Here is a 55,081-nt window from a genome sequence, read left to right on the forward strand (position 1 = left end):
GCGGGGGTGGGGGGGGAGGGGGTGGGGGGAGGGTTTTTTTTTCTACTGTTGGGGGTCGCCGCTGGGGGGGGGGGGGGGGGGGGGGGGGGGAGGTGCTCCCCCCCCCCCCCCCCCCCCCCCCCCCCCCCCCCCCCCCGCCCGCCCGGCCGGCCACGGCCGGTCTGTCGTGTCCCCCGCAGCGCGAGCCGACCGTCACCAGGACGGCCACCAGCACGGCCGTCCTCGCCAGCCGGTAGGCGCGGGTCCGGTACCAGGGCCTGCGCCGCCTACGCGGCGCCATGGGGCCGGCGGCGGATCAGCCGGACGTACACGGCGGCGCTGACCGCGACCAGGCCCACGGCCGCCGCGGCGGCCACCGGGGAGTACGCGGCGGCCGTGTCGATGAGACCGCCGCCGCCCGCGTGCACACCGCCGTGCGGGCCGTCGTGGTCGCCCTGCCCCCAGGACCCGTTGTCCTGGTGCTCCCCGTCGTGCTGCTGGTGGTCCTCGATCTGGCCGCCGGGCGCGCCCTCCGCCTTGCCGTCGTGGCAGTTGACGCGGAAGACCTTCTCCTTCAGGGCCGGGGGCGCCCCCACGGTCCAGCTGATCTTGTACTGCCCGTCCGCCAGCCCCAGCGGATCGGTGTGCCCGGCGCCGCCGGCGAGCTGGATGATGCCGGTCACGGTGGCGGCGGTGGGCAGCGGGGGCTGCGGCGTGATCGTGTACGCGATGCTGGTCAGGGTGTCGAAGTTGACGGCCTCCAGGAAGAACTTGCAGACCACCGGATCGTCCTTGGCCGAGCCGATGAACGACGGGGGGTTGGTCGAGCGGGCGTTGTGGATCCTGATGTCGCCGTTCTCCCCCTGGGCCGCCGCGTTCGGCGCCGCCACCCACGACGCGCCCGCCGCGGCGAGGGCGGTGAGGACGACGGTGGCACCCGCGCGGGAGCCGGCTGCACGGGGGAGTGTCAGGGTGGGCATGCGCGATCCTCCGGATTCAGACGATTTTCATACAAATCGCTCTTTCGCCTGGACACTGCCCCATGACCCCCGCGGACCCCGGCAACGGCGCCGGGCGCGCCGTCAGATATCGCTCGTGCGGCGCAGTCCCGGGCCCCCGCGACGCTCCTGCGTCACCCGCCCGGCCCCCTCCCGGGCCTGCCCGGGCGAGCGCAGCGCGACCCCCGAGGAGACCAGCAGCAGGCCGCCGAGCAACACGAACGGCGCCGCCGCCCCCGCCACCCCGGCGACCAGGCCCGCGGCGGCCGGGGCGGCGACCTGGCCGAGCCGGTTGCCGGTCAGCCGCAGGGCGAGCGCGGTGGAGCGGGCCTCCACCGGCGCGGCCCGCACCACCGTCGTCATCGACAGCGGCTGCCCCACGCCCAGGCAGAAGCCGAGGAGCGTGAGCATCGCGCCGAGCGCCCACACCGGCACCGGCAGCGCCGTCCCCGCGCACAGCAGGGCCGCCAGCAGACACGTCACGGTGAGCAGCGCGGGCCTGCCGAGCAGCCGCAGCAGCGGGGTGAGGACGAGCCGGCAGGCGATGGTGGCACCGGCCCGCAGGCCGAGCAGGACGCCGATCACCGCGGGGGCGATGCCCCGGTGCTCGCCGACCACCGGGAGGTAGGCGGTGAGGATGTCGGTCGCGGACAGCACCGAGAGGCTGATCAGCATGCCCGCGGGCACGCCCCGGGCACGCAGGATGCCCGCGACCGGCACCCGCCCGCCGCGCGGCGGGCGCGCGTCGGCGGCCGCGCGGTCCTCGATCCGCCACAGCGCGGTGAACGCGACGGCGGCGCCCGCGCCCGCCGTGAGCAGGGCGAGCGCGCTGCTGCGCGCCAGGCCGGGGCCGCCGACGAGGGCACCCGCGGCGAGCGGGCCGACGAGCTGGCCGAGGGAGGCGCCGATGGTGAAGTGGCCGAAGTTCCGGTCCTGTTCGTGGGGCGCGGACCGGCGGGCCACCAGCGACTGGGCGCCGATCACGAAGCACAGGTGGCCGAGTCCCGTCACCCCGCTCCACAGGGCCATCGCCCACAGGGTGCCGGCCAGCCCGCTCAGGACACAGCCGCCCGCGATGAGGACGACGCCCGCGGACAGCAGGGGCGCGCAGCGGCCGTGGTCGGTACGGCGGCCGAGCGGCACGGCGGCGAACAGCGGCAGCAGGGCGTAGGCACCGGCGATGACGCCGACCGCCCGTTCGTCGGCGCCCAGCGCGAGGGCCCGGTAGGAGACGGCGGGGCGGGCCATCGACACCGCCCCCTGTGCGCAGCCGAAGGCGATGACGAGGCGGAGCAGCCAGCCGCGGTTCCCACCGGGCGCCATGGGCGCGGTCCTTCCCGGGTGATCAGACGATGCCGAACAGGAGCGCCGAGCCGAGCACCACCAGGGAGGTGAGCGCGGCCCACTTGACCACGAACCGGGTGTGGTCGCCGAACTCCACCTTGGCCATGCCGACCAGGACGTAGACGGCCGGGACGAGCGGGCTGGACATGTGCAGCGGCTGGCCGGCGATCGAGGCGCGGGCGATCTCCAGGGAGGAGACGCCGTGCGCGTGGCCCGCCTCGGCGAGCACCGGCAGGACGCCGAAGTAGAAGCCGTCGTTGGACATGAAGTAGGTGAGCGGGATGCTCAGCACCCCGGTGACGACGGCCATGTGCGGGCCCATGCCGTCGGGGACGTTGTGCACCAGCCACTTCGCCATGTGGTCGACCATGCCGGTGCCCTGGAGGACGCCGGTGAAGACGGCGGCGGCGAAGACCATGCCGGAGACGTTGAGGACGTTCTCGGCGTGGGCGGCGATCCGGGCCTTCTGGTCCGGCATGTGCGGGAAGTTGACGGTCAGGGCGAGGGCCGCGCCGAGCAGGAACAGTACCGGGATCGGCAGCCACTCCATGATCATGGCGGTCAGCAGGACGACCGTGAGCAGCGCGTTGAACCAGTACAGCCTCGGGCGCAGGGTGGGGCGGTCCGGGTCCAGGCCCTGCAGGCCGTCGTCGGCGGCCTCGCCGGGGAGGTCCCCGCCGGTGCCCGGGCTCCCGGCGCGCGCGGGGGAACCGGCGCCGACCAGCACCGCCTCGGTCTCCTGCACCGGCACCTCGTCCAGCGCGAGCACGCCGAGCCGGGCCCGTTCGCGGCGGCCGAGGACGTAGGCGAGGACGAGCACGAACAGCAGGCCCATGGCGAGGGCCGGGATCATCGGGACGAAGATGTCGCTCGCGTCCACCTTCAGCGCGGTGGCGGCGCGGGCGGTGGGGCCGCCCCAGGGGAGCGTGTTCATCACGCCGTTGGCCATGGCGGCGACGCCGGTCATCACGACCAGGGACATCTTCAGGCGCTTGTAGAGGGGGTACATCGCCGAGACGGTGATCATGAAGGTGGTGGAGCCGTCGCCGTCCAGGGAGACGATCGCGGCGAGGACCGCCGTGCCGACCACGATCCGCAGCGGATCGGCCTTGCAGAACCTCAGGATGCCCCGGACGACGGGGTCGAAGAGGCCGACGTCGATCATCACGCCGAAGTAGACGATCGCGAACATGAGCATCGCCGCGGTGGGCGCGAGGGCGGTGACGCCGTCGATGACGTAGTCGCCGAGCTTGCCGCCCTTGCCCACGAACACGCAGAACAGCGCGGGGACGAGCACGAGCGCCGCGATCGGCGACATCTTCTTCAGCATGATCAGGACCAGGAAGGTCGCGATCATGGCGAAGCCGAGGATGGTCAGCATGAGTGGATACCTAACGTTCGCCCTTGAACATCCCACCTGTGGGTCGGCGGTGCGATGACGTTAGGTCCGTTCAACCGGCGTTAACAAGATGTTGACGCGCGAGCAATAAGCGCAAAAGTCCAGGTCAGGCACGGGGTCGTTCAGTCGAGTACGCGTGCCAGGTAGGCCCGCAGCAGCTCCCGGGTCTCGGCGATGACCGCCTCGTCCCCCTGCGGGTCGAGCCGGAAGGCCAGTTGCACGAGGGTGTCGGCACTCTCCACCGCGACCAGGAAGACCCGCCTCAGCTCCGCGTCCGGGGTGCGGGCGAGATAGCCGGCGAGCAGTTCGGTGAGCCGGTCGGAGACGCGGGTGTTGGGCTCGCCGTGGCGGGAGCCGACCGGGATCTGGTTGCCGAAGTCGACCAGGGAGAAGCCGGGCGCGGTGCGCTTCATGGCGAGGTACTCGTCCAGGACGGCGTCCATGGCGGCCCGCCAGTCCCCCGCGCGGGCCTTGCCCAGCCGCTCGGTGACGCGCTCGGCGTACCGCTCCAGGTTGCGCTGGGCGAGGGCGTCGGCCATCTCCCGCTTGTTGCCGAAGAACCGGTAGACCGAGCCGATGGGGACGCCGGCGCGCTGGGCGACGGCGCGGGTGCTCAGGGCGTCGTAGCCGACCTCGTCGAGGAGGCCGGCGCAGGCGTCCAGGATCCTGGTGAGCCGCTCGGCGCTGCGCCGCTGGACGGGCGCGCGACGGAGCGATGTCGCATGGGGCACGGGCTTCATGATGCCTTTCCGCCGAAGTGAGGTGAACCTTGCCTCAGAGTACGGAGACGGATGCCCGCCCCACTCGAACCCCGCCCCGCTCGGACCCCGGCGCACCCGCCCGCACCGACGGGCCGGCCCCGCCGCCGCCCCGGCGCCCGGCGCACACGGTCTCGCGTGCCGGTCGGGCTCACTTGCCCCGGGTGGTCGGCGCGGGCCCGCCGGGTGCGGGGCTTCCGGTCGTTTCCGCGTCCGAGACGGTGATGTCGGCGGTGTTCTCGACCGGCTTGCCGTGGACGGCCCACACCGTGCCGTCGTCGGCGTACAACCGGGCGGTGACCTGGTGGGTGCCGTGCGGGACGCGGCCGGCGGCCAGGTGGTAGGCGGGGGTGTGCAGCCGGGCGACGCGGTGGCCGTCGACGAGGAGGTGGACGACCCCGCGCCCGAGGGCGGCGGCCTGCCGGGCCCCCGGCGCGGAACAGCGGAAGTGGCGCAGGTCCAGCCGGACGTCCCAGCCGCCGGCCGGGTCCGGCGTGACCTCGACGGCGACCGCGGGCGCGTTCCGCGCGGGCACCTCCCGCAGGTTGCGGCCGGTCTCGTCGGTGGTGTCCAGCACCTTTCCCACGGGCGAGGGCGAGACCGTGCCCTCGTGCGCCTCACCGGTTGCGCAGGCCGCCGCTCCCCACGGCAGCAGGACGCACACCACGAGCGCGGTGAGCCGCCCGCGCGTCCATTTCTTCCACGACATGATCCGGAGCGTAGAGCAGCGCCCCCACGCCCCGGATCCGCCTCAGGTCTGGTTCGCGCCCTACCCCGGAGGGAGGACCGGGATCCCTCTTGCGCGGGCCCCCACTCATTCCTACGGTGATGCATAGGAATCGGCAGCACAAGGAGCGATCATGAGCGATGGGGGCACCTCCCGCGCGAGCGTGTTCGAACGCGGGGGAGCACGGAAGACCGCCGAGGGGCTGTCGTACCTGACCGGGTTCGGCAACGAACACGCCTCACAGGCGGTACCGGGCGCCCTGCCCGAGGGCCGCAACTCGCCGCAGCGCGCACCGCTCGGCCTGTACGCCGAGCAGCTGAGCGGTACGGCGTTCACCGAGCCGCGCGCGCACAACCGGCGTTCGTGGGTGTACCGCATCCGCCCCTCGGCCGCCCATCCGCCGTTCACCCGCACCGGCAACGGCGCGCTGCGCACGGCGCCCTTCACGGAGACGGTGCCCGACCCCAACCGGCTGCGCTGGGACCCGCTGCCGAAGCCCCCGGCCGGCACCGACTTCCTCGGCGGCCTGTGGACGCTGGGCGGCAACGGCGACGCGACCCAGCGCACCGGCATGGCCGTGCACCTCTACCACGCCGACGCCTCGATGGAGCGGGTCTTCTCCGACGCCGACGGCGAACTGCTGATCGTGCCCGAGAGCGGCGGGCTGCTGCTGCACACCGAGTTCGGCCGGCTGCACGTGGAGCCGGCCCATGTCGCGCTGATCCCGCGCGGGGTGCGCTTCCGCGTGGAGCTGCTGGACGACTCGGCGCGCGGCTATGTGTGCGAGAACTACGGCGCGCCGTTCCGGCTGCCCGACCTCGGGCCCATCGGCGCCAACGGACTCGCCAATCCCCGGGACTTCCGGGCGCCGGTCGCCGCGTACGAGGACGTCGAGGGCCCGGTGGAGGTGGTGAACAAGTTCTGCGGCAACCTGTGGACGGCCACCTACGACCACAGCCCCCTGGATGTGGTCGCCTGGCACGGCAACCATGTGCCGTACGTCTACGACCTGCGCCGCTTCAATGTGATCGGCACCATCTCCTACGACCACCCCGACCCGTCGATCTTCACGGTCCTGACCTCCCCGTCGGACACCCCGGGCCTGGCCGGCGTGGACTTCGTGGTGTTCGCGCCGCGCTGGCTGGTGGGCGAGGACACCTTCCGGCCGCCGTACTTCCACCGGAACGTGATGAGCGAGTACATGGGCCTGATCGAGGGCGCCTACGACGCCAAGGCGGAGGGCTTCGTGCCCGGCGGCGGCTCGCTGCACAACATGATGTCGGCGCACGGCCCGGACCGGGACACGTTCGACCGGGCGAGCGCGGCCGAGCTGCGGCCGCACAAGGTCGACGACGGGCTGGCCTTCATGTTCGAGACCCGCTGGCCGGTGACGCTCACCCCGCACGCGGCCGGCGCGGACCACCTCCAGCGGCGCTACGACGATGTGTGGCAGGGACTCGAACGGCACTTCCGGGGGTGAGGCCCGGCGTTGCGCGGGAGGTTCCCCGCCGGGTACGGATAGCGGCGTGACCTCCTTCGCCCCGGACTCCATCGTGCTGAACCGCAAGCTGCCGCTGTGGTACCAGGTGTCGCAGTCGCTGCGCGCCTCGATACTGGGCCGCTCCCCCGAGGAGCCGCTGCGGCTGCCCACCGAGGAGCGGCTGGCGGAGCACTACGGCGTGAGCGTGCTGACCATGCGGCAGGCGCTGAAGGAGCTGGAGGACGAGGGGCTGATCAGCCGGCACCGGCGGCGCGGCACGTTCATCGAGCCCGGGGTGCGGCGCGGGGCGCCGGTGCGGCTGCTGGGCTCGGTGGACGCGATCGTGGCGCAGCAGTCCGGGATGACGACCGAACTGCTGGGGCACGGCCGGGTGCCGGTGCCGGCCGCGCTCGCCGAGTACTTCCCGGACCTCGGGGAGGTGGCGGCGTACCACCGGCTGCGCAGCGACGAGAAGACCGGTGAGCCGACCAATCACGCCGTCAACCACGTCCGGCCCGACCTGGCCGAGCGGATCGACCCGGACGACCTGGTGCGCTGGCCGATGACGAAGGTGCTGCGGGACGTGGTGAAGGCCGACATCGCCCGGATCACCGACACGGTGCAGGCGCGGCTCGCCGATCCGGAGACGGCCCGGCTGCTCGACGTGCCGCTGCTGAGCCCGATCCTGCACTACACCGGGGTGACGTACGACAGCGCGGGGCGGGCGCTGGACGTGGCCGTCATCCATTACCGCGGGGACCGGTTCTCGTTCACCGTCACGCTCGACGCCACCTGATCCCGGGGCGCCCCAGGCCGTACGATGCCCACCGTGACGCACGACGACGCTCCGCCGCTGGCGGACCTCATGCCGTGGTCCGTCGCACCGTTGCGGCCGGGTCGCGCCTGGCCGATGGCGGCCGACCCCGGCTCGCTGCGGGCCCGCTGGGACGCCCTGCTGAGGGCCGAGGGGGCGGAGCGGGAGGCGCTGTTCGAGCCGACCCGGGCGCGTGCGCTCACCTCGGCCGTGGGCCAGTTGCCCGGTCAGTCCGCGGGGACGCGGCGGCTGGCGCGGGCCGAGGGGCCCTGCGCGGAGCCGGTGCGGGTGCTGGCCGCGCCGTTCGACGAGCGGTGGCTGATCCCGGACCACCGGCTGATCGACGTGGCCCGCCCGGAGCTGTGGCGGGTGGCGGACGCGCGGCAGGTGTTCACGGTCGAGACCGGGGACGCGGACCTGCCGCTGCTCGCGACCGCGCTCCTGCCGGTCCTGCGCCCCGGCCGGGTGCGCCCGCTGTACCGCCGTCCCGACGGCAGCGAACCGAACCTGGCCCCGGGCCTGCTGGAGCACCTGTCGGCCCGCCTGGGCGCGCGCCCCTCGGCGGCGGACGTGCTGGCCTGGACCGTGGCGGCCGTCCGACCCGACCTCACCGTGCCGCTGACCGACGACCCCGCGCTGTGGGCGGCCGGAGTGGAGTGGGGCCGGCGGGCGCTGTGGCTGATGTGCCGGGACGGGGAGCGGCCCCGGCTGCCGGGCGGCCGCCGGCCGTACGTCCGCGCGCCCCTGCCGGGCCGTCCGGAGACCCTGCGGTACGACCCCGGCGAGGAGGCCCTGTACCTGGACGAGGGCCGGATCTCCCCCGTCCCGGCCGAGGCATGGGAGTTCGAGGTGGCCGGGGTCCGCGTCCTGGAGTCCTGGTTCGCGGCCCGGACCGGTCCCGCCGGGCCGGGCACGCTCGCCGCGATCCGTCCGGCGGCCTGGCCGCAGGGCTGGACCTCGGAGCTGCTGGAGCTGATCACGGTGCTGGCGCTGCTGGCGGAACTGCGGGCCTCGCGGGCCGGGTTGCGGCCGGTGCCGGCGGTGACGGCGGGCGAGCTGCGGCGGGCGGGCGTGCTGCCGGTGCCGGACTCCGCCCGCCGCCCCGCCTCGGTGCTGGGCCACCAGGAGGAGGGTCCGGAGGGGCAGTTCGCGCTGCTCTAGCGCGCCGCGCGGGACCGCAGGGCGGATTCCAGCCGGGCGATGTCCTCGGCGTCCTTGGCGCGGCGGGGCCGGGAGGGGTCCCAGACGGGCATCATGCGCTTGATCTCGATCTGGACGCGCGGCTCGACGATGGGCGCCCGGAGCGCGCCGATGCGGCCGGGTTCGGTGCCGAGCAGCCCGTCCGGCCAGGGCGTGCCGGCCCAGGGCCCGCCGGCCACGGTGACCCGTCCGGCCGGGTCCCGGTCGATCAGGGTGAAGCTGCTGTCCAGGCCGTCCTTGACGAAGTCGAGCTGGAGGTCCGCGGGCGGCCCCGGCACCGGTGTGTGGCCGAGCCCGGTGAGGATCCGGGCGAGGGCGCCGGCGTGCCGCGCCCAGGCGAACCAGTCGATGTCGCCGTGGTCGCGGGTGACCTCGCCGAGGAAGAAGTCCACGGCCCAGCCGCCCCGCAGCCAGAGCGGGATCCCGGCGGCCCGGGCCGCCTCCAGCGCCTCGGCCACCAAGGCGAGCTGCCGCCGGGCCCGCTGCCGGTCCGTCACGGCTCGCGGCGCGGCGCGAACGCGTCGATGACCCGCTCCACCGCCCGCTCGAACACCGCCTCCAGGTCGATCGGCCCGGCGTCCTCGGTGAACGCCGCCGCCATGCGCGGGTACGCGCCGGTGGCGAGCCGGCCGCCCAGGTAGGCGATGCGGGCCGCGTTCTCCTCGTCCTCGGACCAGGGCAGGGCGCGGACCCGCTCGGCGGTGTCGAGTTCGTTGCGGACGTAGGTCGTGACCATGCCGTTCAGCATGGCGATCAGCTCCAGCTTGGTGCCGTACCGCGCCTCCAGCGGGTCCAGGCAGGCCAGGCAGTGCTCCAGATAGCGCAGGGCGTTCGGGCTGAAGCCGTAGACGGGGGACATCAGGCGCGGCAGCCACGGGTGCCGGCGCATCAGCTCGCGCGTCTGCCGGGCCACCCGGCGCATGTCGGCCCGCCAGTTCCCGCTCGGCTCCCACGGCTCGTGCTCGGCGCCGGCCGCGTCCACCATCAGCTCGTACAGGTCCTCCTTGCGGGGGACGTAGTTGTACAGCGACATGGTGCCGCAGCCCAGTTCGGCGGCGACGTGCCGCATCGACACCGCGTCGAGCCCCCGCTCGTCGGCGATCCGGACGGCGGCGGCGGCGATGTCCTCGCGCGTGTACGCCGGTTTCGGGCCCCGGCCGGCGCGCTCGGGGCGCGCCCAGATCACCTCGGGTACGGCCCCTCGGACTGCCATGGATCGATCACCTCGACACCATCCTAGTTACGTACGGCGTACGTAGTGCGGTATGGTCCCGGCATGGATACTACGTACGCCGTACTTAGTGAAGGTCTGGAGAAGCGCTTCGGCGCGGTGCGGGCCCTGCGCGGGCTGGACCTGGCCGTCGCCGAGGGCACGGTCTGCGGGCTGCTCGGTCCGAACGGGGCCGGCAAGACGACGGCGGTGCGGCTGCTGACCACGCTGCTGCGCCCGGACGGCGGTTCGGCCCGGATCGCCGGGCACGACCTGGTGCGGGAGGCGGCGGCCGTACGGCGCCGGATCGGGGTCACCGGGCAGTACGCGTCGGTCGACGGCGACCTCACCGGCCGGGAGAACCTGCGGCTGTTCGCCCGGCTGCACCGGGTGCGCGGGCCGGCCGCCCGCGCCGACGACCTGCTGGAACGCTTCGGCCTGACCGAGGCGGCGGACCGCAGGGCGTCCGCCTACTCCGGGGGCATGCGGCGCCGGCTGGACCTCGCCGCGAGCCTGGTCCGCCGTCCCGCCGTGCTCTTCCTGGACGAGCCCAGCACCGGGCTCGACCCGGCCAGCCGCGCCCGGATCTGGCAGGCCGTGCGCGAGCTGAAGGCGGACGGCACGACCGTGCTGCTGACCACGCAGTACCTGGAGGAGGCCGACCGGCTCGCCGACGACATCGCCCTGATGGACCGGGGCCGGGTCGCCCACACCGGCTCGCCCGCCGCGCTCAAGGCGGTCATCGGGTCGCACGCGGAGGCGGTGGTCGCCGACGCCGGGGCGCTGCCCCGGGCGGCGGCCGTGCTCGACCGGCTGACCGGCCGGGAGCCCGTGCTCGACCGGGAACGCAACGCGGTCGGCGCGGTCACCACCGACCCGACGCTGACCCTGCCCCGGCTGGTGCGCGCCCTGGACGCGGCCGGTGTGCCGCTGCTGGACGCGGGCATCCGGCCGCCCACCCTCGACGACGTCTTCCTGCGGCTCACCGGGAAGTCCGCCCGCGACGGGGAGGCCGCCGCGTGAGCGCGCTCGCCTACGACGGGCTGGCCATGGCGGGCCGGCAGCTGCGCCGGGTCCGCAACAATCCGGGGCTGGCGGTCCTGACCCAGCTGATGCCGGTCAACATGCTGCTCTTCTTCGGCTATGTGTTCGGCAGCGCCCTGGCCGTGCCCGGCCGGGAGTACCGCGCCTTCCTGCTGCCCGGGCTGCTCGTCGCGACCGCCGCCGGCGGGCTGATGACCGGCATGTTCCAGGCGGCCCAGGACACCCACCGGGGCGTGGCGGACCGGCTGCGCACGATGCCGGTGAGCCGGGCCGCGGTCCCCCTCGGGCAGGCGGTCGCCGACCTGGTCGTCACGACGCTCGGGACGGTGCCGCTGCTGCTGACCGGGCTCGCGGTGGGCTGGCGGATCGAGGGGTCGGCGGCCGGCGCGGCCGGTGCCGTGGGACTGCTGCTGTTCTTCCGGTTCGCCTGCACCTGCGCCGGGATCCTCCTGGGCCTCATGACCCGCAGCGAGGAGGCGGCCGGACAGCTCGGCGCGTCCTCCTTCGTGCTGCCGCTGCTGTCCGACGCGTACATCCCGACCGACGACCTGCCGGGCTGGCTGCGCACGCTCGCCGAGTGGAACCCGATCAGCGCGGTGACCACGGCCCTGCGGGACCTCTTCGGCAACGCGCCCGTCCCGGAGGGCGCCGCCTGGCCGGTGGCCCACCCGGTGGCCGGTTCGCTCGCCTGGTGCCTCCTGCTCACCGCCGTGTTCCTGCCGCTCGCCGTGGCCCGCTACGCGCGGACCGGGTGACTCCGCACTGCTGACAAAGCCGCCGGCGGGGGGAGATCATCCACCCCATGGACCATCTCCCGCTCCCCCTGGAGGGCATCACCGTCGTCGCCGTCGAACAGGCCGTGTCCGCGCCCTTCGCGACCCGGCAGCTCGCCGACCTGGGCGCCCGGGTCATCAAGGTGGAGCGGATCGACGGCGGCGACTTCGCGCGCGGCTACGACACGGCGGCCGGCGGTCTCGCCTCGCACTTCGTGTGGTGCAACCGCGGCAAGGAGTCCATCGCGCTGGACCTGAAGGACCCGCGCGGCCTGGAGGTGGTGCGGCGGCTGGTCGCGGACGCGGACGTGTTCGTGCAGAACCTCGCGCACGGCGCGGCGGCCCGGCTCGGCCTGGACGCGGCCACCCTGTGCGCCGCCCATCCGCGCCTGATCGCCGTGGACATCTCCGGTTACGGCGGCTCGGGGCCGTACGCGGACAAGCGGGCCTACGACATGCTGGTGCAATGCGAGGCGGGCCTGGTGTCGGTGACCGGGACGCCGGAGCAGCCGGTGAAGGCGGGCGTCCCGGCGGCGGACATCGCGGCGGCCATGTACGCGTTCTCCGGTGTGCTGGCCGCGCTGGTGCGGCGCGGCACGACCGGGCGGGGCGGGCCGGTGGAGGTGTCGATGCTGGAGGCGCTCGCCGAGTGGCTGGGGCATCCGCTGCACCACTCGATGCACGGCGGCGAGCCGCCCGCCCGCACCGGGCTGGCGCACGCCGTGATCGCGCCGTACGACGCCTATCCGACGGCGGACGGCGGGCGGGTGCTGCTGTCGGTGCAGAACGACCGGGAGTGGCGGCGGCTGGCCGAACAGGTCCTCGGCCGCCCGGAGCTGGGCACGGACCCGGCGTACGCGACGAACGCGGCCAGGGTGGCGCACCGGGAGCGGACCGACGCGCTGGTGGCGGGGGCGCTGCGGGTGCTGGACGCCGAGGAGGCGCTGGCCCGGCTGGAGCGGGCGGGCATCGCCTGCGCCCGGCTGCGGGACGTGCGGGAACTGGCGGAGCACCCGCAGCTGGCGGCCCGGCGGCGGTGGCGTCGGGTGGGAACGCCGGCCGGGCCGCTGAAGGCGCTGCTGCCGCCCATCACGCTGCCGGGCGGGGGCGAGGCACGGATGGGTGACGTGCCCGCGCTCGGGCAGCACACCGGAGCGCTGCTGCGTGCCGTGGGGATGACGGACGACGAAGTCGCAGCGCTGCGCCGGGACGGTGTGGCGGCCTGAGCGCGGCGCCCCCGCACGAAGGCCGGGGGCCCTGCGGTGCGGTCAGTGACCGCCGAACAGCGAACGGCGCAGCCGGCGCAGCGGCGCGAAGAGGGAGACACGGCTGACCCGCGCGCCCCGGTCGCTGCGCGTGTGCACGGAGTCGCGTGCCGTCAGCTCGCGCATCAGCGAGGTCGCCTCGACCGTCTCCCGCTGCGGTATGGCGGGTCCCGCCAGCACCGACAGATGGCGGTCCAGGCGCGAACTGGTCGCGCTGCTCCCGCAGGTGATCGCAGGGACCCTGGCCCTGCTGCGCACTGTTATCTGTTCCATGTCACTCCCCACCCGTACGAGTCACCCGGCCCGGGCAGGCTAACCCTATCGCCCCACTGGGGCACCCGGGTATCTCGCCCACAGGATTCACCTTCCCCACAAGGGGGTTGACCATCCCTCGTTGACTACTCTCCGAATCCGACCGATTTCAGGGTGAGTTGGACAAGAGGGCGGCGGATGGGGCGCCCTGAGCCGCCGTCGGGTCCGACGGTCACGCCGAGTGACACCGGGCCGGATCGAGGTCTTCCGTGATCAAGGGCGTGTCGCCCGCCGGGAGCCCGAGGGGGCGCGGGAGCCGGAGCCGGCGGACGCGCGCGCCGAGGGTGACGACGGCTTCCCGCGCGGAGGCGGAGGCGATCACTCCGGAGCCCGTGCGCCGGCCGTCCGCGCCGGCCGTCGCGGGGGCGTCCGGGGCGGACGGAACGTGGGCGATCTCACGCGCCCGCGGCGCGAGGAGGGAGGCGATGAGGGGGGCGCGGGCGGCGGCTCGCGGGAGGAGGACCTCGTCCGCCCCGGGGAGTCGCGGTGTTCACCCGGTGTGCCCGGTGGTGCCGGCGCCGGGGGCGGGAAGGGTGTGCCCGAGGGGGCCGCATCCGTGGCCGGCCGGGCTACTTTGGTGGGAAGTCGCGCGAGAGGCCGTGGGGGGGGCGCCCGTGTCCGCAGAGCCGGGACGTGAACGTGTGATCGCGGGTCGCTACCGCCTGCTGTCCACGCTGGGCGAGGGCGGCATGGGCACGGTGTGGCGGGCCCGGGACGAGGTGCTGCGCCGCGAGGTGGCCGTCAAGGAGGTGCGGGCGCCCGGGACGCTGCCCGGCCCCGACATGGAGCGGTTGTACGCGCGGCTGGAGCGCGAGGCGTGGGCGGCGGCCCGGGTCGCGCACCGGGGCGTGGTCACGGTGTACGACGTGGCGCTGGAGGGCGGCCGGCCGTGGATCGTGATGGAGCTGGTGCGGGGGCTGTCCCTCGCCGACCGGCTGGCGGCGGAGGGTCCGCTGCCGCCGCGGGAGGCCGCCCGCGTCGGCGCCGAGCTGCTGTCCGCGCTGCGCGCCGCGCACGCCGTCGGGGTGCTGCACCGGGATGTGAAGCCGGCCAACGTGCTGCTCTCGAATGACGGCCGGGTGGTCCTGACCGACTTCGGGATCGCCTCGCTGGAGGGCAGTTCGGCGCTGACGATGACCGGAGAGGTGATCGGCTCGCCCGAGTACCTCTCACCGGAGCGGGCGCTCGGGCGCACACCGGGGCCGGAGGCGGACCTCTGGTCGCTGGGGGTGCTGCTGTACACGGCGGTCGAGGGCGTCTCGCCGTTCCGCCAGGAGACCGCGCTGAGCACCCTGCGGGCCGTGGTGGACGAGGAGGTGCCGCCGCCGCACCGGGCCGGACCGCTGGCGCCGGTCGTCGAGGGGCTGCTGCGCAAGGACCCCGCGGAGCGCCTGGACGCGGGGCCGGCGGAGCGGGAGCTGCGGATCGTCGCGGCGGGCGGCACCGCGAAGGCGCCCGTGCCGCCGCACACCGGTGCGACACCCGTGGCCGGACCCGGTGGGCTGGAGCCGGATCCGGCGCCGGGCCCGTCCCGCGCCCCGCAGCCGTCCGCCCCGGCGGAGCGGAGCGGGCGGGCGGGCGCGGTCCTGGTGGCGGGCGCGCTGGTGGTGGTGCTGGCGCTGGCGGGGCTGGCGTACGTGCTGACGCAGCGCGACGGCGGCGGTCACGGGAGCCGGGGTGCCCCGCCGGGCGGCGCGGCCACCCCGACGGCGCACGGCGGGGGATCCTCCTCGGCCGCGGCGCCGAGCACGTCCGCCGGGGGCCGCCCGGAGCGGTCGGTGGGGGTCGCGGTGGCCGGGGAGGGCACGCGGTACTCCGGGTCCTGCCCGCCGCCGGGCGGGCGGGCGCCCGCCTTCACGGCGGCGTTCACGGTGGAGTGGCTGCCCGCGCGGGTGGAGTACCGGTGGGTGACGACGCGCGGCTCGGTGTCGGAGCCGGGGTGGCGCACGCTGTCGTTCCCGGCGGGCGGTGAGAGGACGCGGCGGGTCCGGGTGACGCTCACGGTGTACAAGGGTGGCGCGTCGGCCGGGGACCGGGTCGGGGTGAAGGTGCGCGAGCCGGTGAAGGTCTCCTCGGACACGGTGCCGTTCTCGGTGGACTGCGCGCGGACGGCGACGGAGACCCCCTCGCACGGGACCTCCGCCTCCGCCTCGGCCTCCGCCTCGGTCTCGGCGTCGGGATCGGGATCGGGATCGGCGTCGGGGCCGGAATCGGCTACGGGCTCGCCCTGAGCAACTCCCTGCAATACACGGGAAGTTCACTCCGTAGGGCGAGCCCGTTCGGGTGACGCGCGGACGGTGGACGTTACGCGTTGTTCGTGAACACCGGCAGATAGCCACCGGAGTGGCCGGCCGCGGTGGGGTGGTACGACTGGCCGATGTCGAGCCAGTCGACGCTGTGCAGCCAGGAGGAGCCGGAGCAGATCTCGTGGCCGGTGAAGGTGGTGCGGACGTCGCCGAAGACGAAGTTGTGGGCGGTGGCACGGGCCTTGATGGTGGTGTCGATGTAGTCGGCCGCGTCGTTGACGGCGGCCCGCTTGGTCTCGGAGAGGCCGAGGCAGGACTGGCCGAGCAGATAGAAGCGGGGGTAGCCGATGACGACCACCCGGGCGGCCGGGGCCTTGGCCCTGATCGCGTTGTAGAGGGTGTCCAGCTTGCCGGGGAGCGTGTTCGCGACGTACGCCTTGGCGGTGTTGATCCGGGACAGGCAGGAGCTGTCGGACTGGAGCACACAGGTCGTCATGACGTCGGCGAAGCCCGCGTCGTTGCCGCCGGCCGTGAGGGACACCAGCGAGGTGGCGGAGTTGAGCGAGCCGAGCTGGTTCGCGAGCACGTCGTCCGTCGTGGCGCCCGAGCAGGCGTTGAAGGCGAACGAGGAGGGGCTGTGGGCGGCGTTCCAGAGGTAGGGGTACGCCTTGGTGCTGCGGTCGCAGTCGCCGCTGGAGCCGATGTAGCTGCCGGCACCCACTCCGGAGGAGTAGGAGTCGCCGAGGGCCACGTAGCCGCCGGCCGCGGCGGACGAGGCGGCCTGCGCCGAAGCGGCCCCGGTGACACCGAGGCCGAAGGCGAGGAGGAGCGAGGTAACGAGTCCGGTAAGTCGGGAACGTCTCATGGAACCTCCCTTTAGCAGGATCTCTGCCTCAACGTTGGTAGCAGCTACGCGCATTGACAGGAAGTGTTCATGCCAAAACTTCCCGGGTCTCGACGAGATCGACCCGAGACATTCACCGTTCATGTATTGCATGTTCATGTCAAATGTGTCGACGCGCCGCCAGCTCCCCCGCCCGGCACGGCGGATGTGTCGTGGCGGGCGCGTACGTCCCGCCCGTGACGCCGTCTTGACGTCCCGTCGGCGGCTGCGCCACATTGAAGCCCGGCATCAGGCGCGTCGGGGGGCAAAGTCGCCAATGCGGACCATACCTGTCGGGACACCTTCTTCTGACGGCACCGAGACGGACACCGACGGCACGCGGCCGGGACCGGGGAGGGGACCGGTACCGCTGCTCGCCGGGGCCGCGACCGCCGTGGCGGCGGCCGGCGCGCTGCTCGTGCTGATCGACTCCGGATCACCCCTGCGTGCCCCGTGCACGCTGTTCTTCCTGCTCGCCGCGCCGGCCGGGGCGATCGCGGCGGCACGGCGCGGACCGGACCCGCTCGGCCGGGCCGTCACCGCCCTCGCGGGCGCGATCGTCGTGGACCTGCTCGTCGCCCAGGGCATGCTGGCCGCGCACCGCTGGTCGGCCGGGGGCGGGGTGGTCGTGGTGACCGGGTTCAGCCTGCTGGTCCTGCTGGTCGCGCTGCTCAGGGGCCACGCGCGCGGAAGGGCCCCGCACGGCTGACCACGCCCCCCGGGGCGCCGCGCCCCTTCCGGCGCGGCGCCGGGTCCCCGGGTTCCCAGGGGGCAATGGCCTCCACGACGGCACCGGCCTCACCGGGCCGCCGCCCGCACAGGAGCGTTGGGCCTTCACCGGAGCGTTGGGCCGGAAATACCGTGCGGGCGGGGCATCCGTGCCGGATCATGGCGGACATGTCCGCGAACCCACACGACGCCCTGCCGATCCGGCTCCACGTCGACGATTCCGACTCGCCCTCCGACGTCGTCGACGCGCTGTTCCTCGGCCGCTTCGCGACGGGCGAGCAGCCGTACTCGCACGCCGTGAACATCGACCGCGTCCGCTCGGGAGCGACCCTGCTGCCGGAGGGCGCCCGGGTGCTGCGGGTGGCCCGCGACGACGACCGCAGCGCGACCCTCGCCGACGGGGACGGCTGGACCCTGCTGGTCTCCCGCTGGAACCGGGGCGCGGACGTGACGGTCACCGCGACCACCGCGGAACTGGCCAAGCGGGTCCTCGACCAGGCCACGGACGGCGCGGCCGACGAGCCCGAACCGCAGCCGGAGAACGTGACGATGGGGTTCTGGTACGTCTCCCCGCGGCGCGGCCCGCACCGCACCACCCGGCAGATCTCCGCGGGCACCTGGGAGGAGGTCCGGGCCAACTACACCGCGCCGGTGGCGGACGCCATGGACCGGCTGATGCGGACGACGCCCGACGACATCGCCGGCCGGCTGCTGCTGCTCCACGGCCCGCCGGGCACCGGCAAGACGTCCGCGCTGCGCACCCTCGCCCGTTCCTGGCGGGACTGGTGCCAGGTCGACTGCGTCCTGGACCCCGAACGGCTCTTCTCCGACGTCGGCTATCTGATGGACATCGCGATCGGCGAGGACGACGGCGCGGGCAAGGGCCGCTGGCGCCTGCTGCTGCTGGAGGACTGCGACGAGCTGATCCGGGGCGAGGCCCGGCACATGGCGGGCCAGGCCCTGTCCCGGCTGCTGAACCTCACGGACGGACTGCTCGGCCAGGGCCGCAACGTCCTGGTGGGCGTCACCACCAACGAGGACCTGGAGCGGCTGCACCCGGCCGTGGTCCGCCCCGGCCGCTGCCTGGCCCGGATCGAGGTGGGCCCGCTGACCCGCCGGGAGGCGGTGGACTGGCTCGGCACCGAGCAGGGCATCGGCCGGGAGGGCGCGACCCTGGCCGAGCTGTACGCGCTGCGCCGGGGCATCTCACCGACGTCGGTGCCGGGGGCCCGGGAGGGAACGGAGGCGGGGCTGTACCTGTGAGCACCCTTCGGGTGAGCGCCGTCACGGTGAGTGCTTTCATGGGTGTATGACCCTGTATGTCGGCACGTCGGGGTGGCAGTACAAGGACTGGCGGGACCTCGTCTATCCGGCCGGGGTGCCGGCGCGGCTGTGGCTGGAGGAGTACACCCGGCTGTTCGCGACCGTGGAGCTCAACAACGCGTTCTACCGGCTGCCCTCCTACGACACCTTCGCCGGCTGGCGGCAGCGGGTGCCGCCGGACTTCGTGGTCGCGGTCAAGGCCAGCCGGTTCCTCACCCACGTCAAGCGGCTGAAGGACCCCGGGGAGCCGGTGCACCGGCTGCTGACCCACGCGGCGGGCCTCGGCGACCGCCTGGGCCCGGTCCTGCTCCAGCTCCCGCCGACCCTGCGCGCCGACCCGGCCCTGCTGGACGCCTGCCTGGCCTGCTTCCCGCCCGGTACGCGGGTGGCGGTGGAACCCCGGCACGCGTCCTGGTGGACGGCCGAGGTGCGCGAGGTGCTGGTGTCCCGTGGCGCGGCCCTGTGCTGGGCCGACGTCCTGGCCCGCCCGGTGTCCCCGCTGTGGCGCACCGCCGGCTGGGGCTACGTCCGCTTCCACCAGGGCCGCGCCCGGCCGTGGCCGCGCTACGGCCGCCGCAGCCTGGAGACCTGGGCCGACCGCGTCGCGACGACCTGGTCCGACGGGGAGGACGTGTACGCGTACTTCAACAACGACCCCGGCGGCGCGGCCGTCCAGGACGCGGTGGCGTTCGCGCGAGCGGCACGCGGGGCGGGTCTGACGGTGACGCGCACCCCGGAGCCGGCGAAGCCCGCCTGACCCTTCCCGCCCGCCGCTCCCCGGGCCCCTAGTCCCCGTAAGCCGCCCGCAGGGCCTCCCGTACGGCGGCCAGCGCCTCGCCCTCGCCCAGTCCCAGCCGCCGCACCCGCTCGGCGTAGGACTGCGCGGCGAGGGAGGCCTGCCGCTCGGCGGCCGAGCCCGCGGCGGCCACGAAGGTGCCGTTGCGCCCCCGTGTCTCGATCACCCCGTCGTTCTCCAGCGCCCGGTACGCCTTGGCGACCGTGTTCACCGCGAGCCCCAGGGACTCGGCCAGCCCCCGCACGGTCGGCAGCCGGTACCCCACCGGGAGCACCCCGGACCGCGCCTGTTCGGAGATCTGCGCCCGCACCTGCTCGTACGGGGGCGCGCTGTCGTCGATGCGGATCTTCAGGCTCACGGGGCCGATTGTCCCGCACCCGCCGGAAAATGGGAGGCAGCCCGGCACCGGGTGCTCGTACGGTGCGTTCCCATGACAGTCCTCGTGCGTGACCTGCGCCCCGACGCCCCCGCAGACGCGGAGGGCTTCGCCCGTGTGCGCCGCCTCGCGCTGCCGTACATCCTGTCCACCCCGGACTCGGTGCGGCACGCGGCCGCCCATGTCCACCCCGAGGCCCGCTTCCGCCCGCTCGTCGCCGAGGAGGACGGCGAGATCATCGGCACCGCGCAGGTCCACCTGGTCCACGACAGCCCCGAACCGGGCCAGGGCGTCCTGAACATCTACGTCCGCCCGGACCGGACCGGGCGCGGGGCCGGCCGGCTGCTGGCGCGGGCCGCCGAGGAGTACCTGGCGGACCTGGGCGCGACCCGGCTGCTGGCCTGGGCCCTGGACGAGCCGGCCAGCCACGCCTTCGCCGAGCGGCGCGGCTACCGGCGGAGCCGCAGCGCCCACTTCCTCCGGCTCGACCTGGCGCACGGCACCCTGCCGCCGCTCCCCCGGACCCCGGCCGGCGTCGAGCTGCGGACGGCCGCCGGCTTCGCGGCCGATCCCCGGCCGCTGTTCGAGCTGGACGCGGAGACGGTGCGCGACGAACCGGGCGACGTGGACCTGGAGTTCTCGGACTACGACGCGTGGCTGGCGGAGGTCTGGCGCCACCCGCTGCTGGACCGGGAGCTGACCGTGGTGGCCTGCGCCGACGGCCGGCCGGTCGCCTTCACCGTGGCCTACACCGACGGCGGCACCCGCTACTCCACGGCGATGACCGGCACCGTCCGCTCCCATCGCGGCCGCGGCCTGGCCAAGCTCGTCAAGGCCCACTCGCTGCACCGGGCCCGGGCCGCCGGTCTCACCGAGGCGTTCACGGGCAACGACACCGGCAACGGCCCCATGCTCGCGATCAACACGTGGCTCGGGTACGAGAAGTGCGCGCGGGAGGTGCGCTATGTCCGCGAACTCGGCTGAGGGGACGGACCGGTTGGAGGTCGTCCTGGTCAAGGCGGGGCGCACGAAGATCCGTTATCCGGCTCGGCTGCTGCGGGACGACGGCGAGCGGATCGCCGTCCGCGCCCTCTGGGCGGGCTCGGGGGTGCGGGACTTCGGGTTCGTGCGGTTCGAGCCGGGTGACGTGTTCACCGAGTACTACTGGCGCGACCGGTGGTACGCGGTGAAGGAGGTCCGGGCGGCGGACGGCTCCGTCAAGGGCTGGTACTGCGACATCACGCGCCCGGCGGTGCTCTCCGGCACGGGGGCCTCCGCCGGGGCGGAGCTGGTCGTGGAGGATCTCGACCTGGACCTGTGGCGCTCCGCGGACGGGCGGGAGGTGCGGCGCCTGGACGAGGACGAGTTCGCCGCGAGCGGGCTCGCCGGGACGGACCCGGGGGCCGCGTCCGCCGCGGTGGCCGCCCTGGACGAACTGGAGGCGCTGGCGCTGCGCCCCGGCGGCTTCGCGGAGTTGCTGGCCTGAGCCGGCCCGGCACGGACCGGCCGACGCGCCCCCGTGCGGGATCCCGCGGCCGGCGCATCCCGGTCCGCTTCCGGGGCACCAGCACCGCTGTGCGTGTTCTCGCCCGTCAGGCTCGGAGAGTGACACGCGCCACTGACGGTACGGACGTGACAGCCACCACTGACAAACCGGAACGGACAAGAAACTCTCGCCCGAAACGCCTATCTCCGCCATCACACGGAACCCGGTAGGCACCGAAGGAGGCCGCGATGCGCCGCATGACCGTGCAGAAGAAGCCCCTGAAGAGGACGGACAGCCGCCGGATACGCGAGGAGGCGGAGGAGACCCCGGCGGGACGGCCCGAGGTGCGCAAGGACATCGCGCGCACCTGGTGGCCCGACAGCTGACCCGGAGGGCGGCTCAGCCCAGCCGCTTGCGGTAGTGGATCCGGTCGTAGGGGCCGTCGACCCGGCGGGCCACGACCTCGTAGCCGTAGCGCGGATAGATCTTCTGGTTCTCCCACATCATCGCGTTCGTGTAGAGCCGGATCTCGTCCAGCCCCAGTGCCCGCGCGCGTGCGTCGACGAAGCGCAGCAGCCGGCGTCCGACGCCCGTGCCGTGGGCGGTGGGGTGGACGGCGATGCTGTCCAGGAAGAGATGGCCGGCGCACGCCTCGACCACCACCAGCCCGACGACCGGTTCCCCGGTGACGAATACCTTTCCGGCGGCCACGTCCGCCGCGTGGTCGGCCTCCATGGGCTGGGGCACGACGCCGATGCGCTCGATGTAGGGGCGGTAGGCCGCGTCCGTCACCGCCTTGACGGCGGGTACGTCCGGCGCGCCGGCCGGCCGGACCGGTTCCGCGGCGCTGTCATCCTTGTCGATCATGGACGCACGCTAATCCACCTGAGCGGAGTCCGAACACTCCCTTAAGCGCACCATAAGGATCTCCTCCCACGGCCCCCGCCGGGCGGTCCGGCGGCGTTTCGGGGCTAGCTTCGGAACGTCCACGACGCGTTCGGGCGGGACTCCGGGGCCTGTCCGGCGGCTCAGGCCGGGCAGGCCCCGGCGGCGGTTCAGCTCAGGGCCGAGGCGCAGGTGGTGGCGGTGGCGTGGGCCGGGTCGAGGGCGTTGGCCACCTCGTGGAAGGCGATCCGGTCGGACAGGCCGATCGCGAGGTGCTCGGACAGGTCGAGCGGGCAGAGGTCCTGGAGCAGGACGTTGCGGACGTCGGAACCGCTCAGGTACTGGGTGCGCCAGGGGGTGACCACCTCGTCGTACCGGGTGGCGATGACGGTGTAGCGCACGCCGGGGACGGTGTCGCCGCCCGCGTTGAGCCCGGTGAGGAAGCCGGAGCCGGCGATCTGGTCGGCGAGGCCGGGGGTGGCGGCGTCGAGCAGGTCCTCGGCGCCGGGGAAGAACGGCAGCAGGTGGGTGAGGCCGTCGAGGTCGGTGCCGTGGTTGTCGGGGGCGATGCCGACGAGAGCGCGCACCTTGGCCGCTCCGCCGAGGAACTTCAGGTAGTAGCGGGGCATCATGCCGCCCTGGGAGTGGCCGACCAGGTCGGCCTCGGCGGCTCCGGTCGCGGCGAGCACCTTGTCGACGAAGGCGGACAGCTCCCCGGCCGACTTGTCGATGGGGCCGAGGCCGTGGAAGAGGGGGACGCCGGGAAGCCGGCCGTAGTCCAGGGAGTAGACGCAGTACCCGCGGCTCGTGAGGTACGGGGCGAGGCCGAGCCAGTTGTCGACCGAGTTGCCGAAGGTTCCGTGGACGAGGACGACGGGCCGGGGGTGCGCGGCGGAGGGCCTGCACGTGTAGTCGTTCCACCCGCTGGTGGGGGCGCCTGCGTCGGAGGCGCTCGCGGTGGCGGCCGGTACGGCGGCGACGGCGGCGGCCAGCAGGAGCGCGGCGAGCGGTCTGAGCACTCGCTTCCAGGGCAGCATCGTGTGATCTCCTTGCGGCTCAAGGGGAGGTGCACGGCCTGTCCCTGTGATCCGGATCACGGGATGCTGTTCACTCGTCAAGTTACGGTCGGGTAGTCCGGCTGTGAAGTTACGCGTCAGTAAAAACTTGCAGTGCTAACCAGCGGGGTGCGCGGCGGGCGGGGTCACGCCGCCAGGGTGCCCGGGACGACCGCGCGGGGGCCGAACCTCGCCCGGGCGCGGTCCGCTGCCTCCTCGACGCGGCGGACCTTCTCGTCCACGGGGTCGAAGGTGAGCTGGTGGGCGGCTTGGTCGGCGGGGGTCAGGTCCTCGGCGCGCAGGGCGAGCGCGCGGACCCGGGCGCGTTGCAGGCCGAGCGCCTCGTACATGCCGTAGGCCGTCCTCGTCAGGGCCGCCGAGTGCGCGGTCGGCTCCTTCAGGACGCGGCTGCGCGTGGTGGCGGACCTGTCGGCGTAGCGCACGGTGAGGGTCAGGGTGCGGCAGACCTTCTCCACCGCGCGCAGCCGGGCGCCGATCTCCTCCGCGGCCGACAGCAGCGCCCTGCGGTGCCGGTCGGGGTCCAGTTCGTCGAGGGAGAAGGCCCGCTCCGTCATCAGCGAGCGCGAGACGGCGTTCGGGACGACCCGGCCGCGGTCGGTGCCGCCCGCCCTCTCCCGCAGTTCCCGGCCCGCCCGCGCCCCGATCAGCCGCTGGAGCGTGGACAGCGGCGCGGCGGCGACCCGGCCCAGGGTGTCCAGGCCGTACTCGCCCAGGGTGCGGGCGGTCGCCGCGCCGACGCCGGGCAGCGCGGCGACGGGCCGGTCCGCGAGGAACTCGGCGACGGCGTCCGCCGGCACCGCGCGGGTCACCCCGGGCCGGGCCTCGCGCAGCGCCATCCGGGCCAGCATCGGGCCCGGCCCGGCGCCGATCGCGCAGTCCACGCCGTACCGGGCGAGGGCCCGCACCCGGATCACCGAGGCCAGCTCCACCGCGTCGCGCCCGAAGTACCGCTCGGCACCGCGCAGATCGGCCAGCGCCCCGTCCGGCGGCAGCGCCTCCACGACCGGGGTGAACTCCTCCAGCAGCCCGAGCAGCCCCGGCAGGGCCGCCTCGTACATCGGCGGCAGCTGGAAACGTACGCAGAGGATGGTCATCCCGCACTCCCCGGACTCTGGTGCCACAACTTCCGTACCGCCGCCGGCCCTTGCGCGGCGCCCTCGCCCGCGGGCCGCAGATCGGCCCAGGGGTGCATCTCGTACCCCGTGGGCATGCGGATCGTCCGGTCCGCCATCGGGTCCGGGGCCGCGGAGCCGGCCGGCGCGGGCCGCCCCTCGGACCCCGTGACCCGGGCCCGGAACGGACCGCCGTCGCCCCGCGCCGGGGACCCGTCCGGGCCGGACGGGGCGGCCAGCCGGGCCGCGACCCCGTCGAGCCCCTCCGCGCGCCGCACCTCCACCAGGTCGGCGAGGTTCCAGGCGGCGGAGCCGACCACGCTGAGGCTGCGCGGGCCGCGCCGCTGCACCACCCCGCGCACCAGCAGCAGCCAGGAGTGGAAGACGGTGTGGGCGCAGGCGTCGTGGGAGTCGTCGAAGAAGGCGAGGTCCACCAGCCCCGTGCCGTCGTCCAGGGTGGAGAAGATGACCCGCTTGCCGGAGCGGATCGGCGGGGTCTGGGTGGCCGCCTTGGCGCCCGCGACCAGCACGGTCTCCCCGTGCCGGGCCTCGCGCAGCCGGCGCGCGGAGAGCACGCCCAGCTCCGCCAGGAACTCCTGGTGGTCGTCCATGAGATTGCGCGAGGCGTCCATGGACAGCACGCCCAGCTCGGCGCTGAGCCTCTCCGCCGAGGTCAGGTCCGGCAGCCCGGCCGGCGCGGTCTTCCGGCCGCCGGCCAGCGGGAGCTGGCCACCGCCGCCGCTCCGGGCGCCCCGGTGCAGCTCGGACAGGTGCAGCTGCAGATCGCGCCGGTTGGCGCCGAAGGCGTCCAGCGCGCCGACCTGGGCGAGCCGCTGGGCCAGCGGCCGGCTCGGCCGGGCCCGCTCCCAGAAGTCGACCAGCGAGGAGTACGGCTGCCCGTCCGCGATCCGCCGCGCCTCGGCCTCGCCGATGCCGTGGACGTCGCACAGCGCGAGCCGCAGCCCCCACACCTCCGGTGACTCGGACACCAGTTCGATCCGATGGGCGACGCCGGAGACGTTCACGTCCAGCGGCAGGATCGGCACCCCGCGCCGCCGGGCGTCGGCCAGCAGCAGCCGCTTCGGGTACATCCCGGGGTCGTGGGTGAGCAGCCCGGCGTAGAAGGCGGCCGGGTGGTGGGCCTTCAGCCACGCCGACTGGTAGGTGGGCACGGCGAAGGCGACGGCGTGCGCCTTGCAGAAGCCGTACGACCCGAAGGCCTCCACGATCTCCCAGGTGCGCCCGATCGTCTCCGCGTCGTACCCCCGGGCCGCCGCCCGCTGGGCGAACCACAGCCGGATCCGGCCCTGCGTCTCGGGGTCGGACAGCCCGCGCCGCACCCGGTCGGCCTCGCCCCGGCCGCAGCCGGTCAGGGTGGCGACGATGTCGATGACCTGTTCGTGGAAGACGACGACCCCGTACGTCCCCTTCAGCGCCTCCTCCAGGTCCGGGTGCGGGTAGCGCACGGGCGCCCGTCCGTGCCGGGCCTCGATGAAGGGCCGCACCATGTCGGCGGCGACGGGACCGGGCCGGAACAGCGAGATGTCGACGACCAGGTCGTGGAAGGTGCTCGGCTGGAGCCGCCCCACCAGGTCCCGCTGGCCGGGCGACTCGATCTGGAAGCAGCCCAGCGTCTCGGCGGACCGGATCAGCCGGTAGGTCTCCGGGTCGCCCGGCTCCACCGCGTCCAGGTCGACCCGCTCCCCGCTCGCCCGCTCCACCTCGGCGACCGCGTGCGCCATCGCCGACTGCATCCGCACGCCCAGGACGTCCAGCTTGAGCAGCCCGAGATCCTCCACGTCCTCCTTGTCGAACTGGGCCATGGGCAGCCCCTCGCCGCTGGTGGGCACCACCGGCGTACGGGCGAGCAGGGAGGCGTCGGACAGCAGCACCCCGCACGGGTGCATGGCGATCCCGCGCGGCAGCGCGTCCAGCGCCTCGACCAGCTCCCACAGCCTGCCGTACTTCTCCTTCTCCCCCGCGAGCCGCCGCAGCTCGGGCAGTTCGGCCAGGGCCGCGCGGGCGTCGCGCGCCCGGATGTGCGGGAAGGACTTGGCGATCCGGTCGATCTCGGCCGGGTCCATGGACAGCGCGGCGCCCACGTCCCGGATGGCGTGCCGGACCCGGTAGGTCTCCGGCATGGCGACGGTCGCCACCCGCTCGCCGCCGAACCGGCCGATGATCGCCCGGTAGACCTCCAGCCGCCGCGCGGACTCCACGTCGATGTCGATGTCCGGCAGCACCACCCGCTCCTTGGACAGGAAGCGTTCCATCAGCAGCCCGTGCTCGACCGGGTCGGCGTGCGCGATGCCGAGGAGGTGGTTGACGAGCGACCCGGCCCCGGAGCCGCGGGCGGCCACCCGGATGCCCATCGCCCGGACGTCGTCGACCACCTGGGCGACCGTCAGGAAGTAGGAGGCGAAGCCGTGGTGGGCGATGATGTCCAGCTCGTGGTGCATCCGCTCCCAGTACGCGCGCCGCCCGCCGTGACCGAGCCGCAGCATGCCCGCCGCGGCCCGGGAGGCGAGGGCCCGCTGGGCGGTGCGCCGGCCGGCGCCGACGAGGTGCGGCTCGGGAAAGTGCACGCTGCCCATGCCCAGGTCGTCCTCGGGGTCGACCCGGCACTCGGCGGCGGTGGCCAGGGTCTGCTCCAGCAGCCGGTGGGCGGCCTGCCGCCGGTATCCGGCCGCCTCCACGATCCGTTCGGCGGCGTCCAGCATGGCCGGCCCGTCCTTCAGCCAGGCCTCACCGGAGTCCAGCTCCCCGCGGGGGTCGATGGGCACCAGGCGCCGGGCGGCGTCCAGCACGTCGGCCACCGGCCCCTGCCCGGGGTCGGCGTAGCGGACGGCGTTGCCGAGCACCGGCCGCACCCCCTGCTCGGCGGCGAACCCGACGGTACGGGCCGCCAGCCGCAGCGAGCCGGGGCCGGTGCCGGTACGGCCGTGCCAGACGGCCTCCAGCCGCAGCGCGTCGCCGTAGACCTCGCGCCACGGGGCCAGCAGGGCCGCCGCCCGGTCGGGCCGGCCGGCGGCGAGCGCCCGGCCCACGTCCGAGTCCGGCCCGAGCAGCACCACCAGCGCGTCGCCCCGGTGGCCGGTCCACGGCAGCAGCGGGCTCCCCCCGCCCGCGTGCGCCGCGGTGACGAGCCGGCACAGGTCGGCCCAGCCCCGGGCGCCGTCCCGGGCGAGGAAGGTCACCCGGGGGTCCGACTCGTCCACGAAGGCGCCGCCGCGCACCGGGCTGCGCCGCTTGTCACGGCGTACGGTCTCCCGCGCCGCCACCGCCAGGTCCACCCCGAACAGCGGGCGGACGCCCGCCCCGGCGCAGGCCTTGGCGAAGCGCACGGTTCCGGCGAGGGTGTCGCGGTCGGTCAGGGCGAGGGCGTCCATGCCCCGCTCCGCGGCGCGCTCGGCCAGCCGCTCCGGGTGGGACGCCCCGTACCTCAGGGAGAACCCGGAGACGGTGTGCAGATGCGCGAAGCCCGGCACACCCACCTCCCGCACACGTGAGCCCCGAACGACTCTCGAACATCAGTTCCCTACTGCTCTCCCCACCATACCTCCATTCCCGAACAGGTGTACGACACCCGTTCGAGCGCCTCCGACCTGCGCGAACACCCGCCGCGACCGCACGGTAAGGCCCCCGCACACCGGAGCGCGCGAGGGCCGGGGCCGGTGGGGGGAGGGCGTCAGAAGACGTGCACCCCGTAGGCGCTCAGCGCCTCGGTGACCGGCTGGAAGAACGTCGTACCGCCGGAGGAGCAGTCGCCGCTGCCGCCCGAGGTCAGGCCGTAGGCGGTGGTGCCGCCGTACAGCGGGCCGCCGGAGTCGCCGGGCTCGGCGCACACGGTGGTCTGGATCAGGCCGGAGACGATGTCGCCGCCGCCGTAGTTGACCGTCGCGTTGAGCGCGGTGACCCGGCCGCTGTGCGTACCGGTCGTGGACCCGCGGCGGTAGACGGTCGTGCCCACCGACGGCGTGGCCGCGCTGGTGATGTCCTGGCTGCCCACGGCACCCGACTTGGTCACCGAGCTGTTGGTGTAGCGCACGAGACCGTAGTCGTTGCCGGGGAAGCTGGAGCCGGCCGTGGTGCCGAGCGTGGTGGTGTGGGAGGAGTTCGACCACCAGGTGGTCGCGCCGTCGGTGCAGTGCCCGGCGGTCAGGAAGTAGTAGTTGCCGCTGGAGTCCTGGACGTTGAACCCCAGCGAGCAGCGCCAGCTGCTCGCGTAGATGGCGTCGCCGCCGGAGATCAGCTTGTTGAACTTGCCCGGCGTGTGCTTGATCACCAGGGCGGCCGCGTCGCCCCCGGCCTGCTTCTTGATCCTGGCGATCTCGGCCTGGGACACCGTGCTGTCGACGGTGACGACGACGCGGTGGGTCTTGGCGTCCACCGCCCAGGCCGTGCCGGGGACGTCGGCCTGGCGGACGGAGTCGCTCGCCTTCGCGAGCTGGGTGGCGCTGAAGGCGTGGGCGTCACTGGCGTTCGCGGTGGGGGCGGCGAACGCAGCCGCGGCGAGGAAGCCCGTGGCCACGGCCGTCAGCCGGACCCGTCTCGCGGTGCCGCCGCGGGGAGTGGTGCGCTTGATCCTCACTTGTCGTTCCCTCCAAGGGAAGTCGGGGGCCCGCGTGGGGTCGGGGCCCGTGAGGCGCAGCCAGGAGCCCGACCGGATTGTGATGTACATGCCCCTGACAAGCGCTGGGGTGGAGTATTCGGCCGAACGGCCGGTCGGCACAAGGGTGCCTTTCGGCCGTCGGCCCCCCACCACCCCAACGCACCGAGGACGGCACCGGGCCGCCCGGACGCCCGGGCGGCACCGGGCCGGCGCACCGGGACTCAGCTCAGCCGGCGCTCCCCCGCCTCGACCGGCACGTCCAGCGTGTTGCCGGGGGCCGGCAGCGGGCAGATGAAGTGGCCGGCGAAGGCGCACGGCGGGAGCTGCGCGCGGTTGAAGTCGACGGTCACGCGCCCCTCGGCGTCCGGCGCCGCCGGGAAGAGGAAGCGGAACCGGAAGCTGGTGTCACCGCTGGTGGCGTCGGCGAACACCGCCCACAGGCCGCCGTCCGCCCGCTGCGCGACCTTCAGCGTCCGCTCCCGGCCGGCCAGCGGGAAGACCAGCTCACCGGCGAGGTCGAAGCCGCGCTCGCGGCCGTCGGCGTTGCCGAGCCGGATGGTGCGCGTGCCGTCGTACGGGGTGAACCGGCCCGGCACCGACCAGCGCGGGTCGTACGGGCCCGCCTCGATGCCCCGGAAGGCCCGCCGGGCGGCGGAGTCCGGGTCGAACACCCGCACCCCCCACACGCCCTCGCGCACGAGGACGACCAGCCGCTTCTCCCCCAGCGCGACCCGCGACCCGGCCTCCGGGCCGCTGTCGGCGGCCAGCACGGTCTCGCCCGCGAAGGGCCGGCCGGCCACGGTCAGGCCGTCGGCCTCGGTGGCAGTGAGCACCACCCCGTCCTTTCGCGCCACCCATTTCCCGGGAATGTCCGGAAGTCGACCATCCGGATAGTCCTCGACCCAGTGCGTCGCGGTCAGCGCGAGCGGGCCGTAGGGCGCCGTGACGCCCTCCACCCGGTCCTCGTGCCACTGCTTCCAGGCGTCGGACGCGTCCGTCGTCATCTCAGGTTCCTTTCCTCTGTCTCATGTCTCATCCGTCGTCCCTCCCGGCACCCCGAGATGGGAGCGGAGCGTGCGGCCCCGGTATTCCGTGCGGAAGGCGGAGCGCTCCTGGAGCAGCGGCACCACCCGGTCCACGAACTCCTCCAGGCCGCCGGCCGGGAGCTGCGGGACCAGGAGGAAGCCGTCGGCGGCCCCCTCCTCGGCGTACCGGTGCAGGTCGGCGGCGACCGTGCCGGGCGTGCCGACGAAGGACTGCCGGCCGCTCGCCTCGATCACGGTCTCCCGCAGGGAGAGCCCCTTCTCCTCGGCCAGCGCCCGCCAGCGCGCGGCGAGCGCGCGCGTGCGGCGGTCCCGGGCGCGGGGCTCGGTGCGGGGCAACGGGCCGTCCGGGTCGTATCCGGACAGGTCCGTCCCCCAGATCCGCTCCACCGCGTACAGCGCGTGGCGCGGGCCGATCAGCTGCCGCCGGATCCCGGCGGCCCGCTCCTGCGCCCCGGCCGCGGTGTCGCCGAGCACGACGGTGATCCGGGACATCACCTTCAGGTCCCCGGGTCCGCGGCCGTACGCCGCGAGCCGCCGTTTGACGTCGGCGTAGCGGGCGCGGGCCGGTCCCGGCGGGGCGTGCCGGACGAGGAGGACGTCGGCCGAGGCCGCGGCCAGTTCCCGGGCCCGCTCGGACTCCCCGGACCGGATCACCACGGGGTGGCCCTGGGGCGAGCGGGGCAGCCCGAACTCGCCCGCGATGTCGAAGTGCCGGCCCCGGTGGGCGAACGGCCGGGGCACCCCGTCGGGGCTCCAGGAGTCCCACAACCGCCGTGCGGCCACGAGGAGTTCGGCGGCCCGGCCGCAGGGGTCGGGACGGCCGGCGGAGCGGTGGCCCGCCGAGGTCCCCACCCGCCAGCCCGCCCGGCCGGCGCTGAGGTGGTCCAGGGTGGCCAGCCTGCGGGCGAGGTCGTACGGCTCCGCCCAGGCGGCGTTCACCGTGGCGGCGAGGCCGAGCCGGTTGGTGACCCCGGCGAGCGCGGCGAGCACGGCGACCGGTTCCGGCCCGCCCACCGGGTCCAGTTCGTGCGGCCGCCCCCGGTGCTCGGGCAGCGGCGGCTCCTCGTCCAGCAGGAGGAAGTCGAACAGGCCGCGCTCGGCGGCGCCGGCGAGCCGTTCGAAGGAGGCGAACGCCACCCGCGAGCCGGCGCCCGCCCCGGTCCACAGGGCGCCGGTCCCCACGCCGGCCGGGTCGCCGGCGCCCGGGGCGGCCGGGTCGGCGCCCGGCGGCACGGCCGCCAGGTGCAGCTGTCCCGCGGTCATGACGCTCCCCGGGCCTCGGCCGACGCCCGGGACGCGGCGTAGCGGTTGGCGGGCCGGGCCAGGCCCAGGTGCTCGCGCAGGGTGCTGCCCGGGTAGAAGGTGCGGAACAGCCCGCGGTGCTGGAGCAGCGCCACCGTGCCGTTGACCAGCCGCTCCAGATCGCGGCGCGGTTCGACCGGGACGAAGTGGAAGCCGTCGGCGACGCCCTCGGCGTGCCAGGCGGCCACCAGCTCCGCGAGGTCCACCGGGCCGCCCCGGTACAGCGGGCCGCGCGCGGTCGGGCGGGGCCCGCCACCCCATCCGCCGGGTTCCCGGCTCCGTCCGAACCGGGGGGTTCCCCATCCCGGCTCGGCCGCGTACTCGCCCTCGCCGAGGTCCACCAGCAGGCTCACCAGCACCCTCAGCGTGTCCGGGTCCCGCCCGAACGTGCCCGCCTGGTCCCGCAGCCGGTCCCTCGAGTGGGCGGCCTGGGCGGGGGAGGACGCCCGGACCAGGGCCACGTCGGCGTGGCGGGCGGCGACCGTGCGGGCGTCGCCCTCGGTGGCGTCGACCACGCGGACGGGGTGGCCCTGCGGCGGCCGGGGCACGGTCGAGGGGCCCCGGACCGAGAAGGCGGTGCCGGTGAAGTCGACGCGGTGCACCCGGTCCCCGTCGAGGAAGCGGCCGGTGGCCACGTCCCGGATCTCGGCGCCGTCCTCCCAGCTGTCCCACAGCCGCGCGGCCGCGTCTGCGGCCTCGCCCGCCTCCCGCCACAGGGCGTCGGCGGACGCCGCGGGCCGGCGGCCGAACAGCCGGGCCTCGCCCTCGGTGGCGGACACGTCGATCCGCCAGCCGGCCCGGCCCCGGCTGACCCAGTCCAGGGTGGCCACGGCGGCCTGCACCCGGAAGGGGTCGGTGTGCGTGGTGGTGACCGTCGGCACCAGACCGATCCGCCGGGTCGCGGCCGCCACCCGGCACAGCACGCCGAGCGCGTCGGGGCCGGGCCGGGCGAGGGAGTCGTCCAGCGTCACGAAGTCCAGCCCGCCGCGCTCGGCGAGCCGGGCCGGCCCGGTGAACGCCCCGCCGTCGAACTCCCCCGGCTGATCGAGCGCGGCGGCGAGGTGCAACAGCCCCCTCATGCCCGCTCCCTCCCCGCCACGTGCCGCCCCGGCGCCGTCCGTGCCCGCTGCGGTCCGCGTTCCCGCCCCCGCCGCGACGGCGCGCGGCCACGGCGGCACGGCCCGGCGGCGCCGGACCCGCCGCACGCCCCGCCGCGGCAGCGTCCCGTCCTCTCGGCGCCCACCCTCACAGCACCTTCGCCAGGAACGTCCGGGTCCGCTCCTCGCGCGGCGCGCCCAGCACCTGCTCCGGCGTCCCCTGCTCCACGATCCGTCCGTCGGCCATGAACACCACCGTGTCGGCGACCTCCCGGGCGAACGCGATCTCGTGGGTGACGACGATCATCGTGGTGCCCTGTGCCGCCAGGTCCCGGATGACGTCCAGCACCTCTCCCACCAGCTCGGGATCGAGCGCGGACGTCGGCTCGTCGAACAGCAGCAGTCTCGGCTCCAGCGCGAGTGCCCGCGCGATGGCCACCCGCTGCTGCTGCCCGCCGGACAGCTGCCGCGGATAGGCGTCCGCCTTGTCCCCGAGCCCGACCCGCTCCAGCAGCCGGCGCGCGCCCTCCACGGCCTCCTTCCGGGGCCGCTTCAGCGCGGACACCGGCGCCTCGATGACGTTCTCCAGGACGGTGAGGTGGGGAAAGAGGTTGAAGTTCTGGAAGACGAACCCGATCCGGGTGCGCTGCCGCAGCACCTCGCGCTCGGGCAGCTCGTGCAGCTTGTTCCCGGCCCGCCGGTAGCCCATCAGCGCGCCGTCCACGCTGATCTCGCCCCGGTCCACCTTCTCCAGGTGGTTGATGGTGCGCAGCAGGGTGGACTTGCCGGAGCCGGAGGGGCCGAGCACGACGGTGACCTCGCCGGCGCGCACCTGGAGGTCGATGCCCTTGAGCACGTCGAGCGAGCCGAAGCTCTTGTACACCGACCGGATGTCGACCATGACGCTCATCGCATGAGCTCCTTCGCTGGTGCGGGGGCGTCCGGGACCGCGTCCGGGGCCGCCTGTGAGGTGAGGAAGAACAGCGCCGCCCGGGCGGTCGCGTCGTTCTGCCGGAACGCGGGGCCGCCGGTGCGCGGCCGGGTGAACGCGCCGGGGGTGCGGGAGTCGGTGTACGGGCCGAGCGCGAACCGCCGGGGATGCGGGCGTCCGGCGGTGTCCAGGATCCGGCCGTCGCCGGGGTCGACCCGGAGCAGCCCGTCGGGGGTCTCGGCGGCACCGTCGGCGCGCAGTTCGCGCAGCAGGCCGTCCCGGGTGCGGCCGAGGGCCGGTTCGGGCAGCCGGGCCTCCACCAGCGCCCGGGCGTCGACGGAGAAGCCCGGCACGGTGGGGCTGGCGGCCCGGAACACCCCGTCCTCGGCGGTGACGGTCATGCCGGCCCCGACGAACCGGAGCAGTCCGGCCCGGGACAGCGCGAGCATCTGCCGCAGCCGGGGTCCGGGCGGCCCGGACGCCAGGTAGCTGAAGAACCCGTGCCACCAGGGCCCGAGGTCGCCGAGCCGCACCAGTTGCCCGTAGACGGAGAGCAGCCCGAGGAAGACGGCCAGGTCGGGGCTGTGGGCGGGGTCGTGACGGCGGCGCAGGTCCGCCTCGATGTACTCCCGCATCCCGTCCTGGAAGGCGTCGTGCGAGGCGTGGCGGACCCCGTCCAGCGGGCGGTCCAGCGCGGCGAGGTCGAGCCGGTCGGCCGGGTCGGGCACGGCGGCGGCGACCAGCGCCCGGCGCTCGGCGGGAGCGTCGGCCGCCGCGTACCTCGCCTCGAAGTCCGGCCAGGCCATCGCCGTACGCCCGGGGTGGGCGGTGAACAGCCGGTGGTAGTGGGCGAAGCCCAGCTCCTTCTCGACCAGCGGCCACACATCGCGCCGGAAGTCCGGGCCGCCGGGGCGGGCCAGCAGGGCGTCCGCCTCGGCGGGGCCGAAGAAGCGGGGCAGCGGCGGCCGGTCGCCGGTGAGGTCGTAGCCGATCTTCGAGTGGTACGGCACTCCGCGCCGGGAGCCGACGTAGAGCACCGGCTCCCGCCCCGAGGGCACGTACCGCTCGCCCTCGTGGCGTCCGCCGCGGCCCTCGGTGAGCAGGACCATCAGGTCCACGAAGGCCAGGCCGAAGCCGCGGACGAGGACGGGTTCGCCGGGCTTCAGCGCGGACAGGTCGCTGTCGGCGGTGAAGTCGGGCGGCAGGTGCACCAGGCCGTGGTCCCGGGCGTAGGCGGCCAACGCGGCCTGCTCGCCGTCGAGTTCGGCGTCCAGGTGCCCCAGGGCGAGGATCACCAGGTCGGCGGGGAGCGGGCGCGGGCTCCCCTCGAGCCACACCCGCTGCCGGCCCTCGCGGGGCCCGCTGATCCTGAGGGCACGCCGGGGGTGGTGGTGGACGGTGACGCCCGGGGGCAGGGCGGCCCGGGCCCGGTCGTACACCCAGCGCAGATAGCGGCCCTGGAGCCGCCGGTCGGGGAAGACGCGGCCGTCCAGCCCGGCCCACTCGTGCAGGGTGGGGCCCGGGTGCACCGGACCGTCCATGGCCACCGTGTCGTCGGTGAACATGGTGACGTCCTCGGCGTGCGAGTTCATCCACAGCAGCGGGGACTGTTCCTCGCGCCATATGCGTCCGCCGCCCGGCGGATGGGGGTCGACGAGGTGGATGTCCAGGCCCGGACCCGTGTACAGCGCGGACGCGTTGGCGGCGAGGCGTTCGAGGATGCCGGTCCCCCGCGGCCCGGCTCCGACGATCACCAGCTGCTGCCTCATCGGGTCTTCTCCGTGCCGCGGGCGTAGCGCTTCTCGACGTAGTACTGGCCGACGCCGAGCAGGGTGGTGACCACGGCGTACCAGAGGGTGGCGACCATCAGCAGCGGGATCACCTGGTAGGTGCGGTGGTAGACCAACTGGGCGGAGAACAGGAGGTCGTTGACGGCGATGATGCTGACGATCGAGGTGCCCTTGAGGGTGCCGATCAGCATGTTGGCGGCGGGCGGCACGATGGAGCGCATCGCCTGTGGCAGAACGATGCGCCACCAGCGCCGCCCGCGGCCGAGGCCGAGCGCCTGGGCGGCCTCGATCTGCCCGCGGTCGACGGAGAGGATGCCGCCGCGGACGACCTCGGCGGCGTAGGCGGCCTCGTGCAGGGTGAGGCCGACGATCGCGACGGCGACCGGGCTGAGCAGGTTGACGGTCTTCACGCCGAACACCTGCGGGTACAGCGCCCCGATGTTGAACCACAGCAGCAGCTGCACCAGGATCGGGATGGACCTGAACAGCCAGACGTAGCCCCAGCTGACCGCCCGCAGCACGGGGTTGGCGGACAGCCGGAACGCGGCGAGCAGGGTGCCGAGGGCGAAGCCGAGGGCCATCACCACGGCGGTCAGCCACAGCGTGAGCCACAGCCCGCGCAGGATGGCGTCCGAGGTGAAGTACTCGGCGACGACGTCCCACTGGAACGCCTTGTTGCGCAGGACGGAGTTGACGGCGAGCCCGAGCAGCACGAGGACGGCGACCGCCGCCGTCCACTGGCCGTAGCGCCGCTGCGGGACGATCCGCGGGACGTCGGCGGGCTCGGGGGTCTGGGAGGAGGCCGGGACTTTGGCGAGGGTGTCGGATGACATGCGAAGGCTCCGTGACGCGTGAATCGTCGGAACGAAGGTGATGCCTTCACACGGGCGCGCCGCGCGGCGCGGATACGGCCGAGCCCCTCAGCAGGGCCGTATGCCGAGAGTACGGGGGCGTTTCGGTCCGCTGTCAAGGCTGTCCATACTGTGAGCCGTACATCTCAAGTCAGTTGACGCGGAACCGGATGCCTGTTCCACTTGGCCCATGCATCCACAGCAGTGGCTGGTCACCCGCTCCCACATCGACTTCGGTCGCGTGTGGTCCTCTTCCTGTTGAGCTGACCCCCTGCGCGCCCGCCGTCCCGGCGGGCCCCCTCGCGTTCTCTTGCTCTCACCCCGCCTTCACACACGCGCTCCCCTCCCCTCGCGCCTTCCGCACACCCGTCTGCTCTCAGGAGACCGCTGACCGATGCGTACGCCCATTTTTCGGCATGTCATACCCTTTACCGCCATTACCTCGGCCGCCCTCCTGCTCACCGCCTGCGGTTCCGGCTCCGGTGACGCGGACGGCACAGGCGCCTCCGGAGTGGCGGCCAAGAACGCCGGGATTCCCACCACGGACGTCGTCTCCGCCATCCGCGAGGACCCGGCGGCGGCGAAGCTGCTGCCCGCCGGCACCACCGGCCTCACCGTCGCGGTCAGCGTCGGCGGCACCCCGCCCGGCACCGCCTACCTCGGCGACGGCAAGACCCTGACCGGCCAGGACGTCGACTTCACCCAGGCGGTGGCCCGGGTGCTCGGCCTCAAGCTGAAGGTGGAGCAGGCGAGCTTCGACGCGATCCTGCCCGCCCTGGACAGCGGCAAGTACGACTTCGGCGCGAGCAACTTCGGCGTCACCGACGAGCGCCGCAAGACCATCGACTTCGTCACCTACATCAACGACGGCCAGGGCTTCGCCACCCGCAAGGACAGCAAGCTGACGAAGATCACCGACCTGAAGCAGCTGTGCGGCCTGAACGTGGCGACGGGCGCCGGCACCACCTTCGAGGCCACGCTGGAGCGGAGCAAGCACGTGTGCTCCGACGCGGGCAAGAAGGCGTACCAGGTGCAGACCTACGGCGAGCAGAGCGCGCTGTGGTCCTCGCTCCAGCAGGGCCGCAGCGATGTGGTGATGTCCACGATCAACGGCCTGCGCTACGCCGTCGCCCATCAGGATGGTCTGAAGTTCCTCAACGAGTACCACCGCCTGGACGTCGGCTTCGCCTTCAAGAAGGGCTCCGACCTGGCGCCGGCCTTCCAGGCGGCCGTCAACAAGCTGCTCTCCGACGGCTCCTACGAGCGGATTCTCAAGAAGTGGGGGACGACCGGCTCGGCGATCGAGGAGTCCCGCATCAGCCCGCCGGAACAGAAGAACTGACGGCTTCGACGGGCCCCGGCGACCGGCCGGGGCCCGTCTGAGCGCCCGTCAGGATCACCCGGACGCACCTCCTCTCACCCGTCCGCCGGGAACAATCATATTTCACTCTCAGTCAGCAGCGGTATGACCCGCGACCCTTGGGGCACAAGGACTCTCGACGGAACGGCTGTGCACCAGTACCGTCACAAACCCCCCGCGCGGCGTCTATCCACTTGGCGCACCGTCCGCATCATGGATGACCATAGGGATGCGGAAAGCAAGAAGGACCGCTGTGAGAGGAGGCGTCCATGGGATCGGTACGCAAGGCGAGTGCATGGCTCGGCCTCGTCGACGACAACGATGACGAGCGCTATTACGACGACGACTACTCCGAGGGCACCGCGTCCGGGGACGCCTGGGTCACCGACCCGCGCGTGCGGGTGGCCACGGACACCGCCGAGGAGAAGGGCCGCCGGATCGGCACGGTGACCCCGGACAGCTTCCGGGACGCCCGCGCCATCGGCGAGCTGTTCCGGGACGGGGTCCCGGTCATCATGAACCTCACCAACATGGAGCCCGGCGACGCCAAGCGGGTCGTGGACTTCGCGGCCGGGCTCATCTTCGGGCTGCGCGGCTCGATCGACCGCGTCTCCAACCGGGTGTTCCTGCTCACCCCGGCCGACACGGAGATCATCAGCGGCGAGGCGTCCGCGCACCGCTCCGACGGCTTCTTCAACCAGAGCTGAGGCAGGGCCGCCCACGGCCCCGCCCTGCCAGGGGGCTCACCGGAAGGCGTCCAGCCCGGTGAGCGCCTTGCCCAGCACGAGCTGGTGCATCTCGACGGTGCCCTCGTAGGTGAGCACCGATTCCAGATTGGTCGCGTGCCGCATCACCGGGTACTCCAGGGAGATCCCGTTGGCACCGAGGATCGTCCGCGCCGTACGGCAGATCTCGATGGCCTCGCGGACGTTGTTGAGCTTTCCGAAGCTGATCTGTTCCGGCCGCAGCCGGCCGGCGTCCATCCGCCGCCCCAGGTGGTGGGCGAGCAGGATCCCCTTGTGCAGCTCCACCGCCATGTCGGCGAGCTTGGCCTGGGTGAGCTGGAAGCCGCCGATGGGCCGCCCGAACTGCTCCCGCGTCCGCGCGTAGTCCAGGGCCGCCTCGAAGCTGCTGCGCGCGGCGCCCATCGCGCCCCAGACGATGCCGTAGCGGGCGTGCGAGAGGCAGCCGAGCGGTCCGCGCAGCCCGGTGACCTCAGGCAGTACGGCGGTGCCGGGCAGCCGTACGTCGTCCAGGACCAGTTCGCTGGTGACCGAGGCGCGCAGGGACCACTTGTGCTTGATCTCCGGCGCCGAGAAGCCGGGGCTGTCGGTGGGCACGACGAAGCCGCGGATGCCCTCCTCGGTCTGCGCCCAGACCACGGCCACCCCGGCGACCGAGCCGTTGGTGATCCACATCTTGCGTCCGCTGAGGACCCAGTCGTCGCCGTCGCGCTTGGCGTGGGTGCGCATCGAGGCGGGATCGGAGCCGTGGTCGGGCTCGGTCAGCCCGAAGCAGCCGATCACCTCGCCGGCCGCCATGCGCGGCAGCCACTGCCGCTTCTGCTCCTCGCTGCCGAACCGGTGGATGGCGTACATCGCGAGGGAGCCCTGCACGGAGACCAGCGACCGGATGCCCGAGTCGGCCGCCTCCAGCTCCAGGCAGGCCAGGCCGTACTGCACGGCGCTCGCGCCCGCGCAGCCGTATCCGGTGAGCGACATGCCGAGCGCGCCGAGGGAGCCGAGTTCGCGGGCGAGGTCCCGGATGCCGGGCAGCTCGCCCTTCTCGTACCAGTCGGCGACGTACGGCAGGACGCGGTCGGCCGCCCAGCCGCGGACCGTGTCCCGGATCGCCAGGTCCTCCGGTTCCAGCAGATCGTCGATGCCGAGCGGGTCGGCGGCATCGAACGGGGGCAGCTTCGCGGACGCGGACATGGGACATCCTCCGGGACGGAACGCGACAAAACTAGCAGCGCTAGTTACGGCTTCTCCGGCCGACGTTACGACGCGGATGCCCGCACGTCCAGACCGGACCGGCACGCGCCTCGCACCCGTCGACGACGGGAACGGCACGGGCACCCCGCGCGTGCCGGGCGGGCTCACGAGTCCGGGGCCGGGCCGCTGCGAGGGCCCCGTCCAAGGCCGGGCCGGTGCCGGGTCACACGTCCGGGGCCAGGCTGGTACGGGGACCCGCCCGGCCAGGCCGGCACGGGACCCGCGCGTCCGGAGCGGACCGGCACGGGCGCCCCGCCCGTCCGCGACCGGACCGGTACGGGCCCCGCCCCACCCGGACCGGCACCGGCCCTCGCGTCCGGAGCCGGGCCGGTGCGGGTCGGTCGGGGCCGGGTCAGGCGGTGACCCGTGGCTTGCCGGGGGCCGGCTCGGCCTCCCGGGGTGCCGGCAGGCCCACCTCGCCGTCGGCCGGTTCCCCACCGCACTGCACGGCCCGCGGCAGCCGCAGCGCCAGCAGCGCGCCCAGCAGCAGCAGGCCCGCGCTCACCAGCAGCGTCACGTGCAGTCCGTGCACGAAGGAGTCACGCGCCGCCCGGCGCAGGGCGGCCCCGGCGGTCCCGCCGAGCCGGCCGGCCACCTCGTAGGCCTCGCCGAGGGAATGGCCCGCCGCGTCCGAGGCCCCCCGCGGCACGCCCGGTACCGCGCGCAGCCCCGGGGCGTAGGCCGCGTTCATCACGGTGCCCAGCAGCGCGATGCCGATGCCCGCGCCGAGCTGGTACGCCGTCTCGCCGATCGCCGCCGCGCCGCCCGCCCGGCCGGCCGGGGCCTCGCTCAGCATCGACTCGTACGCGCCGAAGAGGGTGGTCTCCAGGCCGAAGCCCAGCAGCACGAACCCGGCCAGCAGCAGCGGCGGGTCGTCGGTGCCGCCCATCGCGGTCAGGGTCAGCACCGCGGCGGCCGTCAGGCAGAACCCGGCGCACACCATCCGCCGCGGCCCGAAGCGGCGCAGCACCCGCGCGCCGGCCAGGCCCGCCGCCATGGCCGCGACGGTCAGCGGCAGCAGCCGCAGGCCGGTCCGCAGCGGGGACAGGCCGAGCACCAGTTGCAGGTACTGGGCGGCGACCAGCTCCAGGCCGACCAGCGCGAGCATGGCCAGGACGATGCAGCCCACCGAGGTGCCGAACGCGGGCCGGGCGAACATCCGCAGCTCCACCAGCGGATGCGGCTGCCGCCGCTGGCGCCGTACGAAGAGGAGGAGGAGGGCCGCGCCGGCCAGCAGGGGCAGCAGGGTGGCCGGACTCGCCGGCGCCTCGCCCCCGCCGAGCCGCTTCACCCCGAGGACGGCGCCGAAGAGCCCGCCCGCCGCGAGCAGCGCACCGGTCACGTCCCAGGGTCCGTCGGCCGTGCCCCGGGACTCCGGCAGCAGCATCCGGCCCACCGGAAGGCTGATCAGCATCAGCGGGATGTTGACCAGGAAGACCGAGCCCCACCAGAAGTGCTCCAGCAGGAATCCGCCGAGCAGCGGCCCGACCGCCGCGCCGACCGCCGCCACCGCGCTCCAGACGCCGATGGCGAGGGCGCGCTCGCGCCGGTCGGGGAAGACCTGGCGGAGGATCGACAGCGTGGCCGGCATGATCATCGCGCCGCCGACGCCGAGCAGCGCGCGGGCGAGGATCAGCATCGGCGCGCTCCAGGCGAACGCGGCCACGGCGGAGGCGACGCCGAAGAGGCCGTAGCCGAGCAGCAGCACCCGTCTGCGGCCGACCCGGTCGCCCAGGGTGCCGAAGAGGATGAGCAGCGAGGCGCAGACCAGCGGATAGACGTCGACGATCCACAGCAGTTCCACGGCGCCGGGCCGGAGGTCCTCGGTGACGGCGGGCACCGCCACGTGCAGCACGGTGGCGTCGAGCGCGACGAGCAGCAGGCTGGCGCACAGGACGACGAGGACGACCCACCGGTCGGCACCGGCCCCGGCCGCCCGACGCCGCTGCGGCACGGCAGCCGTGGTCGTCCCGGACATGTACGTACCTCCCAGATGATCCCTCGCGTGGGGCGGAGACGGGGTGGGGACTCCCTGTCGGACGGCCGGGACGAGCGGTGTCCCCGGCCCGCGCGGAGCCACGCGAGTGACTCGTCAGCGTACGCGAGTCGGCCGCGGGGTCACGTGGCGCAGCTCTCACCCGCGCGAGGCGACCCGTGTGGCGTACGGCACGGCCCTTCCTTTCCCGTGGCCGGGGTCCCGGCGCCCGCGCGCCTTCGGCCGCGGTCCCGTTCGGGCGAGAGCGGGGCGCGGGGCACGCGCCGGGCGCGCGCCCCGAGGTACGCGCCCCTGGTCAGGGGCGGGTCCCGGCCGGGCGGTCCCGGCGCACCATGATCGACAGCGGCGGGCCGATGACGTCCGGGAGAATTCCACGCCAGGTTCGGGTTAACGCATTCATAAGCGCCATATAAACAACACCCGTCATGATCAAAGGAATTGACCCGATCGCTCTCTCCGGATTGCGGAATCCCGGGAATTCTGGGCGCCCTTGAGAGGTTTGCCACATCACATCGTCATCACAAAGCCGCTGTTTCGTCCGGGAACACCGCTCACTCGCTGTAACGTCGATTGGGTGCGTACCGAACGAAACCTCACCCGGCGTCTGGACCGGGTGTTCGCCAGACTGGACCGGGAGCCGGAACGCCCGGCCCACATCGATATGCCGCGGATGAGCCGGCACCGGGTCGTGCTGTTCTCCGCGACTCTGGCCTTCTACCTGGCGATCGTGTGGGCCGTCGTGACCACCTCCTGGCTCGTCCGGCTGGACTGGCAGGTCATGTTCTTCCGGCCGTACCAGCAGTGGCCGCAGATCCACGCGTTCCTCGACTACTACGTGGTGCTGGGCCAGCGCGGCCCCACCGCCGTGATGGTCGCGGCCTGGCTCGGCTGGCGCTCGTGGCGGCAGCACACCCTGCGCCCGCTGCTCACCCTCGCCACCACCCTGCTGCTGCTGAACGCCACCGTCGGCGCCGCGAAGATCGGCATGGGACGGCTCGGCCCGCACTACGCCACCGTGATCGGCTCGAACGAGATGGGCCTGGGCGGCGATATATTTCCCAGCGGCCACACCGCCAACGCGGTCGTGACCTGGGGCATCCTCGCCTATCTGGCCTCCACCCCGAGAGCGCGCCGCTGGCTGTCGGCCCTCTCCGCGGTCACCTCCCTCGGCGTCGGCCTCACCACCGTCTACCTCGGTACGCACTGGCTGAGCGACGTGCTGCTGGGCTGGGCCGCCGGCCTGCTGATCCTGCTCGCCCTGCCCTGGTTCGAGCCGCTGATCGCCAAGGCCGAACTGACGCTGTTCGACCTGCGCGACCGCTGGCGCGACCGCCGCGGCCGGCCCGCGTCCGAGCCGGCCGCCCCGGTCACGCCCGTCGTGCTCAGGCCGCTCGGCGCCCCGGCGGAGCAGCCGGCTCCGGCCCGCGAGCCGGTCTCCCCCACCCGTGCCTCCCGGGGCGTCGCGCACCTGGCGCCCGGGCCGCACACGGCCCGTTCGGAACGCACCCCGGTCACCCCGGCGGGCAGCCGCCGCCCGCCGCACGCCGACCGTCTCCCCCGCGGCACGACCCAGCCGGCCCGCCCCCTGACGGGCGGCTGACGGCGGACCCGGGCGCCGGGGTCCGGTACGCACGACCTCCCCGCGCCGTCGGCGAAGGCCCCGCTCCCGATCCGGGAGCGGGGCCTTCGCCGTGCCGGTGTCGGCTCACCCCTTCCAGGCCCGGCTCACCCGGCCGTCCCGTACCTCGAAGTTCAGCCGGCCGGAGCGGTACTCCATGGTGATGATCGCGCCCGGCGGCAGCGACCGCACCGTCGGCCAGCCGCGCTGCCGGGCGAGCCGCTCGGCGTCGTCGGCCTCCAGGCCGACGTAGGCGTCCGGACTGTCCTGGGGCTCCGCCGGCGGAGTGGGAATCGGTGCCATACGGCCACGCTAGTCGGACCCCGCCGGGCAGGAGAAGCGGCCCGTCCGGTCACACCTGTGTCACGGTTTCCGGACTCGCGTTTTGTCCGAAGTCCGTCACACGTAAGGGGGTTTCTGTTCGGCTTTTCGGGGTAACCGAGCAGAATTCACGCGTGTCGGACGGCGCCTTCGAATTCCCCGGCGGAAAGTGCCGCCGTGGGGATCGGGGCGGACCCGGGGCGCGATTCCCCGCGCAATCCGGTGCGGTGCCACGGCGGCTGACGCCGCATAGGAAATTCACGGATCCAGCACAGAACCGCCGGACGCGCCCCGTCGCGGCGCACGGCCCGGCGGGCTTCCGGACGGCCGCCCGCGGGTGCGCGCCGGGGCGGGCCGGGGCGGGCCGGCGGGCGGTCCCGGGCGCGACGATGCGAAGGGCGAGCGAGCGATGGGGACCGAGACCGCGGCGGTGACGGCACGTCCGGCGGAACGGCACCGGGCCGGCCGGGTGGCGGTGGACTGGCTCTCCACCACCGACCACAAGAAGATCGGTCATCTGTATCTGATCACGGCGTTCGGGTTCTTCCTGGCCGGCGGGATCATGGCGCTGCTGATGCGCACGGAGCTGGCCCGGCCGGGACTCCAGCTGATGGACAACAACCAGTTCAACCAGCTGTTCACGCTGCACGGCACGATCATGCTGCTGCTGTTCGCGACCCCGAGCTTCGCGGGCTTCGCCAACGAGCTGATGCCGTTGCAGATCGGAGCCCCGGACGTGGCCTTCCCCCGGCTGAACATGCTGTCGTACTGGCTGTTCGCCTTCGGTGGCCTGATCGTGCTGGGCTCGCTGCTGGTGCCGGACGGGCCGGCCGCCTTCGGCTGGTTCGCCTACGCGCCGCTCAACGACACCCGGCACTCCCCCGGCCTCGGCCCGGACCTGTGGATCATGGGCCTGGCGCTGTCCGGGTTCGGGACCATCCTGGGCGCGGTGAACTTCCTCGCCACGATCATCGGGATGCGCGCGCCGGGCATGACGATGTTCCGGATGCCGATCTTCACCTGGAACACGCTGTTCACGTCGATCCTGATCCTGATGGCGTTCCCGGTGCTCGCGGCGGCGCTGCTGGTGCTGGAGTCGGACCGGCGGTTCGGCTCGCAGGTCTTCCAGGCGGCGAACGGCGGGGCGCTGCTGTGGCAGCACCTGTTCTGGTTCTTCGGGCATCCCGAGGTGTACATCATCGCGCTGCCGTTCTTCGGGATCATCACCGAGATCATCCCGGTGTTCAGCCGCAAGCCGGTCTTCGGTTATCTCACGCTGGTCGGCGCCACGATGGCGATCACCGGGCTGTCGATGGTGGTGTGGGCGCACCACATGTTCGCCACCGGTGCGGTGATGCTGCCGTTCTTCTCGCTGATGTCGTTCCTGATCGCGGTGCCGACGGGGGTGAAGTTCTTCAACTGGACCGGCACGATGATCAAGGGCTCGCTGTCCTTCGAGACGCCGATGCTGTGGGCGATGGGCTTCCTGGTGACGTTCCTGTTCGGCGGTCTGACGGGGGTGATCCTGGCCTCGCCGCCGCTGGACTTCCACGTCACGGACTCGTACTTCGTCGTCGCCCACTTCCACTACGTGGTCTTCGGCACGGTCGTCTTCGCGGTGTTCGGCGGCTTCTTCTTCTGGTGGCCGAAGTTCACCGGCAGGATGCTGGACGAGCGGCTGGGGAAGATCCAGTTCTGGACGCTCTTCGCCGGCTTCCACACCACCTTCCTGGTGCAGCACTGGCTGGGCGCCGAGGGCATGCCCCGCCGCTACGCCGACTACCTGGCGTCCGACGGCTTCACCGCGCTGAACACCGTCTCCTCGATCGGTTCCTTCCTGCTCGGCCTGTCCACGCTGCCGTTCCTCTACAACGTCTGGCGGACCGCCGTGTACGGCGAGAAGGTCGAGGCCGACGACCCGTGGGGCTACGGCCGTTCGCTGGAGTGGGCGACCTCCTGCCCGCCGCCCCGGCACAACTTCGTCACCCTGCCCCGGATCCGCAGCGAGTCCCCGGCCTTCGACCTGCACCACCCGGAGTACGCGGGCCAGGCCCCGCAGCCCGAGCCGAAGGGACATCAGGCGGGAACGCCGTGACGCCGGGCGCGGGACGCGGGCGGCCGCCGTCCCCGGCGGGACCGGCGGCCGTCCGTCACACCGTGTCGGGCGCTCAGAGCGCGAGGCGCTGGCCGGGCACGATCACATCGGGGTCGTCGCCGATGACGGCCCGGTTCGCGGCGTAGACGCGCTGCCAGGCGGTGTCGTGCCGGGCGGCGATGGTGCTGAGGGTGTCGCCCTCGCGGACCGTGTAGTCGCCGCGGGAGGCGCCGCGGCCGGTGCCGGCCGCCGGGCGCCGGGGCTCCTCGGCCGGGGCGGAGTTCACGGGGGCGGACCGTGCGGGGGCGGACTTCGTCGTCGCGCCGCTCTTGTGAGGCGTCGTAGCGGAGGAGCCGGTGCGGGCGGCCGTCGGGGCCGCGCCGGACGCTCCGGCCCGGGCGGAGCAGACCGGCCAGGCTCCCCAGCCCTGGGCCTGCTGGACCCGGGTGGCGACGGCGATCTGCGCGCTCCTGGAGGCCTGGTCGGCCGTCGGGGCGTAGGCGGTGCCGCCGTACGCGCGCCAGGTGCCGGCGGAGAACTGGAGCCCGCCGTAGTAGCCGTTGCCGGTGTTGATGTGCCAGTTGCCGCCGCTCTCGCACTGTGCGATGCGGTCCCACACCCCGTTGTCCGCCGCGGCTGCGTTGCCGGTCGCGGCCAGCAGGCCCAGGGGGGCCAGCAGGGCGGCTCCCGCGAGGGTGGCCGTGGTGCGGCCTCTGCGGGTGCCCTCGGGGCGGGCGGGGTTGCGGTTGGTATCGGCACACTCGGACATATGGTTCCCTCTCCACGGACCCGGGCTCCCCCGGGCGGAACGCGCCGGACCCCGCACGACCGGGATCCCTCGCGCCCGCCCCGTCCGCCACGACCGGTGCCGGCGATCGTGCTCTGCCTGACTCCGGCCGGCGGACGTACCCGAGCGGTGCTCGTTGCACACGGCCGAGGAATCTAGGGAGGTCGGGCGGCGGGAATCAACCAACTCGCCGTCGTGCCAGGCCAGTTACCCGTTACCGATGGTAGCGGCGATTTCCGGCCACCCACTACATGCGTCGATTTCCGGATTTTCCCACCGGGGGTCGCGGCGATCTGTGATCCACCTCACCCCTTCAAATTCCTGCATACGGCACGGAGTTGACGGTGTGTGGCCCGATCCCCACCCAAGGTGACCGCGTGCGGAGCGCGGTGCGAACCGGTCCGTTCTAAGGCGTGACTCCCACCACAGCGTGCCCGTTGTCTTCTTCATGAGCCCGCAACCCCGGGGCTCATCGGCCGGGAGCCACCCGGCCGACGCCAGCACCGCATCCCGAGGGAGCCACCCGTGCCGCGCATGCTCGACGTCAGTGACGCCGTACGCGCCGAGATCGGCGACGAAGAAGCCGAACGGCTGCTCGCCGGAGAGAACGCCCCGGGCAGTTACGACTGCACGTCCTGTCGCACCCCGGGCGACTCCGAGCAGGAGCGCACCAGCACCGTTCTGTTCGTCGGCGACGAGACCGCCGTCCTCGCCTTCGCCCACGCCGGCTGCCTGCCCTCGCAGGTCGTCCAGGTGACGGAGGAGCAGTTGCGGGGCGCCGTCCGGTCCATCGGGGCCGTCGACGGCGACCCGGCCGGCGACGCGCCCCCGAAGGCCGTGCCCGAGCAGGCGGTGCTCGGCGTGACCAGCGGACTGGTCCTGGTCGACGGCGAGTTGCACCCCGCGCTCGTCGTCGAGCCCACCTCGGCGATCGTCCGGCCGGGCACGGACGGGACCGGCGACGACTTCCTCCCGCTGCTCGTCGAGCAGGGCTTCACGCCGGTGACCGAGCTGGCCTCCGTGCCGGCGGTGCTGCACGGCTGGTCCGTCCTGCTGGCCGTGGGCCGGCTGCACGCGGTGCTCCAGCCGGGTCCCGGCGGCGGGCAGCCGGTGGCCTGGTGGCAGGCGCACCAGCCGCTCCAGGTGACCGACGGCTGGCGGGCCGCCGCCAACAAGCACCAGCAGGTGCTGATGTTCGCGGCGCCGGTCGGCTCCATCGGGCGGCAGCCCCGGGAGGACCTGCTGCGGGAGGCGCTGGACCGGGCCGCCGCGCAGGGGCGGCTGGTCGCCGCGGCGCTCCCGCTCGCCGGTACGTGAGGGGCGCGGCACGGCCCCGCGCCCCCGCGGAACCCGTACGACCGCATCCCTTCGGGGCCCCGGTCGTTTGGACATACGTGCACGCATACGACACACCGCCCCGTCGGTCCTTCTCCTCCGTGCCGTCCGCCCGGGCGGCACAGGAACCCTCCGGTGGACCGTCGGCCACGCCGATCTACGACACGCTCTACGCGGAGTGGGTCAAGACCTTCCGCACGCTGCCGGGCGACCGCAGCGGTGAGGAGGAGCTGGGGTTCAGCGCCTTCGGGGACTTCCCGGACGGCACCAGCGGCTACGGCGGCCACCGGGCGGGGACGTTCAGCAGCTCCTACAGCGCCTACAGCGCGGGGGCCTACAGCGCCCGGCAGCAGTCGCAGTGGCAGCGGGTCGGCACGCTCGGCCGGCCGCAGGAGTCCGCCCGGGCGCCGTACGTCCCGGCCGCCGCCCTGCCCCCGGGACCGCGCCGCGGCGCGTGACGGCACGCACACGAAACGGGCGGTCCCCGGAATGCCGGGGACCGCCCGTCCTGTCGTGCCGCCCTACTTCTTCTTCGCGCCGCGCTTCTCGCGCACCCGCACCGAGATGTGGATCGGGGTGCCCTCGAAGCCGAACTCCTCGCGCAGCCGGCGCTCGATGAAGCGCCGGTAGCCCGCCTCGATGAAGCCGGAGGCGAAGAGCACGAACCGCGGCGGCTTGGTGCCGGCCTGGGTGCCGAAGAGGATGCGCGGCTGCTTGCCGCCCCGGATCGGGTGCGGGTGGGCCGAGACCAGCTCGCCGAGGAAGGCGTTCAGGCGGCCGGTGGGGACCCGGGTCTCCCAGCCGGCGAGGGCGGTCTCGATCGCCGGGACCAGCTTCTCCATGTGGCGTCCGGTGCGCGCCGAGACGTTCACCCGGGGCGCCCAGGCGACCTGGCCCAGCTCGGTCTCGATCTCCCGCTCCAGGTAGTAGCGGCGCTCCTCGTCGAGGGTGTCCCACTTGTTGAAGGCGACGACGATCGCGCGGCCCGCCTCGACCGCCATGGTGACGATCCGCTGGTCCTGCACGGAGATGTTCTCGGAGGCGTCGATCAGGATGACCGCCACCTCGGCCTTCTCCACGGCCGCCGCCGTGCGCAGGGAGGCGTAGTAGTCGGCGCCCTGCTGGAGGTGGACCCGCTTGCGGATGCCGGCGGTGTCCACGAACTTCCAGGTCGTGCCGCCGAGTTCGATGATCTCGTCCACCGGGTCGCGGGTGGTGCCCGCCAGCTCGTTGACGACGACGCGCTCCTCGCCGGCGACCTTGTTCAGCAGCGAGGACTTGCCGACGTTCGGGCGGCCGATCAGGGCGATCCGGCGGGGGCCGCCGACCGCGGTGCCGAAGGACTGCTCGGGCGCGTCGGGCAGCACCTCCAGGACGGCGTCGAGCATGTCGCCGGTGCCGCGGCCGTGCAGCGCCGAGACCGGGTGCGGCTCGCCGAGGCCGAGGTTCCACAGATAGGCCGCGTCGGCCTCGCCGCTCGGGCCGTCGACCTTGTTGGCGCACAGCACGACCGGCTTGCCGGCCTTGCGCAGCAGCCGGACGACCGCCTCGTCGGTGTCGGTCGCGCCGACCTTGGCGTCCACGACGAACACGACCGCGTCGGCCGCCTCGATGGCGTACTCGGCCTGGGCCGCCACGGAGGCGTCGATGCCGAGGACGTCCTGCTCCCAGCCGCCGGTGTCGACGACCTTGAAGCGGCGGCCGGCCCACTCGGCCTCGTAGGTGACACGGTCGCGGGTGACGCCCGGCCGGTCCTCCACGACCGCCTCACGGCGGCCGATCATCCGGTTGACCAGGGTCGACTTGCCGACATTGGGGCGGCCGACGACGGCCAGCACGGGCAGCGGACCGTGGCCCGCCGCCTCGATGGCGCCCTCGACGTCCTCGATGTCGAAGCCCTCTTCCGCGGCGAGCTCCATGAACTGCGCGTACTCGGCGTCGCCGAGAGCCCCGTGCTCGTACTCGTGCTCGGCCGAGCCGTCGGGCTGGATGTCGTCGTTCATGAAGTCCGTACCTCGTCGTTCATTGGTGGTGATCGGTGGAACGGCCCCGTGGGGCTGATCCACTACTCAAGTGTCGCCTAGCGCCCGGTCAGGCGCCTGGCGTTTTCCAGGTGGCTGGTGAGCTGTTTCCTGATCCGCTCGGTCGCCGCGTCCAGTGCCGCCCGCGTCCGCCGTCCGCTGCCGTCACCCGCCTCGAAGGGGTCGCCGAAGACGACGTCGACGCGGGAGCGCAGCGGGGGCAGCGCCTTGACCAGCCGGCCGGGCCGCCCGGAGCTTCCCAGGACGGCCACGGGGACGATCGGCGCCCCGCTGCGGACCGCGAAGTAGGCGAGCCCGGCGCGCAGCGAGGCGAAGTCGCCCTCGCCCCGGGTGCCCTCCGGGAAGATGCCCAGCACTCCCCCGGCCGCCAGCACGCCGAGGGCCTGGGTGATCGCGCCGCGGTCGGCCGTGGTGCGGTCCACCTTCAGCTGGCCGATGCCGGTCAGGAAGGGGCCCAGCGGGCCGACGAAGGCCTCCCTCTTGATCAGGAAGTGCGTGGGCCGGGGCGCCACGCCCATCACCATCGGCCCGTCGACGTTGTGGGAGTGGTTCACGGCGAGGATCACCGGGCCGGTGGCCGGCACCTTCCAGGCGCCGAGCACCCGCGGCCGCCACAGGCCGTACATCAGCCCGACGCCGATGCGCCGGCCGATCTCCGCGCCCCGCTCCGAGGGCACCGGCGCGAGCGTCACTTCCCGGCCCGCTTCTCCTCGACCAGGGTGACGACGCACTCGATGACCTGGTCGAGGGACAGCTCGGTGGTGTCCACCTCGACGGCGTCGTCGGCCTTGGCGAGCGGCGAGGTCTTGCGGCTGGAGTCGGCCGCGTCCCGCTTGATCAGGGCCTCGCGGGTGGCGTGGACGTCGGCGCCCTTCAGCTCGCCGCTGCGGCGGGCCGCGCGGGCCTCCGGGGAGGCGGTGAGGAAGATCTTCAGGTCGGCGTCCGGGAGGACGGTCGTGCCGATGTCCCGGCCCTCGACGACGATGCCCTGCTCCGCGGCGGCGGCCAGCGAGCGCTGGAGCTCGGTGATCCGGGTGCGCACCTCGGGCACCGCGCTGACCGCGCTGACCTTGGAGGTGACCTCCTGGGTGCGGATCGGGCCGGACACGTCCACGCCGTCGACCGTGATGGCCGGGGCGGCCGGGTCGGTCCCGGAGACGATCTCCGGCTTGCCGGCGACGGCGGCGATGGCGGTCGGGTCCTCCAGGTCGATGCCGTTGGTCACCATCCACCAGGTGATCGCCCGGTACTGGGCGCCGGTGTCCAGGTAGCTGAGGCCGAGCTGGGCGGCGACGGCCTTCGACGTGCTCGACTTGCCGGTGCCGGAGGGACCGTCGATCGCGACGATCACGGGCCTGGCGGTCGGGGCGGCGCCGTTTTCCACGGGGGGACACCTTCCTGGTGCGGTGCGGGCGGGGTGCGGGGAGCGAGAGCGCCCCGCACAAGGTTACTGGGTGCGGGTCACTCGTCCGGACGTACGCGGGCCGCGGGGCCCCGGGGCGGGCGAGCCACACCCCGCGGGCGCTACTGGCGCAGCGCCCAGCCCCGCTCCCGCAGTGCCTCCTTCAGCGCCGTCGTCGCCTTCGGCTCGACCATGAGCTGCACCAGACCGGCCTGCTGCCCGGTGGCGTGCTCGATGCGGACGTCCTCGATGTTGACCCCGGCGCGGCCGGCGTCCGCGAAGATCCGGGCGAGCTGGCCGGGCTGGTCGTCGATGAGCACGACCACGGTCTCGTAGGTCCGCGGCGCGGACCCGTGCTTGCCGGGTACCCGCACCTGGCCGGCGTTCCCCCGGCGCAGCAGGTTCTCGATGCCCGCGCCGCCCTCGCCGCGCCTCGCCTCGTCGGCGGACTCGAGGTCGCGCAGGGCCCGGACCGTCTCCGCCAGGTCGGCGGCGACGTCGGAGAGCAGGTCGGCGACCGGGCCCGGGTTGGCGGACAGGATGTCGATCCACATGCGCGGGTCGGAGGCGGCGATCCGGGTCACGTCCCGGATGCCCTGCCCGCACAGCCGTACGGCGGACTCCTCGGCGTGCTCCAGGCGCGCGGCGACCATGCTGGACACGAGGTGGGGCATGTGGGAGACGAGGGCCACGGCGCGGTCGTGGGCGTCGGCGTCCATGACGACCGGCACGGCCCGGCAGTGCGAGACCAGCTCCAGGGCGAGGTTCAGCACCTCGGTGTCGGTGTCCCGGGTGGGGGTGAGCACCCAGGGGCGGCCCTCGAAGAGGTCGGCGGTGGCGGCCAGCGGGCCGGACTTCTCCCGGCCGGACATCGGGTGGGTGCCGATGTAGGAGGTGAGGTCCAGGCCGAGTTCCTCCAGCTCGCGGCGCGGGCCGCCCTTGACGCTGGCGACGTCCAGATAGCCGCGGGCCAGGCCGCGGCGCATGGCGTCGGCGAGCACCTTGGCCACGAGGGCGGGCGGGGCGGCGACGATCGCCAGGTCGACCGGGCCGTCGGGCGCCTCGTCGGTGCCGGCGCCCAGCGCGGCGGCCGTGCGGGCCTGCCCGGGGTCGTGGTCGGCGAGGTGGACGACGACGCCGCGCCGGGCCAGGGCCAGGGCGGCGGAGGTGCCGATCAGTCCGGTTCCGATGACGAGTGCGGTTCTCACTGGGCGATGTCCTTGCGCAGGGCCGCGGCGGCGCCGAGGTAGACGTGGGCGATGTCGGCGCGGGGCTTGTCCGACTCGATGTGGGCGAGGATCCGTACGACCCGGGGCAGGGCGCCCGCGATGTCGAGTTCCTGGGCGCAGATGAGGGGCACGTCGGTGATGCCGAGCCTGCGGGCGGCGACGGCCGGGAAGTCGCTGTGCAGGTCGGGGGTGGCCGTGAACCAGATGCTGATCAGGTCGTCGGCGGTCAGCCCGTTCCGTTCGAGGACGGCGGTGAGCAGCGCGCCGACCTGCTCCGCCATGTGACCGGCGTCGTCCCGTTCCAGTTGGACGGCTCCCCGGACCGCTCGTACCGCCACGGCGCTGCTCCTCGCTGACGTGCGTGTTTCGTTCTTGGTCCGTCCAGCGTAGTCAGCCCGCGCGGTACGGGCGTGCGCCGCCCGTGCGCTGAGACGATGCGGAACGTCCGTTATCCATTGGTTTGCACGTCCGTACGGAGGTCCGACATGACCCAGCCAGCGACACGGCGCACGGTTCTCACCACGGGCGCCGGGGCGCTCGCCCTGGGCTGCGTGGGGTGCGGCGGCGAAAGCGGCGGCTCCACCGCGCCGCAACCGCCCACGGCACCGGCGTCGTCACCGGCGCCCGCCACCGAGGGTTCTGCCGGGGAGACGTCCCCGGCCGCGCGGGAGGCGGCCCCCGCCGGGAAACCGGTGGCCTCGACCGGGGACATCCCGGAGGGCGGCGGCAAGATCTTCGAGGACCGCAAGATCGTGGTCACCCAGCCGGAGAAGGGCCGCTTCAAGGCGTTCTCGGCGGTCTGCACCCACCAGGGCTGCACGGTGAGCCAGGTGACGGACGGCACCATCCTGTGCCCCTGCCACGGCAGCAGGTTCCGCGTCTCCGACGGTTCGGTGGCCGTGGGCCCGGCGACCCGGCCGCTGGCCGAGGAGCCGGTCACGGTGCGGGGGAATTCCGTCTACCTGACCTGAGCCGCCCGCGTACGCTCCGGGGATGCAGCCGCAGGACCTCGTACGCGACCACACCGTCTACGCCTGCGTCATGGGCTCCCGCGCCTTCGGGCTGGCGACGGACGCCAGCGACACCGACCGGCGCGGGGTGTTCCTCGCCCCGACCCCGCTGTTCTGGCGGTTCGAGAAGCCGCCGGCGCACGTGGAGGGGCCGGGCGAGGAGCGCTTCTCCTGGGAACTGGAGCGCTTCTGCGAGCTGGCGCTGCGCGGCAATCCGAACATCCTGGAGTGCCTGCACTCCCCGCTCGTGGAGCACGTGGACGACACCGGCCGCGAGCTGCTGTCCCTGCGCGGCGCCTTCCTGTCCCGCCGCGCCCACGACACCTTCACCCGGTACGCCCTCGGCCGGCGCAGGAGGATCGACGCCGACGTGCGCGCCACGGGCGCCCCGCGCTGGAAGCACGCGATGCACCTGCTGCGCCTGCTGACCGCCGCCCGGGACCTGCTGCGCACCGGCGAGCTGCGGATCGACGTCGGCGCGGCGCGCGAGCCCCTGCTGGCGGTCAGGCGCGGCGAGGTGCCGTGGGCGCGGGTGGAGGCGTGGATGGCCCGGCTGGCGGACGAGGCGGAACAGGCCCTGCGGGGCAGTCCCCTGCCGGCCGGGCCGGACCACGCGCGCGTGGCGGACTTCCTGCACCGGGTGCGCCGGGCCTCGGCGCTCCGGGCGGAGGCGGACCACCGGGACGTGCGCGGCGCCGTGGGCGGCGACCTCCTCGGGCGGGACTGAACCGGGCCCGCGGGCCGCGGCGGGACCACGGCCGGCATCGCAGCGTTCCCCGCACCGGGCGCGCCGTGTCTCAGCCCGTCAGGCGGAGGCGGACCACCAGGTCGTGCAGGGCGTCGTGGGCACCGGCCGTGTCGGGCAGGGCCGAGCCGGCCTGTGCCTCGTCGAGCGCGGTGTGCAAGCGCTCCACGTCGGCCGCGACCAGGTCGCGGTCGACGTCGGCGAGGGCGTTCTCCCGCTCCCGCTTGGCGGCGATCAGCTCGGGCAGGTAGCCGGGCCCGCCCACCTGCTCCAGGAGCGTGGGCAGATGCGCCTGGACCTCGCCGCTGCGCATGAGGTGGATGCCGGTGAGCAGCACCCGGAAGGTGTAGAGCAGCGGCTTGAGTTCGCCGGTCTTCTCGAACAGCCGCCACTGGGTCGCGGCGAACCCGCGGTAGTGGTGGGCGTGGTGGCCGGTGAGGACGCCGGGGGCGAGCGCGGTCAGCTCCCGGTGGGCCTCGGAGGTCTGCACGACCAGCGGGGAGAGCAGCTGCTCCAGCACGTAGCCGTTGCGGCGCAGCATCAGCCGGACGAACTTGCGCAGGTCGTGGGTGACGAGGTCCAGCTCGACGCCGTAGCGGACCCAGGTCCGCGAGCGGGTCTCCTCCGGCTCGCGCAGGCCGACGAGGTCGGCGGCGGGCAGCAGGTGGACGCCCCTGAGGTCCACGTCGGAGTCCTGCGAGGGGAAGCCGTACAGATGGGCTCCGGTGACGGTGGCGAACAGCAGCGGGTCGGGCTGTTCCGCGGCCACCGGAGCCAGGTCTATGTCGAGATCGTCGAGCATGGGCCTAAGCGTCCCAGAGCGTGCCGAGGGCCAACAGGTCGCCTCGGTACTCGATCCGCTCCGCCCAGTCGGCGGGCCAGGCGTCCGCGCCCAGCCGGGCGCCCGCGAAGGCGCCGGTGAGACAGGCGAGGGAGTCGGAGTCGCCGGCGGTGCAGGCGGCCCGGCGCAGCGCGGTGACGGGCTCGTCGGGGAAGAGCAGGAAGCACAGCAGCCCGGTGGCCAGGGCCTCCTCGGCGATCCAGCCCTCGCCGGTGGCCAGGCACGGGTCGGTCTCCGGGGAGACGGTCCGCGCGGCTTCCCGGAGGCGGTCGAGGATCTCCAGGCACTCGTCCCAGCCGCGGGCGATGAAGTGCTCGGGGCCGGGGTCCTGGGAGCGGGTCCACAGGTCTCCGAGCCAGGCGTGGTCGTAGTGCGTGCGGCGCCGCAGGGCGTAGGAGCGCAGCCGTCCGACGAGCCCGGCCGGGTCGGCGCCGCGGGCGAGCAGGTGGACGGCGTGGGCGG

The 55,081-nt window shown here is 74.0% G+C and carries 53 protein-coding genes (1 of these 53 cut by a window edge); 21 read left to right on the plus strand and 32 right to left on the minus strand.

The genetic code is table 11. From position 1 onward, the window contains the following. Positions 1-266: 266 nt before the first annotated feature. The 5 genes from ACZ63H_RS28725 to ACZ63H_RS28745 all read right to left on the minus strand — a co-directional run bounded on the left by ACZ63H_RS28725 (position 267) and on the right by ACZ63H_RS28745 (position 5,187). A complete protein-coding gene (locus ACZ63H_RS28725) occupies positions 267-959 on the minus strand; it encodes a hypothetical protein (RefSeq protein WP_469869924.1) in 693 nt (230 codons plus the stop codon). 102 nt (positions 960-1,061) lie between these two features. Further along, on the minus strand, positions 1,062-2,300 hold the full coding sequence (locus ACZ63H_RS28730; RefSeq protein ID WP_469869926.1) for an MFS transporter: 1,239 nt from the start codon (positions 2,298-2,300) through the stop codon (positions 1,062-1,064). A gap of 22 nt (positions 2,301-2,322) precedes the next feature. After that, a complete protein-coding gene (locus ACZ63H_RS28735) occupies positions 2,323-3,702 on the minus strand; it encodes a CitMHS family transporter (RefSeq protein WP_469869928.1) in 1,380 nt (459 codons plus the stop codon). Positions 3,703-3,842: 140 nt separating this feature from the next. Continuing rightward, positions 3,843-4,460 (minus strand): TetR/AcrR family transcriptional regulator, encoded by a 618-nt coding sequence (locus tag ACZ63H_RS28740; protein ID WP_469869930.1) that lies wholly within the window; start codon positions 4,458-4,460, stop codon positions 3,843-3,845. Between the two features lie 169 nt (positions 4,461-4,629). Beyond that, positions 4,630-5,187, minus strand: a complete 558-nt coding sequence (locus tag ACZ63H_RS28745) for a hypothetical protein (protein ID WP_469869932.1) — start codon at positions 5,185-5,187, stop codon at positions 4,630-4,632. A gap of 151 nt (positions 5,188-5,338) precedes the next feature. Between ACZ63H_RS28745 and hmgA the strand changes: the two genes are divergently transcribed. The 3 genes from hmgA to ACZ63H_RS28760 are packed head-to-tail and all read left to right on the plus strand — an operon-like array spanning position 5,339 to position 8,660. Then, positions 5,339-6,685, plus strand: a complete 1,347-nt coding sequence (gene hmgA / locus ACZ63H_RS28750; protein ID WP_469869934.1) for a homogentisate 1,2-dioxygenase — start codon at positions 5,339-5,341, stop codon at positions 6,683-6,685. 46 nt (positions 6,686-6,731) lie between these two features. Next, positions 6,732-7,481: a GntR family transcriptional regulator gene (locus ACZ63H_RS28755; RefSeq protein WP_469869936.1), complete on the plus strand. Its 750-nt coding sequence runs from the start codon at positions 6,732-6,734 to the stop codon at positions 7,479-7,481. Between the two features lie 24 nt (positions 7,482-7,505). Then, entirely contained in the window at positions 7,506-8,660 is a 1,155-nt protein-coding gene (locus ACZ63H_RS28760) for a type ISP restriction/modification enzyme (protein WP_469869938.1), read from the plus strand. On the opposite strand, the gene ACZ63H_RS28765 is transcribed toward ACZ63H_RS28760, so the two are convergent. Together ACZ63H_RS28765 and ACZ63H_RS28770 are read right to left on the minus strand one after the other, a co-directional pair. Next, positions 8,657-9,196, minus strand: a complete 540-nt coding sequence (locus tag ACZ63H_RS28765; protein ID WP_469869940.1) for a nucleotidyltransferase domain-containing protein — start codon at positions 9,194-9,196, stop codon at positions 8,657-8,659. The genes ACZ63H_RS28760 and ACZ63H_RS28765 overlap by 4 nt on opposite strands. After that, positions 9,193-9,912, minus strand: coding sequence for a TetR/AcrR family transcriptional regulator (locus ACZ63H_RS28770; protein ID WP_469869942.1), 720 nt, complete (start codon positions 9,910-9,912; stop codon positions 9,193-9,195). Before ACZ63H_RS28770 ends, ACZ63H_RS28765 begins: the two co-directional genes overlap by 4 nt. A gap of 63 nt (positions 9,913-9,975) precedes the next feature. Between ACZ63H_RS28770 and ACZ63H_RS28775 the strand changes: the two genes are divergently transcribed. The 3 genes from ACZ63H_RS28775 to ACZ63H_RS28785 are packed head-to-tail and all read left to right on the plus strand — an operon-like array spanning position 9,976 to position 12,952. Then, on the plus strand, positions 9,976-10,932 hold the full coding sequence (locus ACZ63H_RS28775) for an ATP-binding cassette domain-containing protein (protein ID WP_469869944.1): 957 nt from the start codon (positions 9,976-9,978) through the stop codon (positions 10,930-10,932). Further along, entirely contained in the window at positions 10,929-11,708 is a 780-nt protein-coding gene (locus tag ACZ63H_RS28780; RefSeq protein WP_469869946.1) for an ABC transporter permease, read from the plus strand. The genes ACZ63H_RS28775 and ACZ63H_RS28780 overlap by 4 nt, the downstream gene beginning before the upstream one ends. A gap of 47 nt (positions 11,709-11,755) precedes the next feature. Further along, a complete protein-coding gene (locus tag ACZ63H_RS28785) occupies positions 11,756-12,952 on the plus strand; it encodes a CaiB/BaiF CoA transferase family protein (protein ID WP_469869948.1) in 1,197 nt (398 codons plus the stop codon). Between the two features lie 42 nt (positions 12,953-12,994). Here ACZ63H_RS28785 and ACZ63H_RS28790 read toward each other — a convergent pair whose 3' ends face one another. Continuing rightward, positions 12,995-13,264 carry a hypothetical protein gene (locus tag ACZ63H_RS28790; protein WP_318204341.1) on the minus strand — a complete coding sequence of 90 codons (270 nt, stop codon included), beginning with the start codon at positions 13,262-13,264 and terminating at the stop codon, positions 12,995-12,997. 653 nt (positions 13,265-13,917) lie between these two features. Here ACZ63H_RS28790 and ACZ63H_RS28795 point away from each other — a divergent pair. Then, positions 13,918-15,534 (plus strand): serine/threonine-protein kinase, encoded by a 1,617-nt coding sequence (locus tag ACZ63H_RS28795; protein ID WP_469869950.1) that lies wholly within the window; start codon positions 13,918-13,920, stop codon positions 15,532-15,534. Between the two features lie 73 nt (positions 15,535-15,607). On the opposite strand, the gene ACZ63H_RS28800 is transcribed toward ACZ63H_RS28795, so the two are convergent. Next, the gene (locus tag ACZ63H_RS28800; protein WP_469869952.1) at positions 15,608-16,414 is read right to left on the minus strand and encodes an SGNH/GDSL hydrolase family protein; all 807 of its coding nucleotides are present in this window, start codon (positions 16,412-16,414) and stop codon (positions 15,608-15,610) included. 295 nt (positions 16,415-16,709) lie between these two features. Here ACZ63H_RS28800 and ACZ63H_RS28805 point away from each other — a divergent pair, with 295 nt between their 5' ends. The 3 genes from ACZ63H_RS28805 to ACZ63H_RS28815 all read left to right on the plus strand — a co-directional run bounded on the left by ACZ63H_RS28805 (position 16,710) and on the right by ACZ63H_RS28815 (position 19,241). Continuing rightward, on the plus strand, positions 16,710-17,141 hold the full coding sequence (locus tag ACZ63H_RS28805) for a hypothetical protein (RefSeq protein WP_469869954.1): 432 nt from the start codon (positions 16,710-16,712) through the stop codon (positions 17,139-17,141). A 188-nt stretch (positions 17,142-17,329) separates the two neighbouring features. Further along, positions 17,330-18,424 (plus strand): DUF5925 domain-containing protein, encoded by a 1,095-nt coding sequence (locus ACZ63H_RS28810; RefSeq protein ID WP_469869956.1) that lies wholly within the window; start codon positions 17,330-17,332, stop codon positions 18,422-18,424. 46 nt (positions 18,425-18,470) lie between these two features. Beyond that, entirely contained in the window at positions 18,471-19,241 is a 771-nt protein-coding gene (locus tag ACZ63H_RS28815; RefSeq protein WP_469869957.1) for a DUF72 domain-containing protein, read from the plus strand. 28 nt (positions 19,242-19,269) lie between these two features. On the opposite strand, the gene ACZ63H_RS28820 is transcribed toward ACZ63H_RS28815, so the two are convergent. After that, positions 19,270-19,638 (minus strand): GntR family transcriptional regulator, encoded by a 369-nt coding sequence (locus tag ACZ63H_RS28820; protein ID WP_469869959.1) that lies wholly within the window; start codon positions 19,636-19,638, stop codon positions 19,270-19,272. 72 nt (positions 19,639-19,710) lie between these two features. Between ACZ63H_RS28820 and ACZ63H_RS28825 the strand changes: the two genes are divergently transcribed. The 3 genes from ACZ63H_RS28825 to ACZ63H_RS28835 all read left to right on the plus strand — a co-directional run bounded on the left by ACZ63H_RS28825 (position 19,711) and on the right by ACZ63H_RS28835 (position 21,528). After that, positions 19,711-20,640 (plus strand): GNAT family N-acetyltransferase, encoded by a 930-nt coding sequence (locus tag ACZ63H_RS28825; RefSeq protein WP_469869961.1) that lies wholly within the window; start codon positions 19,711-19,713, stop codon positions 20,638-20,640. Further along, positions 20,621-21,142, plus strand: a complete 522-nt coding sequence (locus ACZ63H_RS28830; RefSeq protein ID WP_469869963.1) for a ribonuclease FAU-1 family protein — start codon at positions 20,621-20,623, stop codon at positions 21,140-21,142. The genes ACZ63H_RS28825 and ACZ63H_RS28830 overlap by 20 nt, the downstream gene beginning before the upstream one ends. Before the next feature lie 248 nt (positions 21,143-21,390). Further along, positions 21,391-21,528 (plus strand): hypothetical protein, encoded by a 138-nt coding sequence (locus ACZ63H_RS28835; protein WP_318204331.1) that lies wholly within the window; start codon positions 21,391-21,393, stop codon positions 21,526-21,528. A gap of 13 nt (positions 21,529-21,541) precedes the next feature. On the opposite strand, the gene ACZ63H_RS28840 is transcribed toward ACZ63H_RS28835, so the two are convergent. The 11 genes from ACZ63H_RS28840 to ACZ63H_RS28890 all read right to left on the minus strand — a co-directional run bounded on the left by ACZ63H_RS28840 (position 21,542) and on the right by ACZ63H_RS28890 (position 35,826). After that, positions 21,542-22,009 carry a GNAT family N-acetyltransferase gene (locus tag ACZ63H_RS28840; RefSeq protein WP_469869965.1) on the minus strand — a complete coding sequence of 156 codons (468 nt, stop codon included), beginning with the start codon at positions 22,007-22,009 and terminating at the stop codon, positions 21,542-21,544. A 188-nt stretch (positions 22,010-22,197) separates the two neighbouring features. Beyond that, the gene (locus ACZ63H_RS28845) at positions 22,198-23,064 is read right to left on the minus strand and encodes an esterase/lipase family protein (RefSeq protein ID WP_469869967.1); all 867 of its coding nucleotides are present in this window, start codon (positions 23,062-23,064) and stop codon (positions 22,198-22,200) included. Between the two features lie 164 nt (positions 23,065-23,228). Then, complete coding sequence (locus ACZ63H_RS28850; protein ID WP_469869969.1) at positions 23,229-24,197, minus strand: DNA polymerase Y family protein; 969 nt, start codon at positions 24,195-24,197, stop codon at positions 23,229-23,231. Next, the gene (locus tag ACZ63H_RS28855) at positions 24,194-27,703 is read right to left on the minus strand and encodes a DNA polymerase III subunit alpha (RefSeq protein ID WP_469869971.1); all 3,510 of its coding nucleotides are present in this window, start codon (positions 27,701-27,703) and stop codon (positions 24,194-24,196) included. Before ACZ63H_RS28855 ends, ACZ63H_RS28850 begins: the two co-directional genes overlap by 4 nt. Positions 27,704-27,903: 200 nt before the next feature. Then, the gene (locus ACZ63H_RS28860) at positions 27,904-28,806 is read right to left on the minus strand and encodes a S1 family peptidase (protein ID WP_469869973.1); all 903 of its coding nucleotides are present in this window, start codon (positions 28,804-28,806) and stop codon (positions 27,904-27,906) included. A gap of 242 nt (positions 28,807-29,048) precedes the next feature. Beyond that, positions 29,049-29,831: a DUF1684 domain-containing protein gene (locus ACZ63H_RS28865; RefSeq protein ID WP_469869974.1), complete on the minus strand. Its 783-nt coding sequence runs from the start codon at positions 29,829-29,831 to the stop codon at positions 29,049-29,051. Positions 29,832-29,852: 21 nt separating this feature from the next. After that, positions 29,853-31,136, minus strand: coding sequence for an NtaA/DmoA family FMN-dependent monooxygenase (locus ACZ63H_RS28870; protein WP_469869976.1), 1,284 nt, complete (start codon positions 31,134-31,136; stop codon positions 29,853-29,855). Further along, complete coding sequence (locus tag ACZ63H_RS28875) at positions 31,133-32,254, minus strand: LLM class flavin-dependent oxidoreductase (protein ID WP_469869978.1); 1,122 nt, start codon at positions 32,252-32,254, stop codon at positions 31,133-31,135. The genes ACZ63H_RS28870 and ACZ63H_RS28875 overlap by 4 nt, the downstream gene beginning before the upstream one ends. Positions 32,255-32,420: 166 nt before the next feature. Next, on the minus strand, positions 32,421-33,182 hold the full coding sequence (locus ACZ63H_RS28880; RefSeq protein WP_469869980.1) for an amino acid ABC transporter ATP-binding protein: 762 nt from the start codon (positions 33,180-33,182) through the stop codon (positions 32,421-32,423). Continuing rightward, positions 33,179-34,972: an FAD/NAD(P)-binding protein gene (locus ACZ63H_RS28885; RefSeq protein WP_469869982.1), complete on the minus strand. Its 1,794-nt coding sequence runs from the start codon at positions 34,970-34,972 to the stop codon at positions 33,179-33,181. Before ACZ63H_RS28885 ends, ACZ63H_RS28880 begins: the two co-directional genes overlap by 4 nt. After that, positions 34,969-35,826 carry an amino acid ABC transporter permease gene (locus tag ACZ63H_RS28890; protein WP_469869984.1) on the minus strand — a complete coding sequence of 286 codons (858 nt, stop codon included), beginning with the start codon at positions 35,824-35,826 and terminating at the stop codon, positions 34,969-34,971. Before ACZ63H_RS28890 ends, ACZ63H_RS28885 begins: the two co-directional genes overlap by 4 nt. A 412-nt stretch (positions 35,827-36,238) precedes the next feature. Between ACZ63H_RS28890 and ACZ63H_RS28895 the strand changes: the two genes are divergently transcribed. Continuing rightward, complete coding sequence (locus ACZ63H_RS28895; RefSeq protein WP_469869986.1) at positions 36,239-37,186, plus strand: ABC transporter substrate-binding protein; 948 nt, start codon at positions 36,239-36,241, stop codon at positions 37,184-37,186. Between the two features lie 287 nt (positions 37,187-37,473). Further along, on the plus strand, positions 37,474-37,911 hold the full coding sequence (locus tag ACZ63H_RS28900; RefSeq protein ID WP_469869988.1) for a cell division protein SepF: 438 nt from the start codon (positions 37,474-37,476) through the stop codon (positions 37,909-37,911). Positions 37,912-37,947: 36 nt separating this feature from the next. On the opposite strand, the gene ACZ63H_RS28905 is transcribed toward ACZ63H_RS28900, so the two are convergent. Together ACZ63H_RS28905 and ACZ63H_RS28910 are read right to left on the minus strand one after the other, a co-directional pair. Continuing rightward, positions 37,948-39,138 (minus strand): acyl-CoA dehydrogenase family protein, encoded by a 1,191-nt coding sequence (locus tag ACZ63H_RS28905; protein WP_467939268.1) that lies wholly within the window; start codon positions 39,136-39,138, stop codon positions 37,948-37,950. Positions 39,139-39,550: 412 nt separating this feature from the next. Further along, positions 39,551-41,176 carry an MFS transporter gene (locus tag ACZ63H_RS28910; protein WP_469869990.1) on the minus strand — a complete coding sequence of 542 codons (1,626 nt, stop codon included), beginning with the start codon at positions 41,174-41,176 and terminating at the stop codon, positions 39,551-39,553. Positions 41,177-41,768: 592 nt separating this feature from the next. On the opposite strand from ACZ63H_RS28910, the gene ACZ63H_RS28915 reads away from it, so the two are divergent. Next, positions 41,769-42,794, plus strand: a complete 1,026-nt coding sequence (locus ACZ63H_RS28915) for a phosphatase PAP2 family protein (RefSeq protein ID WP_469869992.1) — start codon at positions 41,769-41,771, stop codon at positions 42,792-42,794. A 105-nt stretch (positions 42,795-42,899) separates the two neighbouring features. Here ACZ63H_RS28915 and ACZ63H_RS28920 read toward each other — a convergent pair whose 3' ends face one another. Further along, positions 42,900-43,115, minus strand: a complete 216-nt coding sequence (locus ACZ63H_RS28920; RefSeq protein WP_469869994.1) for an I78 family peptidase inhibitor — start codon at positions 43,113-43,115, stop codon at positions 42,900-42,902. A 427-nt stretch (positions 43,116-43,542) separates the two neighbouring features. On the opposite strand from ACZ63H_RS28920, the gene ctaD reads away from it, so the two are divergent. After that, positions 43,543-45,228, plus strand: coding sequence for an aa3-type cytochrome oxidase subunit I (ctaD, locus tag ACZ63H_RS28925; RefSeq protein WP_469869996.1), 1,686 nt, complete (start codon positions 43,543-43,545; stop codon positions 45,226-45,228). Between the two features lie 73 nt (positions 45,229-45,301). On the opposite strand, the gene ACZ63H_RS28930 is transcribed toward ctaD, so the two are convergent. After that, entirely contained in the window at positions 45,302-45,997 is a 696-nt protein-coding gene (locus ACZ63H_RS28930) for a transglycosylase family protein (protein WP_469869998.1), read from the minus strand. 543 nt (positions 45,998-46,540) lie between these two features. On the opposite strand from ACZ63H_RS28930, the gene ACZ63H_RS28935 reads away from it, so the two are divergent. Next, positions 46,541-47,332: a hypothetical protein gene (locus ACZ63H_RS28935; protein WP_469870000.1), complete on the plus strand. Its 792-nt coding sequence runs from the start codon at positions 46,541-46,543 to the stop codon at positions 47,330-47,332. A 77-nt stretch (positions 47,333-47,409) separates the two neighbouring features. Continuing rightward, positions 47,410-47,808: a hypothetical protein gene (locus tag ACZ63H_RS28940; protein WP_469870002.1), complete on the plus strand. Its 399-nt coding sequence runs from the start codon at positions 47,410-47,412 to the stop codon at positions 47,806-47,808. Between the two features lie 63 nt (positions 47,809-47,871). On the opposite strand, the gene der is transcribed toward ACZ63H_RS28940, so the two are convergent. From der to aroH, 5 genes are all read right to left on the minus strand, one after another. Then, the gene (der, locus tag ACZ63H_RS28945) at positions 47,872-49,353 is read right to left on the minus strand and encodes a ribosome biogenesis GTPase Der (protein ID WP_469870004.1); all 1,482 of its coding nucleotides are present in this window, start codon (positions 49,351-49,353) and stop codon (positions 47,872-47,874) included. Positions 49,354-49,430: 77 nt separating this feature from the next. Then, entirely contained in the window at positions 49,431-50,018 is a 588-nt protein-coding gene (locus ACZ63H_RS28950; RefSeq protein ID WP_469870034.1) for a lysophospholipid acyltransferase family protein, read from the minus strand. A 62-nt stretch (positions 50,019-50,080) separates the two neighbouring features. Then, on the minus strand, positions 50,081-50,776 hold the full coding sequence (gene cmk, locus ACZ63H_RS28955) for a (d)CMP kinase (protein WP_469870006.1): 696 nt from the start codon (positions 50,774-50,776) through the stop codon (positions 50,081-50,083). Positions 50,777-50,916: 140 nt separating this feature from the next. Continuing rightward, positions 50,917-52,002 carry a prephenate dehydrogenase gene (locus ACZ63H_RS28960; protein ID WP_469870008.1) on the minus strand — a complete coding sequence of 362 codons (1,086 nt, stop codon included), beginning with the start codon at positions 52,000-52,002 and terminating at the stop codon, positions 50,917-50,919. Continuing rightward, positions 51,999-52,361 (minus strand): chorismate mutase, encoded by a 363-nt coding sequence (gene aroH / locus ACZ63H_RS28965; RefSeq protein WP_469870010.1) that lies wholly within the window; start codon positions 52,359-52,361, stop codon positions 51,999-52,001. The genes ACZ63H_RS28960 and aroH overlap by 4 nt, the downstream gene beginning before the upstream one ends. A gap of 147 nt (positions 52,362-52,508) precedes the next feature. Here aroH and ACZ63H_RS28970 point away from each other — a divergent pair, with 147 nt between their 5' ends. Together ACZ63H_RS28970 and ACZ63H_RS28975 are read left to right on the plus strand one after the other, a co-directional pair. Next, a complete protein-coding gene (locus tag ACZ63H_RS28970; RefSeq protein ID WP_469870012.1) occupies positions 52,509-52,994 on the plus strand; it encodes a Rieske (2Fe-2S) protein in 486 nt (161 codons plus the stop codon). Positions 52,995-53,016: 22 nt separating this feature from the next. Further along, the gene (locus ACZ63H_RS28975; protein WP_469870014.1) at positions 53,017-53,760 is read left to right on the plus strand and encodes a nucleotidyltransferase domain-containing protein; all 744 of its coding nucleotides are present in this window, start codon (positions 53,017-53,019) and stop codon (positions 53,758-53,760) included. 70 nt (positions 53,761-53,830) lie between these two features. On the opposite strand, the gene ACZ63H_RS28980 is transcribed toward ACZ63H_RS28975, so the two are convergent. Further along, positions 53,831-54,580: a nucleotidyltransferase domain-containing protein gene (locus ACZ63H_RS28980; protein WP_469870016.1), complete on the minus strand. Its 750-nt coding sequence runs from the start codon at positions 54,578-54,580 to the stop codon at positions 53,831-53,833. Positions 54,581-54,584: 4 nt separating this feature from the next. Then, on the minus strand, positions 54,585-55,081 hold the end of the coding sequence (locus ACZ63H_RS28985) for an ADP-ribosylglycohydrolase family protein (protein WP_469870018.1). 511 nt of this gene lie beyond the right edge of the window; the window shows 497 of its 1,008 coding nt (coding positions 512-1,008); its start codon lies off the right edge, out of view; the stop codon is at positions 54,585-54,587.

This window comes from Streptomyces sp. NPDC104831 (assembly GCF_055583025.1).

Excerpts from the sequence above, each read along its gene's own strand:
- ACZ63H_RS28785 (WP_469869948.1), top strand. The coding sequence starts at position 11,756 with ATGGACCATCTCCCGCTCCCCCTGGAGGGCATCACCGTCGTCGCCGTC.
- ACZ63H_RS28920 (WP_469869994.1), bottom strand. The coding sequence starts at position 43,115 with ATGGCACCGATTCCCACTCCGCCGGCGGAGCCCCAGGACAGTCCGGAC.
- ACZ63H_RS28890 (WP_469869984.1), bottom strand. The coding sequence starts at position 35,826 with ATGTCATCCGACACCCTCGCCAAAGTCCCGGCCTCCTCCCAGACCCCC.
- ACZ63H_RS28905 (WP_467939268.1), bottom strand. The coding sequence starts at position 39,138 with ATGTCCGCGTCCGCGAAGCTGCCCCCGTTCGATGCCGCCGACCCGCTC.
- ACZ63H_RS28835 (WP_318204331.1), top strand. The coding sequence starts at position 21,391 with ATGCGCCGCATGACCGTGCAGAAGAAGCCCCTGAAGAGGACGGACAGC.
- ACZ63H_RS28800 (WP_469869952.1), bottom strand. The coding sequence starts at position 16,414 with ATGAGACGTTCCCGACTTACCGGACTCGTTACCTCGCTCCTCCTCGCC.
- ACZ63H_RS28870 (WP_469869976.1), bottom strand. The coding sequence starts at position 31,136 with ATGACCGCGGGACAGCTGCACCTGGCGGCCGTGCCGCCGGGCGCCGAC.
- ACZ63H_RS28930 (WP_469869998.1), bottom strand. The coding sequence starts at position 45,997 with ATGTCCGAGTGTGCCGATACCAACCGCAACCCCGCCCGCCCCGAGGGC.
- hmgA (WP_469869934.1), top strand. The coding sequence starts at position 5,339 with ATGAGCGATGGGGGCACCTCCCGCGCGAGCGTGTTCGAACGCGGGGGA.
- ACZ63H_RS28725 (WP_469869924.1), bottom strand. The coding sequence starts at position 959 with ATGCCCACCCTGACACTCCCCCGTGCAGCCGGCTCCCGCGCGGGTGCC.
- ACZ63H_RS28845 (WP_469869967.1), bottom strand. The coding sequence starts at position 23,064 with ATGCTGCCCTGGAAGCGAGTGCTCAGACCGCTCGCCGCGCTCCTGCTG.
- ACZ63H_RS28830 (WP_469869963.1), top strand. The coding sequence starts at position 20,621 with ATGTCCGCGAACTCGGCTGAGGGGACGGACCGGTTGGAGGTCGTCCTG.
- ACZ63H_RS28740 (WP_469869930.1), bottom strand. The coding sequence starts at position 4,460 with ATGAAGCCCGTGCCCCATGCGACATCGCTCCGTCGCGCGCCCGTCCAG.
- ACZ63H_RS28840 (WP_469869965.1), bottom strand. The coding sequence starts at position 22,009 with ATGATCGACAAGGATGACAGCGCCGCGGAACCGGTCCGGCCGGCCGGC.
- ACZ63H_RS28980 (WP_469870016.1), bottom strand. The coding sequence starts at position 54,580 with ATGCTCGACGATCTCGACATAGACCTGGCTCCGGTGGCCGCGGAACAG.
- ACZ63H_RS28875 (WP_469869978.1), bottom strand. The coding sequence starts at position 32,254 with ATGAGGGGGCTGTTGCACCTCGCCGCCGCGCTCGATCAGCCGGGGGAG.
- ACZ63H_RS28810 (WP_469869956.1), top strand. The coding sequence starts at position 17,330 with ATGTCCGCGAACCCACACGACGCCCTGCCGATCCGGCTCCACGTCGAC.
- ACZ63H_RS28865 (WP_469869974.1), bottom strand. The coding sequence starts at position 29,831 with ATGACGACGGACGCGTCCGACGCCTGGAAGCAGTGGCACGAGGACCGG.
- ACZ63H_RS28970 (WP_469870012.1), top strand. The coding sequence starts at position 52,509 with ATGACCCAGCCAGCGACACGGCGCACGGTTCTCACCACGGGCGCCGGG.
- ACZ63H_RS28805 (WP_469869954.1), top strand. The coding sequence starts at position 16,710 with ATGCGGACCATACCTGTCGGGACACCTTCTTCTGACGGCACCGAGACG.
- ACZ63H_RS28775 (WP_469869944.1), top strand. The coding sequence starts at position 9,976 with ATGGATACTACGTACGCCGTACTTAGTGAAGGTCTGGAGAAGCGCTTC.
- ACZ63H_RS28825 (WP_469869961.1), top strand. The coding sequence starts at position 19,711 with ATGACAGTCCTCGTGCGTGACCTGCGCCCCGACGCCCCCGCAGACGCG.
- der (WP_469870004.1), bottom strand. The coding sequence starts at position 49,353 with ATGAACGACGACATCCAGCCCGACGGCTCGGCCGAGCACGAGTACGAG.
- ACZ63H_RS28735 (WP_469869928.1), bottom strand. The coding sequence starts at position 3,702 with ATGCTGACCATCCTCGGCTTCGCCATGATCGCGACCTTCCTGGTCCTG.
- ACZ63H_RS28730 (WP_469869926.1), bottom strand. The coding sequence starts at position 2,300 with ATGGCGCCCGGTGGGAACCGCGGCTGGCTGCTCCGCCTCGTCATCGCC.
- ACZ63H_RS28880 (WP_469869980.1), bottom strand. The coding sequence starts at position 33,182 with ATGAGCGTCATGGTCGACATCCGGTCGGTGTACAAGAGCTTCGGCTCG.
- ACZ63H_RS28815 (WP_469869957.1), top strand. The coding sequence starts at position 18,471 with ATGACCCTGTATGTCGGCACGTCGGGGTGGCAGTACAAGGACTGGCGG.
- ACZ63H_RS28895 (WP_469869986.1), top strand. The coding sequence starts at position 36,239 with ATGCGTACGCCCATTTTTCGGCATGTCATACCCTTTACCGCCATTACC.
- ACZ63H_RS28950 (WP_469870034.1), bottom strand. The coding sequence starts at position 50,018 with ATGTACGGCCTGTGGCGGCCGCGGGTGCTCGGCGCCTGGAAGGTGCCG.
- ACZ63H_RS28745 (WP_469869932.1), bottom strand. The coding sequence starts at position 5,187 with ATGTCGTGGAAGAAATGGACGCGCGGGCGGCTCACCGCGCTCGTGGTG.
- ACZ63H_RS28770 (WP_469869942.1), bottom strand. The coding sequence starts at position 9,912 with ATGGCAGTCCGAGGGGCCGTACCCGAGGTGATCTGGGCGCGCCCCGAG.
- ACZ63H_RS28790 (WP_318204341.1), bottom strand. The coding sequence starts at position 13,264 with ATGGAACAGATAACAGTGCGCAGCAGGGCCAGGGTCCCTGCGATCACC.
- ACZ63H_RS28850 (WP_469869969.1), bottom strand. The coding sequence starts at position 24,197 with ATGACCATCCTCTGCGTACGTTTCCAGCTGCCGCCGATGTACGAGGCG.
- ACZ63H_RS28975 (WP_469870014.1), top strand. The coding sequence starts at position 53,017 with ATGCAGCCGCAGGACCTCGTACGCGACCACACCGTCTACGCCTGCGTC.
- ACZ63H_RS28910 (WP_469869990.1), bottom strand. The coding sequence starts at position 41,176 with ATGTCCGGGACGACCACGGCTGCCGTGCCGCAGCGGCGTCGGGCGGCC.
- ctaD (WP_469869996.1), top strand. The coding sequence starts at position 43,543 with ATGGGGACCGAGACCGCGGCGGTGACGGCACGTCCGGCGGAACGGCAC.
- ACZ63H_RS28900 (WP_469869988.1), top strand. The coding sequence starts at position 37,474 with ATGGGATCGGTACGCAAGGCGAGTGCATGGCTCGGCCTCGTCGACGAC.
- ACZ63H_RS28760 (WP_469869938.1), top strand. The coding sequence starts at position 7,506 with ATGCCCACCGTGACGCACGACGACGCTCCGCCGCTGGCGGACCTCATG.
- ACZ63H_RS28885 (WP_469869982.1), bottom strand. The coding sequence starts at position 34,972 with ATGAGGCAGCAGCTGGTGATCGTCGGAGCCGGGCCGCGGGGGACCGGC.